At 72.9% G+C, this 57,671-nt stretch carries 48 protein-coding genes, 1 tRNA gene, 1 other RNA gene and 2 pseudogenes (2 of these 52 only partly in view); 11 read left to right on the top strand and 41 right to left on the bottom strand.

What is annotated here, in order from left to right; all coding sequences use genetic code 11:
- On the bottom strand, positions 1-176 hold the beginning of the coding sequence (locus ACQP0T_RS05370) for an FAD-dependent oxidoreductase (RefSeq protein WP_433871570.1). 994 nt of this gene lie to the left of the window's left edge; only the first 176 of its 1,170 coding nucleotides appear in the window; it begins with the start codon at positions 174-176; its stop codon lies off the left edge, out of view.
- Positions 177-258: 82 nt separating this feature from the next.
- Here ACQP0T_RS05370 and ACQP0T_RS05365 point away from each other — a divergent pair, with 82 nt between their 5' ends.
- Positions 259-1,230: a UbiA family prenyltransferase gene (locus tag ACQP0T_RS05365; protein WP_433871569.1), complete on the top strand. Its 972-nt coding sequence runs from the start codon at positions 259-261 to the stop codon at positions 1,228-1,230.
- Between the two features lie 44 nt (positions 1,231-1,274).
- On the opposite strand, the gene ACQP0T_RS05360 is transcribed toward ACQP0T_RS05365, so the two are convergent.
- From ACQP0T_RS05360 to ACQP0T_RS05320, 9 genes are all read right to left on the bottom strand, one after another.
- Entirely contained in the window at positions 1,275-2,105 is an 831-nt protein-coding gene (locus ACQP0T_RS05360; RefSeq protein ID WP_433871568.1) for a phytanoyl-CoA dioxygenase family protein, read from the bottom strand.
- 58 nt (positions 2,106-2,163) lie between these two features.
- Complete coding sequence (locus ACQP0T_RS05355; protein WP_433871567.1) at positions 2,164-3,348, bottom strand: cytochrome P450; 1,185 nt, start codon at positions 3,346-3,348, stop codon at positions 2,164-2,166.
- Position 3,349: 1 nt separating this feature from the next.
- Positions 3,350-4,534, bottom strand: coding sequence for a nucleotide disphospho-sugar-binding domain-containing protein (locus tag ACQP0T_RS05350; protein WP_433871566.1), 1,185 nt, complete (start codon positions 4,532-4,534; stop codon positions 3,350-3,352).
- Positions 4,534-5,787, bottom strand: a complete 1,254-nt coding sequence (locus tag ACQP0T_RS05345; protein ID WP_433871565.1) for a cytochrome P450 — start codon at positions 5,785-5,787, stop codon at positions 4,534-4,536. Before ACQP0T_RS05345 ends, ACQP0T_RS05350 begins: the two co-directional genes overlap by 1 nt.
- A gap of 27 nt (positions 5,788-5,814) precedes the next feature.
- Complete coding sequence (locus tag ACQP0T_RS05340) at positions 5,815-6,984, bottom strand: cytochrome P450 (RefSeq protein WP_433871564.1); 1,170 nt, start codon at positions 6,982-6,984, stop codon at positions 5,815-5,817.
- Between the two features lie 6 nt (positions 6,985-6,990).
- Positions 6,991-8,358 carry a cytochrome P450 gene (locus tag ACQP0T_RS05335; protein WP_433871563.1) on the bottom strand — a complete coding sequence of 456 codons (1,368 nt, stop codon included), beginning with the start codon at positions 8,356-8,358 and terminating at the stop codon, positions 6,991-6,993.
- Complete coding sequence (locus ACQP0T_RS05330) at positions 8,355-10,061, bottom strand: hypothetical protein (RefSeq protein WP_433871562.1); 1,707 nt, start codon at positions 10,059-10,061, stop codon at positions 8,355-8,357. The genes ACQP0T_RS05335 and ACQP0T_RS05330 overlap by 4 nt, the downstream gene beginning before the upstream one ends.
- A 254-nt stretch (positions 10,062-10,315) precedes the next feature.
- Positions 10,316-11,317, bottom strand: a complete 1,002-nt coding sequence (locus tag ACQP0T_RS05325; protein WP_433871561.1) for an NAD-dependent epimerase/dehydratase family protein — start codon at positions 11,315-11,317, stop codon at positions 10,316-10,318.
- A 60-nt stretch (positions 11,318-11,377) separates the two neighbouring features.
- On the bottom strand, positions 11,378-12,424 hold the full coding sequence (locus ACQP0T_RS05320) for a streptomycin biosynthesis protein (protein ID WP_433871560.1): 1,047 nt from the start codon (positions 12,422-12,424) through the stop codon (positions 11,378-11,380).
- Positions 12,425-12,579: 155 nt separating this feature from the next.
- Here ACQP0T_RS05320 and ACQP0T_RS05315 point away from each other — a divergent pair, with 155 nt between their 5' ends.
- Positions 12,580-15,510, top strand: coding sequence for an AfsR/SARP family transcriptional regulator (locus ACQP0T_RS05315; RefSeq protein ID WP_433871559.1), 2,931 nt, complete (start codon positions 12,580-12,582; stop codon positions 15,508-15,510).
- 25 nt (positions 15,511-15,535) lie between these two features.
- Here ACQP0T_RS05315 and ACQP0T_RS05310 read toward each other — a convergent pair whose 3' ends face one another.
- Positions 15,536-16,318, bottom strand: coding sequence for an FkbM family methyltransferase (locus ACQP0T_RS05310; RefSeq protein ID WP_433871558.1), 783 nt, complete (start codon positions 16,316-16,318; stop codon positions 15,536-15,538).
- A 379-nt stretch (positions 16,319-16,697) separates the two neighbouring features.
- Entirely contained in the window at positions 16,698-17,888 is a 1,191-nt protein-coding gene (locus tag ACQP0T_RS05305; protein ID WP_433871557.1) for a phosphodiester glycosidase family protein, read from the bottom strand.
- Between the two features lie 175 nt (positions 17,889-18,063).
- Here ACQP0T_RS05305 and ACQP0T_RS05300 point away from each other — a divergent pair, with 175 nt between their 5' ends.
- A complete protein-coding gene (locus tag ACQP0T_RS05300) occupies positions 18,064-19,125 on the top strand; it encodes a methyltransferase domain-containing protein (protein WP_433871556.1) in 1,062 nt (353 codons plus the stop codon).
- Positions 19,126-19,128: 3 nt separating this feature from the next.
- Here the strand turns inward: ACQP0T_RS05300 and ACQP0T_RS05295 are convergent, their stop codons facing one another.
- Complete coding sequence (locus ACQP0T_RS05295) at positions 19,129-20,037, bottom strand: dioxygenase (RefSeq protein WP_433871555.1); 909 nt, start codon at positions 20,035-20,037, stop codon at positions 19,129-19,131.
- A gap of 237 nt (positions 20,038-20,274) precedes the next feature.
- On the bottom strand, positions 20,275-21,153 hold the full coding sequence (locus tag ACQP0T_RS05290) for a helix-turn-helix transcriptional regulator (RefSeq protein ID WP_433871554.1): 879 nt from the start codon (positions 21,151-21,153) through the stop codon (positions 20,275-20,277).
- 194 nt (positions 21,154-21,347) lie between these two features.
- Here ACQP0T_RS05290 and ACQP0T_RS05285 point away from each other — a divergent pair, with 194 nt between their 5' ends.
- Positions 21,348-22,040 (top strand): type 1 glutamine amidotransferase domain-containing protein, encoded by a 693-nt coding sequence (locus ACQP0T_RS05285; protein ID WP_433871553.1) that lies wholly within the window; start codon positions 21,348-21,350, stop codon positions 22,038-22,040.
- A 131-nt stretch (positions 22,041-22,171) separates the two neighbouring features.
- Here ACQP0T_RS05285 and ACQP0T_RS05280 read toward each other — a convergent pair whose 3' ends face one another.
- From ACQP0T_RS05280 to ACQP0T_RS05250, 7 genes are read right to left on the bottom strand one after another with little or no spacing between them, the layout of a single operon-like run.
- The gene (locus ACQP0T_RS05280) at positions 22,172-22,735 is read right to left on the bottom strand and encodes a GNAT family N-acetyltransferase (protein WP_433871552.1); all 564 of its coding nucleotides are present in this window, start codon (positions 22,733-22,735) and stop codon (positions 22,172-22,174) included.
- 12 nt (positions 22,736-22,747) lie between these two features.
- Positions 22,748-25,741 (bottom strand): amidohydrolase family protein, encoded by a 2,994-nt coding sequence (locus ACQP0T_RS05275; protein WP_433871551.1) that lies wholly within the window; start codon positions 25,739-25,741, stop codon positions 22,748-22,750.
- A gap of 4 nt (positions 25,742-25,745) precedes the next feature.
- Complete coding sequence (gene prmC, locus ACQP0T_RS05270; RefSeq protein ID WP_433871550.1) at positions 25,746-28,073, bottom strand: peptide chain release factor N(5)-glutamine methyltransferase; 2,328 nt, start codon at positions 28,071-28,073, stop codon at positions 25,746-25,748.
- Between the two features lie 17 nt (positions 28,074-28,090).
- Complete coding sequence (locus ACQP0T_RS05265) at positions 28,091-29,320, bottom strand: aminotransferase class I/II-fold pyridoxal phosphate-dependent enzyme (RefSeq protein WP_433871549.1); 1,230 nt, start codon at positions 29,318-29,320, stop codon at positions 28,091-28,093.
- A gap of 33 nt (positions 29,321-29,353) precedes the next feature.
- Positions 29,354-30,271, bottom strand: a complete 918-nt coding sequence (locus ACQP0T_RS05260) for a prephenate dehydrogenase dimerization domain-containing protein (protein ID WP_433871548.1) — start codon at positions 30,269-30,271, stop codon at positions 29,354-29,356.
- Positions 30,271-32,322, bottom strand: a complete 2,052-nt coding sequence (gene pabB / locus ACQP0T_RS05255) for an aminodeoxychorismate synthase component I (protein WP_433871547.1) — start codon at positions 32,320-32,322, stop codon at positions 30,271-30,273. Before pabB ends, ACQP0T_RS05260 begins: the two co-directional genes overlap by 1 nt.
- 49 nt (positions 32,323-32,371) lie before the next feature.
- Positions 32,372-32,680, bottom strand: coding sequence for a chorismate mutase family protein (locus ACQP0T_RS05250; RefSeq protein ID WP_433871546.1), 309 nt, complete (start codon positions 32,678-32,680; stop codon positions 32,372-32,374).
- Positions 32,681-33,104: 424 nt separating this feature from the next.
- Between ACQP0T_RS05250 and ACQP0T_RS05245 the strand changes: the two genes are divergently transcribed.
- Positions 33,105-34,268: a 3-deoxy-7-phosphoheptulonate synthase gene (locus tag ACQP0T_RS05245; protein ID WP_433871545.1), complete on the top strand. Its 1,164-nt coding sequence runs from the start codon at positions 33,105-33,107 to the stop codon at positions 34,266-34,268.
- A gap of 90 nt (positions 34,269-34,358) precedes the next feature.
- Here the strand turns inward: ACQP0T_RS05245 and ACQP0T_RS05240 are convergent, their stop codons facing one another.
- Positions 34,359-34,712 (bottom strand): response regulator transcription factor, encoded by a 354-nt coding sequence (locus ACQP0T_RS05240; RefSeq protein ID WP_433871544.1) that lies wholly within the window; start codon positions 34,710-34,712, stop codon positions 34,359-34,361.
- Between the two features lie 189 nt (positions 34,713-34,901).
- On the bottom strand, positions 34,902-35,912 hold the full coding sequence (locus ACQP0T_RS05235) for a helix-turn-helix domain-containing protein (RefSeq protein WP_433871543.1): 1,011 nt from the start codon (positions 35,910-35,912) through the stop codon (positions 34,902-34,904).
- A 482-nt stretch (positions 35,913-36,394) separates the two neighbouring features.
- On the opposite strand from ACQP0T_RS05235, the gene ACQP0T_RS05230 reads away from it, so the two are divergent.
- A complete protein-coding gene (locus tag ACQP0T_RS05230; RefSeq protein WP_433871542.1) occupies positions 36,395-37,936 on the top strand; it encodes an MFS transporter in 1,542 nt (513 codons plus the stop codon).
- A 139-nt stretch (positions 37,937-38,075) separates the two neighbouring features.
- Here ACQP0T_RS05230 and ACQP0T_RS05225 read toward each other — a convergent pair.
- Both ACQP0T_RS05225 and ACQP0T_RS05220 read right to left on the bottom strand, forming a co-directional pair.
- Positions 38,076-38,549 (bottom strand): annotated as a pseudogene (locus ACQP0T_RS05225) ((2Fe-2S)-binding protein); the annotation flags it as partial.
- 12 nt (positions 38,550-38,561) lie between these two features.
- Positions 38,562-38,759: pseudogene (locus ACQP0T_RS05220) on the bottom strand (hypothetical protein); the annotation flags it as partial.
- 55 nt (positions 38,760-38,814) lie between these two features.
- Between ACQP0T_RS05220 and ACQP0T_RS05215 the strand changes: the two are divergent.
- The gene (locus tag ACQP0T_RS05215) at positions 38,815-39,036 is read left to right on the top strand and encodes a hypothetical protein (protein WP_433871541.1); all 222 of its coding nucleotides are present in this window, start codon (positions 38,815-38,817) and stop codon (positions 39,034-39,036) included.
- 68 nt (positions 39,037-39,104) lie between these two features.
- On the opposite strand, the gene ACQP0T_RS05210 is transcribed toward ACQP0T_RS05215, so the two are convergent.
- The 6 genes from ACQP0T_RS05210 to ACQP0T_RS05185 form a co-directional block, all read right to left on the bottom strand.
- A tRNA-Ala gene (locus ACQP0T_RS05210) sits at positions 39,105-39,177 on the bottom strand.
- Positions 39,178-39,314: 137 nt separating this feature from the next.
- Entirely contained in the window at positions 39,315-39,932 is a 618-nt protein-coding gene (locus ACQP0T_RS05205) for a UdgX family uracil-DNA binding protein (protein WP_433871540.1), read from the bottom strand.
- A 2-nt stretch (positions 39,933-39,934) separates the two neighbouring features.
- Positions 39,935-41,272, bottom strand: coding sequence for an NAD(P)/FAD-dependent oxidoreductase (locus ACQP0T_RS05200; protein ID WP_345364389.1), 1,338 nt, complete (start codon positions 41,270-41,272; stop codon positions 39,935-39,937).
- Positions 41,265-41,504, bottom strand: a complete 240-nt coding sequence (locus ACQP0T_RS05195; RefSeq protein ID WP_433871539.1) for a DUF6158 family protein — start codon at positions 41,502-41,504, stop codon at positions 41,265-41,267. The genes ACQP0T_RS05200 and ACQP0T_RS05195 overlap by 8 nt, the downstream gene beginning before the upstream one ends.
- Before the next feature lie 395 nt (positions 41,505-41,899).
- Complete coding sequence (locus ACQP0T_RS05190) at positions 41,900-43,144, bottom strand: MFS transporter (protein ID WP_433871538.1); 1,245 nt, start codon at positions 43,142-43,144, stop codon at positions 41,900-41,902.
- A 206-nt stretch (positions 43,145-43,350) separates the two neighbouring features.
- Positions 43,351-44,172, bottom strand: a complete 822-nt coding sequence (locus tag ACQP0T_RS05185) for a GNAT family N-acetyltransferase (protein ID WP_433871537.1) — start codon at positions 44,170-44,172, stop codon at positions 43,351-43,353.
- A 61-nt stretch (positions 44,173-44,233) separates the two neighbouring features.
- Between ACQP0T_RS05185 and ACQP0T_RS05180 the strand changes: the two genes are divergently transcribed.
- The 4 genes from ACQP0T_RS05180 (at position 44,234) to fmdA (ending at position 49,483) form a co-directional block, all read left to right on the top strand.
- Positions 44,234-45,880 carry a DUF885 domain-containing protein gene (locus ACQP0T_RS05180; protein WP_433871536.1) on the top strand — a complete coding sequence of 549 codons (1,647 nt, stop codon included), beginning with the start codon at positions 44,234-44,236 and terminating at the stop codon, positions 45,878-45,880.
- A 75-nt stretch (positions 45,881-45,955) separates the two neighbouring features.
- On the top strand, positions 45,956-47,875 hold the full coding sequence (locus tag ACQP0T_RS05175) for a UvrD-helicase domain-containing protein (RefSeq protein WP_433871535.1): 1,920 nt from the start codon (positions 45,956-45,958) through the stop codon (positions 47,873-47,875).
- 60 nt (positions 47,876-47,935) lie between these two features.
- A complete protein-coding gene (locus ACQP0T_RS05170) occupies positions 47,936-48,217 on the top strand; it encodes an FmdB family zinc ribbon protein (protein ID WP_433871534.1) in 282 nt (93 codons plus the stop codon).
- A gap of 12 nt (positions 48,218-48,229) precedes the next feature.
- Positions 48,230-49,483 (top strand): formamidase, encoded by a 1,254-nt coding sequence (fmdA, locus tag ACQP0T_RS05165; RefSeq protein WP_433871533.1) that lies wholly within the window; start codon positions 48,230-48,232, stop codon positions 49,481-49,483.
- A 326-nt stretch (positions 49,484-49,809) separates the two neighbouring features.
- Here the strand turns inward: fmdA and ACQP0T_RS05160 are convergent, their stop codons facing one another.
- The 10 genes from ACQP0T_RS05160 to prfB all read right to left on the bottom strand — a co-directional run.
- Positions 49,810-51,003, bottom strand: a complete 1,194-nt coding sequence (locus ACQP0T_RS05160) for a DUF418 domain-containing protein (protein WP_433871532.1) — start codon at positions 51,001-51,003, stop codon at positions 49,810-49,812.
- A gap of 68 nt (positions 51,004-51,071) precedes the next feature.
- Entirely contained in the window at positions 51,072-51,548 is a 477-nt protein-coding gene (locus ACQP0T_RS05155; protein WP_433871531.1) for a hypothetical protein, read from the bottom strand.
- Positions 51,548-52,963, bottom strand: a complete 1,416-nt coding sequence (locus ACQP0T_RS05150) for an ATP-binding protein (protein WP_433871530.1) — start codon at positions 52,961-52,963, stop codon at positions 51,548-51,550. The genes ACQP0T_RS05155 and ACQP0T_RS05150 overlap by 1 nt, the downstream gene beginning before the upstream one ends.
- Positions 52,960-53,634 (bottom strand): response regulator, encoded by a 675-nt coding sequence (locus ACQP0T_RS05145; RefSeq protein WP_433871529.1) that lies wholly within the window; start codon positions 53,632-53,634, stop codon positions 52,960-52,962. The genes ACQP0T_RS05150 and ACQP0T_RS05145 overlap by 4 nt, the downstream gene beginning before the upstream one ends.
- Before the next feature lie 252 nt (positions 53,635-53,886).
- Positions 53,887-54,261, bottom strand: a transfer-messenger RNA (tmRNA) gene (gene ssrA / locus ACQP0T_RS05140).
- 87 nt (positions 54,262-54,348) lie between these two features.
- A complete protein-coding gene (locus ACQP0T_RS05135; RefSeq protein WP_433871528.1) occupies positions 54,349-55,248 on the bottom strand; it encodes an amidohydrolase family protein in 900 nt (299 codons plus the stop codon).
- A 5-nt stretch (positions 55,249-55,253) separates the two neighbouring features.
- Positions 55,254-55,730: an SsrA-binding protein SmpB gene (gene smpB, locus ACQP0T_RS05130; RefSeq protein ID WP_345364367.1), complete on the bottom strand. Its 477-nt coding sequence runs from the start codon at positions 55,728-55,730 to the stop codon at positions 55,254-55,256.
- A gap of 42 nt (positions 55,731-55,772) precedes the next feature.
- On the bottom strand, positions 55,773-56,675 hold the full coding sequence (ftsX, locus tag ACQP0T_RS05125; RefSeq protein ID WP_345364365.1) for a permease-like cell division protein FtsX: 903 nt from the start codon (positions 56,673-56,675) through the stop codon (positions 55,773-55,775).
- A gap of 71 nt (positions 56,676-56,746) precedes the next feature.
- Entirely contained in the window at positions 56,747-57,436 is a 690-nt protein-coding gene (ftsE, locus tag ACQP0T_RS05120) for a cell division ATP-binding protein FtsE (protein WP_345364363.1), read from the bottom strand.
- A 95-nt stretch (positions 57,437-57,531) separates the two neighbouring features.
- Positions 57,532-57,671: the 3' end of a peptide chain release factor 2 gene (gene prfB, locus ACQP0T_RS05115; protein WP_433871527.1), read on the bottom strand. 967 nt of this gene lie beyond the right edge of the window; only the last 140 of its 1,107 coding nucleotides appear in the window; the start codon falls outside the window, past its right edge — the gene reads right to left on this strand; the stop codon is at positions 57,532-57,534.

The raw sequence follows: 57,671 nt of genomic DNA, 5'->3' as shown, positions 1-57,671 counted from the left end.
ACACCGATCGCGTCCAGCGCCCGCATCCCGTTGGGGGTGATGCCGATCCCGCCGCCGGTGGCGCGCAGATCGGGGCTGCGCTCGAATACCCGGACCGTCCAGCCCTGACCGGCCAGCGCGGCGGCGGTCGCCAGCCCCGCGATCCCGGCACCGACCACGTGGGCGCTGCGCACCATGTCATTTCCTCCCGTGTTCCGCGGAAAAACCGCCGTTCGAGCAGTCCTGGAGGAAATGCGGTTCCTTGCTACCTTCCGGAACATGCGCAGCGTTCCCTCCGTTCGGGTTCGGCTACTGGCCCACGTCGAGGCGTGCCGCCCCGACACCGTCTTCTACGCGGGCGCCGTCGGGTTGAGCGGCGCGATCCTGAGCGATCCCGCCGCGCGTCCGCACCAACTCCTGTTCGCCTGGCTCGTCCCGACCCTCGCCTGGATCGCCTCGCTCTACGGCGGCGACTACTTCGACCGCGAGCTCGACGCGCTGACGAAACCGCACCGGCCGGTTCCGTCCGGCCGGATTCCGCCGACCACCGCGAGGAATCTGATGGTCCTGCTGATCGGCGCCGGCGGGGTGCTGGCGGTGCTGATCAACCCGCTGGCGCTGCTGCTGGCGCTGCCGGCGACCGCGTTCGGCATCGCCTACGCGTGGTGGCTGAAGGGCAAGGGCCTGTGGGGCAACGTCAGCCGCGGCCTGCCCACCGCGCTGGCGTTCCTCTTCGGTTCGATGGCGGTCCAGCCGCTGCCCGCCGCCGCGCTGGTCCCGCTGGCCGTGATGTTCTGGGTGCACGATTCCGGTTCGAACCTCCTCGGTGCGCTGTGCGACCGCGACGGCGACCGCCGCGGCGGCTACCTCACCTACCCGGTGCTGCACGGCGACGACGCCACCGTCCGCGGGTTGACCGGCTTCCACGTCGGGTGGCTCGCGCTCGCGGTGGCCTGGCCGGCGGCCTTCGGCGACCGGATCGACCCGCTCGCCTACTACCTCCCGCTGGCCGGTTGCGCCGCGCTGGCCTGGGTGTCGCTGCGCGGTGTCGTGCGGGCCCCGCGCCCGATCGCCCGCGCGGTGGGCGTGCGCGCGCACGAGGTGCTGGTGCTGGAGCGGGTCGTGCTCGGCACCTTCCTCATCGCCGCCGCCGGGCGGGTCGGCCTCGCCGCGCTGGTCTGCGTCCCGTCGCTGGCCGCCACCGCGCTGGCCCGCCGGATGATGCGCGGCCGGTACGAACCCGCCGGGTGAGCGCGGTCGGCGGACGGGCCCGCCGACCGCGGCCGGACCGGCGCTCAGACCTGCTGCAGCGCGTTCCTCGGGTGACCGCCCTTGTAGAGCCCGAGGACCAGCTCGTGGGAGTAGCCCAGCAGCTCCTGGAGTTCCGGCGGCAGCTCCACGACCTTCTCCGGCGGGACGCTGAGCAGGCTGTTCTCCACCTGGCGCAGCCAGGCCACCTGGAACCCGAACGAGAGGATGTGCCGGACGTCGGAGTCGCTGTTGTTGGCGCCCCCGGCGTGGAACAGGTCCGCCCGGAACATCAGCGCATCGCCCTGGGCCATCTCGGCCTGCACCGCCTCGCTCCAGTCCGGGGCGGGGGCGGTCGGCGGACCGGTGTGGGCGCCGGGCACGACCCACGTCGCCCCGTTCTCGGCGGTGAAATCGCTCATCGCCGACATCACCGAGATCGCGACCGGGTTCTCCCCGCACGGCGCGTGCTGCCACGAGAACGTGTCCCGGTGCAGCTCCTGCACCGGTGCGCCGGGCTTGCGCGCCATGTACTCGGCGATGGTCAGCAGCATCGTGTCCGACAGCGGGGCCAGCACCCGGCGGCAGGCGTCGACGATGTCCCGGTGCAGCACCATGTCCGGCACGCACGGGATGGTGCCGATGAGCTGGTGCATCGTCTGCGAGGTGTCGCCCTGGAACTGGGCGAGCAGCGATCCGTCCGCGTACTCCTTCTCGTCCGGGTTGTCGGCGAGGTAGGTCCGCACCTGCTCGACGTAGGTCTCGCACTCCTCGCGGGAGTACGCCCCGGACAGGACGACCGCGCCTTCGTCGCGGAACGCCGCGTCAACCTCCGCCGGGTCGTAGGGCCGCGTCAAGCGGGGAATCGTGTTGCCCATGGTCACCGATCACCTTTCTCCTCGGGTGCCGCGATCGCGGCCTCGGTGCGGTCCGGGGTCACCAGGTGACCGGGAGCCGCTCGATGCTGACGTCCATGCCCTCGGACCGCCACCGCACCTCGTGCGGCGGATCGGCCGGTCGCAGGCCCGGGATCCGCAGCAGCGCGTCCAGCGCGACGGTCAGCTCCATCCGGGCCAGCGCGGCGCCGAGGCAGTGGTGGATGCCGTGCCCGAACGCCAGGTGCGGGCTGCGCGCCCCGTCGGTGCGCAGCGCGTCCGGCCGCTCGAACTCGGCCGGGTCCCGGTTGGCGCCCACCCGCGAGGCGATCACCGTCTCGCCGGTGCTGATCCGCACCCCGCAGATGTCCACATCGGACTGCGCGATGCGCTGGATGCCGGTCTCCTCGTCCTGCAGCCGCAGCAGCTCCTCCACCACCCGGCCGGTCTCCAAACCGCCGGAGCGCAGCCCGTCGAGCACCTCGGGGTGGTCGAACAGCCGGAGCAGCCCGTGCCCGATCGCCGAAGCGGTGGTGACGTAGCCGGCCATCAGCAGGCCCATCGCCATCGAGGCGACCTCCACCCGGTCCAACCCGTCGGGCTCGTCGCGCTGCCGCACCAGGTCGCTGATCAGGTCGTCGCCGTCGGGCTTGGCGTCGACCAGGTCCACCACGAACCGCTGGAGGTCCAGGAACGCCAGGCCGACCTCCTCCGGCGCACCGCCCACCGAGCGCAGCACGATGTCGGCCCAGCCGCGGAACCGGCCGCGCTCCGCGGCGGGGATGCCCAGCAGCTCGGAGATGATCGCGATCGGCAGCGGGTAGGCGAACGCCTCCTGCACGTCGGCGACCGGCCCCTCGGCCAGCATCGACTCGACCAGGCCGGTGGCCAGCGACAGCGCGTGCTCGCGCAGCCCGGCGATCCGCCGGGCGGTGAAGGCCCGGGTCACGCTGCGCCGCAGCCGGGTGTGGTCGGGCGGGTCCTTGAGGAACATGAACCCGGAGGCGAGGTCGTCCTCGTCGGCGGTGGGGATCGAACCCGGGTACTGCGTGCCGAACGCCGGGTGCCCCAGCAGCTCCCGCACGTCCTGGTAGCGGGTGACCAGCCACGCGTCGCCCCCGTCGGCGGTGCGGACCTTCCGGATGGGCGCGGTCTCCCGCAGCCGCGCCAGCGCCGGCGGGGGCTCGATGGCCGAGTCGCGGGCGAACGGGTACCCGATCGGTTCGGCGCTCTGCTGGTGTCGCACGTCAGCCCTCTCCCTCGGTGGTGCCGTCGAGCACGACCTCGACGGCGTCGGCGAACTCCCCGCCGCTGCGGCCGCGGCGCAGCTCGTGCCGGAACGCCCGCAGCCGTTCGGCCAGCCCCGCGTCGTGGGCGACCCGCTGGAGCAGGTCGGCCAGTTCGCCGGCGGTGAAGGGTTCGCGCAGCCGCACGCCCAGCCCGAGCCGCTCCACGCTGTCGGCGACGGCCCGCTGCTCGCCGATCTGCGGTGCGACCAGCACCGGCACGCCCTGCGCGAGCGCCTCGATGGTGCTGGTCAGGCCGCCGTGCGAGACCGCGGCGGAGGCGTGGGCGAGGGCGTCGAGCATCGGCAGCCGGGCGCGCAGCAGCACCCGCTCGGAAACCGGTCCGACCTCGTGCGGCGCGACCTTGTCGCCCAGCGCCGCGGCGCAGTGCCAGCCGAGGCGCTGCACCCCGCCGACGCAGGTGCGGAAGAACCCGAGGTTCTCGTTGAACACCGTGCCGAGCGAGACCACGGCCAGCGGCTTCGACCGGCGCAGCCACGCCAGCTCGGGCGAGCGCTCGGCGGGCCGGATGCACGGGGTGATGAAGGTGAACCGGGGGCCGAACGTCTCGCCCTTGGGCTGCAAGGCCCGCGGGAACAGCACGATGTCGCGGTCGGCCGCGTTGTCGAAGAGCTGCTCCGGCGAGACCTCGGCGGACAGCCCGATCTCGTCCAGGAACCCGGTGGCGTCGGCGAAGAAGCGCGCCATCGACTCGTCGGTGTCCGACCGCGACCCGTAGTCCTGGTGCAGCGAGAACTCGGCGTTGGAGGCGAACACCGGCCAGGTGCGGACCACCGGGAGGTCGTGGGCCCGCCCGAGCAGCCACCCGGCCATCGACAGCACGTCGGCGACGATCACGTCCGGCCGCTCCTCCCGGACGGCCCGGTCCAGCGCCGCGTGCGCCGCGCGCGCCTCGGCCAGCATGAGCGGCAGGACGCCCGCCATGTCGGACAGTTCCGCGCCCGCCCCGTCCATCGGGGACTCGTAGCCGACCACGTCGACGACGCCGCCCACCTCGGGGGCGAAGCTGCGCGAGGCCAGGCAGCGCACCCGGTGACCGCGGCGGCGCAGCTCGGCCAGCCCGGCCAGGACCGGGTAGACGTGCCCCCACGCGGGGGTGGCGGCGAACAGCACGCGGGCGCCCATCACGCGGCCCCGCCCGCGACCGGGCGCACCGGCATCCGCTCCGGGAACCGGTCGCCGAGCATGTTCACCTTCCACGGCACCGCTTTCCAGTCCTCCAGCATCGCGAAGTCCGCCCCGCACTCGACCAGGGCGTCGACGGCGACCTGCAGCTCCAGCCGCGCCAGGTTCGCGCCCAGGCACCGGTGGATGCCGAAGCCGAACGCCAGGTGCCGGACCACGCCGGGCCGCCGCGGGTCGAAGGTCTCGGGGTCGGCGAACAGCGAGTCGTCGCGGTTGGCGGCGATCAGCGGCGCCACCACCACGTCGCCCTTGCGGATCACGGCCGCGCCCAGCTCGACGTCCTCGGCGGCGAACCGCGGCATCGACTCGCCGTTGTCGCCGGACTGGATGCGCAGGACCTCCTCGACGAAGCCCTTGCGCAGCTCCGCGCCGTCCGGTGCGGTGCGCAGCGCGCGCAGCCACCCGAACTCCAGCAGGTAGCGCATCGCGACGGCGATCGCGTTGGCCGTGCTGACGTAACCGGCCACCGGCAGCCCGAGCACCATGGTGGCCAGCTCGACGTCGTCGACGGTGCCGTCCTGCTGCTGCGCCCGGAGCATGTGCGCGAGCAGGTCCTCGCCCGCCGGACCGGTGCCGCGGCGGCGCTGGGCGATGAGGTCCCGCACGTAGTCGTTGAGCTGCTTCCAGCCCTGCCTCGCCACCACGCCCTGCGCCTCCGAGAGCGGGACGAGGAGCTGGTCGGAGAGCCGCTGGAACATCGCCCGGTCGGGTTCGGGCACGCCGACGACCTCGGAGATGACGTTCATCGTCAGCGGCTTGGCGAAGTCGGCCATCACGTCGACCGGGCCGGTGGCCGCGGCCATCGGCACCAGCAACCGGTCGGCGGTGGCCCGGATCGTGTCGCGGTAGCGGCCCACGTGGCCGACCGCGAACGGACCGGCCACCAGGCCGCGCAGCCGGGTGTGCTCCGGCGGGTCCTGGAAGATCGACTCGTTGGCCTCGTCGGTGCCGCCGCCCCGCTCCAGGTCGATCGGCGACACGCTGAACTCCTGCCCGCCCAGCACCTTGCGGATGTCGCGGTACCGGCTCACCAGCCAGACGCCGGTGCCGTCCGGCGCGGTGGTGCGCGAGACCGGGCAGGACGCGCGCAGCTCGCGCCAGTCGCGCGCGTCGATGTCGGCCGGGCGGAAGCGTTCCACCGGCGGTGGCTCGCGGGAGGTCACGGCGTCCGCGGGGGGCTCCTGCGCTGTCATGGTCGTCCTCCGTTCGGCCGGATGCGCTCAGGCGGTCAACGTCAGCCGGGAGGGACCGCGCACGAGCATCCCGGTCTTCCAGTCGATGCCGGACTCCCCGACCAGCCGCAGGTCCGGTGCGACCGAGGTCAGGACCTCCAGCGCCACCCGCAGCTCCAGCCGGGCCAGCGGGGCGCCGAGGCAGAAGTGCGCGCCGAGGCCGAAACCCAGGTGCGGGTTGGGGTCGCGGGCGAGGGCCAGCCGGTCCGGGTCGGCGAAGACCGCCGGGTCGCGGTTGGCGATCACCGAGGCGGGCACCACCGGCGACCCGGCCTCGACCAGCACTCCGCTCAGCTCCACGTCGGCCGTGGCGTAGCGCGGTGAGGTGCCGCCGGACTCCAGCGGCACGTACCGCATCAGCTCCTCGACCGCCGTCGGGATCAGCGCCGGGTCGGCCACCAGGTCCGCGAACCGGTCGCGGTCGGCCAGCAGCACGTAGAGGAAGTTGGGCAATTGGGTGGAGGTGGTCTCGTGCCCGGCGACGAGGATCGTCATGACCAGCATGACCAGCTCGTCGTGGCTGACGGTGCCGCGCGCGGTGAGCATGGCCGAGATCAGGTCCTCGCGCGGCCGCCGCTCGCGCTCGGCCACCAGCGCGGCGATGTAGTCCCACATGGCGGCGGTGGCGCTCCACCGCTCCTCCTCGGAGATCGCGGTGGCCGCCAGCCCGGCCTCGGCCCAGTGCCGGAAGTGCTCCCGGTCCGCGAACGGCACGCCCAGCAGCTCGCAGATCATCTTGAGGGTGAACGGCAGGGCGAAGTCCTCCACGGCGTCGAAGGTCCCCGCCGCGAGCGCGTCGCCGGCCAGCTCGGTGGCGATGCCGGTGGCGCGTGCGCGGAGCCGGGCCACCGTCCGGGCGGTGAACGCGGTCCGGCACACCGAGCGGACCCGGGTGTGCTCGGGCGGGTCCATCGCGACGATCCCGGCGCTGAAGTCCTCCGCGGCGACCCGGGGGACGTCGCGCCCCACCGCGGCGGCGCGGGAGAACCGCGGGTCGGTCAGCACGGTGCGGACGTCGGCGTGCCGGGTGACCAGCCACGCCTCCTCGCCGTAGGGCAGGCGGACCCGGCTCACCGGTTCCTCCTGCTGCAACCGGCGGTACTCCGGTTCGAGGTCCAGCCGGGGCGCGGGCGGGAACGGGAAGGCCCGGGTCGGCATCCGCGCTCACCCCCGTCCCGGGGCGGCGGGCACCGCGCCGCGCACCAGCGCGTTGCGGGTGACGACGACCTCCGCGCCGCGCCGGGGCACCAGCATCGGCCCCTTCGGCGCCACGCCTTCCGGCTCGGACCGGGCGGGTTCCAGCCGGACGTGGCGGAGGATGGTGCTGATCACGGTGCGCATCTCGACCATCGCCAGCGACGCCCCCAGGCACCGGTGCCTGCCGCCGCCGAAGGGCAGGAAGTGCGCGCTGGGCGGTTCGGTGGGGAAGAACCGCTCGACGGAGTAGACCTCGGGCTCGGCGTGCAGGTCGCCGGACAGGTGCAGCAGCCCCAGCGACACCGCGAACATCGTGCCGGGCGGGAATGCGTAGCCGTCGGCCTCCCAGCGCTCGACCGAGCGGCGGCCGAGGTCCAGCGTGGTGGGCCGCGCCCGGATCGCCTCGTGGATGGCCGCGTCGAGGTACTTCCGGTCCTCGCGGGCCACGGCGTCGGCGACCTGCCCGAGCGCGCCCGGGGCGCGCAGCACCCGCTCGAAGAACCACGCGAGCTGCGTCGCGGTGGTCTCCTGGCCGACGGCGAGCAGGGTGACCAGGTGGTCGCGCAGCTCCTGGTCGGTCAGGCCGGGGCCGTCGGCCCCCTCGGCCAGCAGCAGCGACATCACGTCGCTGCCCGGCGCATCGGGGTCGGCGGCGGCCCGGCGTTCCCGGATCTCGGCGAAGATGATCCCGTCCACCTCGCGCAGCATCCGTTGGAACGCCGCCCACGGTCCGCGCCCGCCGAACTCGCGCCGGAGCGCGGGCAGCAGGATGAGCAGCGGGTTGACGTCGAGCAGCCGGGGCACCAGCACCCGCAGCCGGGCCAGCCGCGCCGAGTCGGTGATGCCGAAGACGGCGCGGATCATCACCTCCAAGGTGACCCGCTGGAAGCAGTCGATCAGCCGGACGCGAGAACCGGCCGTCCACTGCCGGATCTCCTGCTCGACGATGGAGACCATCACGTCCACGTAGTCGTCGACGTTGCCGCCGTGCAGCGGTCGCATCAGCACCTTGCGCCGCCGGGCGTGCTCGTCGCCGTGCGACATCAGCAGCGAGTGGCCGCCCACGATGAAGTCGATGCACTCGTTGGCGGCGGCGGCGTCGAAGTTCGCCGCCTCGTCCTTGAGGATCCGCCGGATGCCCTCCGGCGTCCCGACGTAGACCACGTCGCCGAACCCGAGGATGCGCGCGGTGAACAACGGCCCGTAGCGATTCATGCAGGACACGCCGAACTTCACCGGCGCGAGCAACCACATCAGGGTCTGCACCCAGGCGGGCAGCCGGGGGCCGGGCGGGAGCGCGCCCGGGCCCCGGCGCCGTCGCGGAACCCGGCTCACCGCGCTCCCCCCTCGCGGTTCAGCGTCCGCAGCCACCGGCCGAGCCCGCGCAGCGCGAAGGTGTGCGCGATCAGGTCGTCGGTGTAGCAGAGGTCGTCGAAGTACAGCCCGACGTTGCTCGGCCGCCAGGTCCCCAGGTCGTCCTGGTGGTCCACCAGCCACTCCACGGCCCGCAGCACGCCCGGACCCCGCGGGTCCGCACCGGCCTTGAGCAGCGCGAACAGCGCCCACGACGTCTCCTCGGCGGTGCTGCCCCGCGGCGGGAGCTCGTGGTGCCGCGGCCACCCGCCGTCCGCGGCCTGGTTGGCCAGCAACCACGCCCGGGCCGACTCCGCCGCCGGGGCGCCGCCCCGCGCGGTCTCGACGAACGCCTCCAGCAGCCGGCTGGTGCCGTGGGTGTTGTCCCGGAACCACACCGAGGCGATGGAGCCGTCGCCGTCCTGGTGCGCGCGCAGGTACTCCAGCGCCCGGGCCAGCGCGCTGCCCGGCGAATCCGGCAGCCCCCAGCGGCGCAGCGCCAGCACCACGTGCGCGGTGACCCCGGCGCAGGGCCGGTCGTTCATGATGTGGGTGTCGCGGACCCACTCCGACCAGGAGCCGTCCCGGTTCTGCATCCGCAGCAGCCACTGGATGCCGAGCTGCACCGCCGGGTGGGTGCGCGGCACGCCGAGATCGGCGAGCACCCCGAGCACGACGGCGGTGTCCTCGGACTCCGGCCAGCCCGACGGGTTGGCCCAGCCCCACCCGCCGGGCGGGATCCCGTACTGGGCGAACGGCTTGTTCCACTGGTTGCGCAGCAGCCACTCCCGGGTGCCCTGGAGCAGCGGCTCGTTCGCGACGTCCTGGAACTCGCCGAGCGCCATGATCGAGTACGCGGTGACCGAGATCTCCAGGTCCCGGTCGATCGCCCAGGACCCGTCCTCGCGCTGGGTCTGCAGGAGGTAGTGCAGGGACGCGAGCTCCAGGTCCTTGCCGACCCCGGCCCGCCGCAGCGCGAGGTAGACGAACCCGGCGATCATCGGGCACTCCTCGATGCCGCCGTTGGTGCCGGAGACCTCCCGGAGCCAGTCCAGCGCCCGGGGCTCGGCGAGGCGGCCCAGCGCCCGGCGCAGCGGGCCGCGCGGCAGGGTGCGGCTCTGCATCACGCCCAGGCCGAGGATCGCCGGGAGCGCGATGGACACCTTGTTGCGCCAGCGGCGGGGCACCAGCACCGCCTCGACCGGCATGTCGGGCTGCTGGTCGAAGTCCCGCAGCCCGGTCAGCGCCCAGATCGTCGGCAGCGCCGCGGGCCAGGTCTTGGGGGCCTCGCCGGTGAGCCCGGGGATGACGTTCATCCCGTCGTTGTCGTCGATGAAGGTCCGGGCCCGGGTGATGGCACCGTGCGAGGCGTCCGGGTCGATCTCGTGCAGCGCGGCGAGCCCGAAGGCGGTCATGCCCGGGCTGCTCGGCCACTCCGCGTCGGCCATCGCCCAGCCGCCGTCCTCGCGCTGGTGGGCGCGCAGCCACCGCACCGCGCCGTCGACCCGGTCCCGGTAGCCGACCGGGTCGGCGCGGTGCAGCGACAGCGCGCCCAGCGCGGTCGCGATCGCCGAGGACGACAGCCGGTCGACCCAGGAGCCGTCCTCGCGCTGCCGGTCGTAGAGGTTGGTGATCGCGCGTTCCGCGGCCTTCTCGGCCCGGACGCGGAGCTGTTCGGCGTCCACTGGTCCGCCTTCCCTTCTCGCGGCTGTGCGGGCTTGCTCGTCATGTCGACGCGGTCGGCCACCGGTGCGGGAATTCCCGCATTCCGGCGCCGACCCGTGGAACAGCGTTTCCGTGGAATCTCCGATGCCGTCGCGAGCCGCGCGGCCGGACCCGAACTCGAACAGGGTTTCCGTTGATACCGACCGGTTTTCCGCCCGACCGGCGATGACCTCGTCCTGGACGTTAGACCTGGCCCACCCCCTCCGCAAGCGGTTCAGAACAGCACTCGAGCACCGAGCGAGGAATCGATCGTCAGGCGCAGCGCCTCGGCCATCGACACCGAATTCCGGAATCCGAGCGCGCGCAGTTTCGCGTCATCGCAGTGCTGCCGCCGCAGGGCGCGGGGCATTCCCCTTTCGGCGACGATCTCGTACCCGTTCCGGCGAATCGCCGCCGCGCGACCCGGGTCGTGCGGGGCGCAGGCCGCCGCGGCCCGCTCGATCAGCTCCGCCACCAGTTCGAGCGTCGTGCGGTGCGCCGCGGGGCACATGTTGAAGACCTCGCCGCAGGCCCTCGGGTCGGCGGCGACGGTCCGCAGCGCGCGGACCACGTCGGTCACGTAGACGTAGTCCCGGCCGTGGGACATCGAGCCCGCGTAGATCACCGGCGGGAGCGGTCCGCCCGGGTCGAAGAGGCGGCTCAGCGTCCGCGGCACGATCCGCGAGCCGGTGTTGCGGTCGCCCGGGCCGACGACGTTGCACAACCGCAGCGTCGAGACCGGCAGCCCGAACTCGGAACCGTAGAGCCGGACCAGGGTGTCCGCCGACATCTTGCCGACGTCGTAGACGCCCCGCGCGTCCAGCGCCGAGCCCTCCACGTAGGCGTCGCCGACCAGCTCGCCGTAGACCTTGTCGGTCGAGGTCAGCACGAACCGGGACAGGGCGGTGCAGGCGGTGCGGGCGGCTTCGAGCACGTTGAGCGTCCCGCCGACGTTGCACGTCAGGGAGCCGTGCGGGTCGCCGAACGCCGAGTCGATGGTCGACGAGGCCGCCAGGTGGAACACGACCTGCGGGTCCACCTCCTTGACGACCTCAAGGCAGTCGTCGAAGCGGGTGATGTCCACCCGCACCGACTCCACGGCCGGGTCCGCCCCGGCCGCCCGGTCGACGACGACGACCCGGTGGCCCCGGCGCGCCAGATCGCCCGCCAAGTGGGCGCCGATGAATCCGCATCCGCCGGTGACCAGCACCGGCCGGACGCCGTCCGTGCACTCCATGTCGGGTGTCCCCCTAGGTCCGGGTGCCGGGTCCTGGTGCCGGTTCCGCGGCCGGCTCGGCTATCGGGCCTGATCGACCGGGCACCCGTCCCGGTCGAGGCCGTCGACCTGCTCGCCGAACTCCGCCCAGAACCGCGCGTTGTGCCGGGCCAGCGCGGCGATCGTGCTCAGGCAGTGCGCCGGGAGGCCGACGACCGGCGGCGCGGCGGCGCCGTCCGGGACCAGGTGCGAGTCGAGCCAGCGGAGCAGCGCGCGGCCCGCTTCGCTGAACCGCAGCGACGGGTCGCGCCGGAGGGTGCGCATGATCGCGGCCGGGTCCTGCTCCGGCTCGCCGGGGAGCGGATTCCGGGACCGCGCCGCCCGGTGGTCCGGCCCGCCGTCCCGGCGCGCCGGCGCCGGGTCCTGCCCCGCGCTGATCCGGTTGCGCACGTCGAGCACCGTCGACGGTGCGATGCCGACGGTCCGCGCGATGTCGCGCAGCGACCTGCCCGGGTCGGCGCGCATGAGCTCCCCCGCCAGGCGCCGCCCTTCGGAGCTGTCGAGCGGGCGCAGCCTGCCGTCCCGGCCCATCCGGGCGTTCGACCGCGCGTCCGCCACACTCGAACGCCGGCGCAACGCCCCGACCGTGGTGGCGGCCAGTCCGCTGACCAGCGCGATCCACCGGTCGGACCGGTCGGGGTGGGTGCGGATGATGCGGGCGGCGGCCGCCTTGCGGTCGGCCAGCGACAGCGGCAGCCCGTTGGCCGTGTTCGCCTCGACGGCGAGCACGAAGGCGTCGTCGGAGTCGCCGTCGAAGAACCGCGCCTCGATGTGCCCGCCCGCGCCCAGTTCGGCCGCGCGCAGCCGGTGCGCGCCGTCGATCACCCGCATCGTCGGGCGGTGCACGATGATCGGCGGCAGCGGGAATTCCAGCTTCGCCAGCGCCCGGACGTGCTCGTCGCTGACACCACCCGTCCGGGGGGAATCACCGAGCCGCAACCGGTCCACCGGCACGACTTCCACGGCGGCGGCGCCCGCCTGGTAGGAGCGCCACGGCGAAGGCACGTCGGATTCGTCGTCGGGGCCGTCGGGAATGCGCGCGGATTCCCCGCAGCTCTGACGATCCATCGGAGCACCCTTCCGGACGTGGTGGCAGGGACCACGATCAGTGTCACCGGGCGAGCGCATATGAAGCCGCACACGTCCCGCGTACAGTCGGGAAAAACGCATGTGCTGGGGGAGGCACGATGGACCTGCGCCGGGGAGGTTCGTGCGGTCATGCGGTGGAATTCCGGTTGCTGGGGCCGGTGGCCGTCCACCTGCGCGGGCAGCCGCGACCGCTGGGCGGACCGAGGCAGCGCGCGGTGCTGGCGGCCCTGCTGCTGCACGCCAACGAGGAGGTGCGCACCCAGCAGCTGCTCGAACTCGTCTGGTCCGACCTGCCCAGCTCCGCCGAGTCGAACCTGCGGACCTACCTGGCCCGGTTGCGCCGGATCCTGCGCATCCCCGGGGAACCCGAGTCCCGGCTGCGCACGCTGCGGGGCGGGCACCTGGTGACCGTGCTGCCGGGCGAGCTCGACGTGGCGGCGTTCACCTCGCTCGCCGACCGCGGGGAGCAGGCCCCGGACCGCTCCGCCGCCTGCCGCCACTTCGCACGCGCGCTGGAGGTCTGGCGCGGCCGGGCGCTGGAGGACGTGTCGCCGGGCCCGCTGCTGGCCGCCGAAGTGGCCCGCCTGGAGGCGCACCGGGAACGGATCCGCGAGCAGTACCTGCAGGCCCGGCTCGCCCTCGGCCAGCACGCCGAACTGCTGCCCGAGCTGCACGCGCTGCTGCTGCGCAACCCGCTGTGGGAACGCCTGGCCGGGCTGCTGATGCTGGCCCTGCACCGCTCCGGGCAGCGCACCGAGGCGCTCGCCGTGTTCCGCCGGACCCGTTCCCGGCTGATCGACGAACTCGGCGTCGAGCCCGGCACCGAGCTGCGCGAGCTGCACCAGCGGCTGCTGGCCGGGGACGATCCGGTGGTCCCGGCCGTCCCGGTACCCCGGCCGACCGCGGACGCGCGATCGCCCGCGGCGCTGGCCCGCATCACCGGGACGGCCGGGCTGCGCGGGATCGGCCTGCGCCCGCCGAGCGGGCTGCCCCCGGCTTCGCGCCCCGCGCCGGAGCGCGCCGCGGGGCCACCCGCCCAACTGCCGGTCGACGTGCCCGTCTTCTGCGGACGGGCCGCCGAGATCGCCGCGCTCCTCGACGGCGTGCCCCCGGCCGGCGGATCAGCCCCGGACCGCAGGCCGATCATCGCGGTCGACGGCATGGCCGGGGTCGGCAAGACCACCCTCGTCGTGCACGCCGCGCACCGGCTCGCCCCGGACTACCCGGACGGGCAGCTCTTCCTCGACCTGCACGGGCACACCCACGGGGTCGAGCCGCTCGACCCGCACGAGGCCCTGGACCGGATGCTGCGGGCCCTGGGCGTGCCGAGCCGCGACATCCCCGCGGCCACCGAGGACCGCGCCGGCCTGCACCGCTCGCTGCTGGCCCACCGCAGGATGCTGGTCGTGCTGGACAACGCGCACAGCGAGGCGCAGGTCCGGCCGCTGCTGCCGGGGGCGGGCCGCAGCCGGACGCTGATCACCAGCCGCCGCCGCCTCACCGGGCTGCACCAGGCGCACCCGCTGTCCCTGGACGTCCTGCCACCGCACCAGGCGGTCGACGTGTTCCGCCGGATCAGCTCCCCGCGCCCGCTGCCGGAGGGCGCGGAGGCGCTGCTCGGCGAGGTCGTGGAGCTGTGCGGCAGGTTGCCGCTGGCGCTCCGGATCGCCGCGGTCCGGTTCCGCGACCGCCCTTCCTGGCGGCTCGCGCACCTGCACGAGCGGCTCAGCGACCAGCAGCGGCGGCTGACCGAGCTCGACGCGGGCGAGCACGGCGTGGCCGCGACGTTCGCCCTGTCCCTCGCCGAGCTGGAACCGGACAAGCGGTGGCTGCTCGTCTTCCTCGGCCTGCACCCCGGCACCACCGTCGAGGTCGGCGCCGCCGCCGCGCTGGCCGGGCTGAGCGTCCCGGTGGCCGACCGGCTGCTGGAGGAGCTGGTCGACGCACACCTGCTCCGCCAGACCGCGCCCGGCCGCTACGAGCTGCACAACCTGATGCGCGCCTTCATCTCCGGACTGGCGCACGACGCCGACCCCGCCGAGGTCCGCGCCGCCGTGCGCCGCCTGCTCGACCACCACCTGCACACCGCCGAGGCGGTGGACCACCTGATCCAGCCGGCCAGGCCGCGCGAGGCGCTCGCCCCGCCGGACCCGGTCGTGGAGCCGCGCGGCTTCACCTCCCTCACCGAGGCGCTGGCCTGGTGCGACCGCCACCGCTCCGACTTCGTCGGCCTCGCCCGCCTCGCCGCGGAGCACGGTCTGCTGACCCACGCCTGGCAGTTGCCGACCCGGTTGGAGGGCTACTTCGACCTGCGCCAGCACTGGGCCGAGGGCATCGCCGCCTACGAGGTCGGGCTGGCGGCGGCGCGGCGCCTCGGCGACCGGCCGGCGGAGAGCGAGCTGCTGATGGGGCTGGCCTTCGGCTGGACCCAGCTCCGGGAGGACTCCCGGGCGATCTCCTGCTACACCTCGGCGATCTCGGTGTCCCGGGAGATCGGCAACGGCTACGCCGAGGGCGTCTCGGCGATCGGGCTCGCCGAGGTCCACCGCAGCCTCGGCCGGTTCGGCGAAGCGGTGCGGTTCCACCGGCAGGCCCTGGCGGTGTACCGGCGCCTCGACGACACCTACGCCACCTGCGTCAGCCTCGACTACCTCGGCAGCACCTACCGCGACCAGGGCCGGCTCGACGAGGCGCTGGAGTGCTACCGGCTGGCCTACGAGGACAGCGAGCGGATCGGCAACCGCTACAGCGCGGGCCGCCACCTGATCAACCTCAGCCAGACGCACCAGGCGCTCGGCCAGCACGGACGGGCGTCCTGGACCGGGGAGCGGGCGCTCGCCCTGTGCGGGAAGGTCGGCGACCGGGACGGCGAAGCCTGCGCCCTGACCACCTTGGGACTGGTGCAGGCCGAGCTCGGCGAGACCGACCGCGCCCGGGGCCACCTGGCGGCGGCCCGCCGCGTCCTGGACGAGCTCGGCGACGAGCGGGCCGCCGACGTGCGGACCTACCTCGACGAGCTGCCCGGCGAACCGGCGTCCGAAGTGGACCCCTGCCTCCGCCGGTGACGCCCCGGAGGTCCCGGGCGGGGCGTCACATCAGGCTGCGCGGGGCGAGCCGGACCGGCGGGCGCTGGTCCTCGTCGAGCTGGAGGAACCAGATCATCGGCGCGTACTGGTCGAACACGTTGGCGGGCACGCTCAGCGCGTCGGCGAGCTCACCGCTCTCCTCGGGGGCGACGTAGAAGGCGTTGCACCCGTCGAACAGGGTGCGCCGGTAGCCGAGCCGCGCGAGGTCGTCGAAGTCGGCCGCCGCGGTCCCGTGCAGCGGGACGGTGGCGTCCACCACCACGACGCGGGGTCGCCAGACGTCGAAGGACAGGCCGGCGAGCACGTCGGCCTCGGCGCCCTCCACGTCGATCTTGAGCACGTCGATGGGCGTCGGGGCACCGACGGCGCGCAGGATGGCGTCCAGCGTGGTGACCTCCGCGGTGCGCGGGACGACCGCCCTGCCCTCGGCCGCGTACCGGCCCGCCAGCTCGGCGTTGGCGGTGGACAACCAGCCGTCGTCGACGTCGAAGAACTCGGCGGTGCCTTCCTCGGCGCCGACCACCGACCGCAGCACGTGATCGCCCGGGTAGGCCGCTTCGAGGCGGTCGGCGAAGTGCTCGTCGGGTTCGATGTGCACCCCGGTCCACCCCAGGTGCTCCGACAGGTTCTTCACCACGTTGGCCAGGACCGGGTCCGCGGCCCCGACGTCCACGAAGTACCCGGGCGCGGTGCCGGCGAACGCGCGCATCAGCACGACGTCCTCGTGGCTGGTCGCGAAGGAAACGAGCTGCCAATAGACGGAATCATCCGAATTCTGGGCGACCATGATGCCGAGAATAGGGATGCGGTTCGAGGCCGTCAACGATCCGCAATTCCGGAACGCACCACACCTGGAAATCCGCAATTACCCGAAGCGGAATCGGAATGCGGCATTCGCATGGCGATGCCGACCGAACGGCCGAACCCGCCTCCGGCGGCGATCACCGAACGCGGTCGGCCCGCACCCGCCGACCCGACGTACCAGCACGTCAGCGGCTCGACGTTCCCGCGGCAGGGGCGGCCTGGGCTCCCGGCGCGGGAAAAGGCCGCCGAGCCGATGACCGGAATGCCGCGGGATCACCGCTTTCGCGCCCTTTTCACCGATCCGGCGCGGGGAATTGCGGGCGCACCGCTTTTCCCCCACCGTTCCCGCGTTCCGCCACCGCTCAGCGGGGGAACACGCCGATGCCGTTGGCGACCGGGCGGGGCTTGCCGTCCGAGGGCACGTTGCGCACCGTGGCCGCGTCCTCGCCGGGCCCGCGCAGCGCGAACGTCGACGAGCCGCCGCCGTCGAGGTTGACCGCGTCGTCGGCGCCGAACGAGCGCAGCAGGTCGGCGAGCTCGGCGACGGTCATCCCGGCGCTGACCGCGGAGCGCCCGTCCACCACGACGAGGTAGGCGAACCGGCCGTCGGCGCTGGCCCCGGCGGCCGTGCGGGGCGCGAGCTCGCCCGCGTCGAGCCCGGCCAGCGGCGCCCCGTCGCGCAGGATCGGGAAACCGCCCACCGCGAACCGGAACGGCGGGGCGTCCTCGGCGACCAGCCGGGGCCGCACGCGCACCCGGTCGCCCGGGTCGAGGGACTCCAGCTCGGCGGCGCCGTCCTCCCGGCCCACCAGCACGGTGGTGCCGCGCGGGATCGCCCCGGCACCGGGTTCCTCGTGCTCGGCGACCACGACCCCGTCCCGCACGACGACCTCCTCGGTCTCCGCGCTGCACGGCGCGGTCCGGCTGGTGTCGGTGCCGCAGGTCGAGCGCACCCGCGACATGGGGCCCCACTCGCTGGTGAACACGCCGATGCCGTCCTCCGCCACCGCGTACTGGTTCAGGCCCTCCAGGTCGAACGTGCCCTCGCTGGTCCGCGCGTACCCGGTGAGGTCGAGGTCGGCGACCCGCGCCTGGCGGTCCACGCCGACGCCGAACACGTCCCAGGTGGAGGTGCCCGCCGGCAGCCCGGGCCCGAACCGCTGGCCCGCGGGCACCGCGCCCTTCCGGTCGCGCCCGGCGGCGATCTCCGGCCCGACCGAGGAGCCGGTCGGCTCGACGCCCTCGTGCACCGAGCTGATGTTGAAGAAGTCGCCGTTGAACCCGGCGACCGCACCCCGCGCGTTGGCCATGTCCGGCACCTCGTCGCGAGCGGCGATCGAGCCCGGGTGGAGCAGCCCGAGGCGCGCCCGGTGCAGGTCGACGGTGAGCAGGTGGCCGTTGACCGCGCCGTGCCCGGTGGTCACGGTGAACGGCCGGTGGTCGATCCCCGGGGCGACCCGCCCGCTCGCCGACGCCGTCGGCGGCACCAGGAGCCCGAGCACGACCGCGACGGCGAACGCGGCGGACCGGCGCGGAGGGCGCATCGAAGTCATGGCGAGAAAGCTGCCACCGACCGGTGCCGCCGAGCCGAGCGCCACGCGGCCGGCCCCTGAATCCCCGGTGAACGGCGGTGCCGAGGTCAGCCGCCCACCCGCTCCGCCCCGCGCTACGCTCGCGCACGTCGGGCGGCTATCGTGCGCTTCTCCGCCGACGGAAGGGACGAGGACGGTGACGGTGCGGGTGCTGGCGCGGACCCTCCGCGGGCTGGAGGACGTCGCCGCCGAGGAGCTGACCGGGCGCGACCTCGGCCGGGTCGAGCGCACCCGCCATCGCGAGGTGTGGTTCACCGCGGACCGCCCCGACCCCCGCCTGCTGGACCTGCGCACCGTCGACGACCTGTTCCTGCTCGCCGACGTCGTCGACGACGTCGGGCACACGAAGCGGGAACTGGCCCGGTTGGCCGAGGCCGCCCGGACCGGCGAGCCGGGCGAGCTGCTGCGGACCCGGGCCCGCTGCGGCGGCGTCGGCACCGCGACGGCCGTGGACGTCGCCGCGTCCTTCCTCGGCAAGCGCAACTACAACCGCTACGACATCGAGGACGCCGTCGGCACCGAGATCGCCGACGCCCTCGGGCTGCCGTACCACTCCCGGCGGGGCGGCAGCGCTCCGCCCGAGGGGTCCCTGTCGTTCCGGGTCACGATCGAGGGCACCCAGGCGGCGCTGGCCCTGCGCATCGGTGACCGGCCGCTGCACCGCAGGCCCTACAAGCAGGCCTCGACCCCGGGCACCCTGCACCCGCCGCTGGCCGCCGCCATGGCCCTGCTGGCCGGCACCGGTCCGACCGACACCGTGCTCGACCCGTGCTGCGGCACCGGCACCCTCCTCATCGAGGCCGCCGACCTGGGCCTGGGGGCGCGGCTGCTCGGCGCCGACCACGACCCGCGCGCCCTGGCCGCGGCCACGGCGAACGCCGCCACCACCGGCACCGCGGCGACCTGGCTGCGGTCCGACGCGGGCAGGCTGCCCGTCGCCACCGGCCGGATCGACCGGATCGTGAGCAACCCGCCCTGGGACCGCCAGGTCGCCGCGCACGGCTCGCTGGCCGCGCGCCCGGACCGCTTCCACCGGGAGATCCGGCGGGTGCTGTCCGGTTCGGGGCGCGCGGTGCTGCTGCTGCACGAGGCGGAGGCGCAGCGCGCCGCGGCGGAGGCCGCCGGGCTGCGGGTCCGCGAGGTCCGCCCGGTGAGCCTGTTCGGCACGCACCCCTCGGTGGTCACGCTCACCGGCTGAGGCTCAGGACCCGGCCGGGGCGAGGACGACGTCGAAGCGGCAGCGGGCCCACGTCCGGTCGCCGAGCTCGCGCCCGTCGGGGGTCGGCGTCCCGGGGTCCTGCTGCTCGAACCGCTTGACCAACGAGTCCTTGACGCCGAAGACGCAGTCGCCGATCGCGAGCTGCGGGTCGCCCTCGACGAAGATGTGCGTGACGAGCGTGCGCCGGCCCGCCGCGGTGACCATGAAGTGCAGGTGCGCCGCACGCACCGGCGAGCGGCCGGCGGCGTCGAGCATCCTGCCGACCGGGCCGTCGTGCGGGATGGGGTAGGGCACCGGCGTCAGGCCCCAGAACCGGTACCGGCCGTCGGCGTCGGAGTGCAGGTGGGCGCGACCGGCGACGCGGCCGTCGGAGTGCTGGACGTCGTAGAAGCCGTCCTCGTCGCACTCCCACACCTCGATGCGCGCGCCGGGCACGGGAGCGCCCTCGGTGTCGATGACGGTGCCCTCGACCCAGCACGGCTGACCGGGCGCGCTGCCCGCGAGATCACCGCCGAGGGGGATCTCCGGGGAGTCCTCGACGAAGAACGGCCCGAAGACGGTGGCCTCGGTGGCACCGGCGTAGGACCGGTTGTTCACGGCGATGGTCTGCATGGAGGCGCCGAGCACGTCGGACAGCAGCACGAACTCCTGCCGCTCGTCGTCGGTGATGTCGCCGACGGCGGTGAGGAACTCGATCGCGGTGTTCCACTCCCGCTCGGTCAGGCGCACGTCGCGGATGAACGCGTGCAGGTGCCGCGTCAGCGACCGCATCACCTGCTTCAGCCGCGGATCGGGGGTGCCGTCGAAGGACGCCAGGACGTCCTCGACGACGCGGTCCTCGACGGCGGCCTGCTCGGCCGGGACCGGCGTGGGCTCGTGGTTCTCGGTCATGGCGGGGCTACCTCTCACCGGGCGGGGCTCCCGCGTGCGCGACGCGCGGGAGCGGTTCCAGGTCGGCGCGTGGCCTTCGAAGACCACGGTAAGGATCAGCTCGGCCGTTCCGGGAGTCGCGTCCGCGCCGAACGCGGCGGCGCCAGGGGTTGGTGTGGTCGAGAACCGGCTCCTGGCGCCGGTGCTGTCATCGGCCGACCGGTGGTCCCGGTGGCGGACCCGGGCCGCGGCGGCTGGTCATCGCTCGGTGTCGGGGCCGGGCCGGTGGCCCTGGTGCTGGACGTCCGCGGTGGCGAGGAGGTCCATGGCGCGCCGGGACGGGGATCCGGCTTCGGTGGTGTAGAGGAACAGGCTCGTACCGGGGTCGCCGGGCAGGGCCAGGGTTTCGTACTCGACGGTCAGCTCCCCGACGAGCGGGTGGCGCAGGCGCTTCGAGCCGTAGGTGCGCTGGTGGACCCGGTGCTGTTCCCACCACAGGTCGAATTCGCGGCTGCGCTCGCGGAGTTCGGCGACGAGCTCGGCGGTCGTGCGGTCGTCGGGGTCGCGGCCGGCTTCGAACCGCAGGCTTTCGACGGCGGCCCTGGCCTGGTCCGGCCAGTCCACGAACAGCGACCGGGCGTCCTCGTCGAGGAACATCCAGCGGGCGTAGTTGCGCCGCGTCGCGGGCATCCGGTCGAAGTCGGTGAACAGCGCCCCGGCCATCCGGTTGGCGGCCAGGACGTCGGTGCGGCGGCCCAAGAGGAGCGCGGGCTCCCCGTCGAGGGAGTCGAGCAGCTGGCGGAGCCCGGGACGCACCCGTTGGACGCCTCGGTCCCGTCGACGAGCGGGGGCCGCGGTCAGCCCGAACAGGTCTTCGAGGTGCGCGCGCCCCGCGGCGTCGAGCGCCAGCGCCCGGCCGATCGCCGCCACGACGGCCGCGGAGGGCACGATGCGTCGTCCCTGCTCGAGCCGGGCGTAGTAGTCGGTCGACACCCCGGCCAGCCGGGCGACTTCCTCGCGGCGCAGTCCGGGCACGCGGCGCACCCGCCCGTCGGGCGGTAGCCCCGCCCGGGACGGGTCGACCTGGGCGCGGTTGCGCCGCAGGAAGTCGGCGAGTTCGCGATTGGCAGCGACCACGGAACCCATCGTCCCCGAAGCGGCTCGTCGGCGATCGGCCCGGTGCGTCCTAGGACGCCGAGTCCTAGGTTGCCCCGTCCTAGCTCGTGCAGGGCACGGGATGGGCCCCCGATCCCGGTCGCGCCGCGCCACGCTGGAGGCATACCGGCGCCGGAACGCACATCGATCCCACCACCAGCGAAGGATGGACATTCGTGAGCAAGGTTCTGATCGTCATGTCCGCTGCCAGCACCTGGGAGCGCACCGACGGTTCGTCGTACCCGACCGGCTACTGGGCCGAGGAGCTCGCCGCGCCGCACGAGACGTTCGTCCAGGCGGGCTACGCGGTCGACTTCGCCTCCCCGGGTGGGGTGCTGCAACCGCTCGACCAGCACAGCGCCGATCCGGAGGTCGCCGGGGCGGACTGCGCCCGCTACGTCGAGCACGCCGCGAAGGCCCTGCGGGAGTTCGGACCGCTGCTCGATCTCGGTGCGGTCGACGGCGGCGACTACGTCGCGGTGGTCCTGCCGGGCGGGCACGGGCCGGTGGTCGACCTCCACCAGGACCCCGATCTCGGCAGGCTGCTCACCGCGGCCGATGCCGCCGGGAAGCCCATCGGAGCCGTCTGCCACGGACCCGCGGGGCTGCTGTCCGCCGTGGACGCGGAAGGCGGGTGGTTGTTCGCCGGGCGGGAGATGGCCGCGTTCACCGACGAGGAGGAGCAGCTCTTCGGCACGGCGGAAGGCGCCCCGTGGCTGCTCGCCAGCAGGCTGCGCGAGCGGGGCGCGAAGCACTCCAGCGGCCCGGCCTACGCAGCGTTCACCGTCCAGGACGGGAACCTGTTCACCGGCCAGAACCCGGCTTCGAGCGCCCCGATGGCCGAGGCCGTGGTCGCCGCTCTCGCCTAACGGCGAACCCGTCCGCCGCGGACCGCGCGAGTCGCGCACCGACGGGGGACCCGCTGACCTGGAGCCCCAGGTCAGCGGGTCCTTCGGCCGGTGGCGGCGCGTACCACCGGCGCCTGCCGCGGCTCAGGCGGTCACGACGCCCAGCGGGACTCCGCCCATTCGCGGGCCAGCATGGCGTAGTGCAGCTCGCCGCCCCACTCGCCCTTGAAGATCTCCGACTCGACGAAGTGCGCCTCCTTGCGCAGGCCGAGGCGCTCCATCAGCCGCGCGGAACCGGTGTTGCGCGGGTCGCAGCGCCCGATGATGCGGTGCAGGCCGAGCTGTTCGAAACCGAGCCGCAGCATCTCCACCGAGGCTTCCGAGGCGTAACCGCTGCCGTGGTGGTCGGAGTGCAGCACGTAGCCGAACTCGCCCTGCTTGTTCTGCTCGCTGAGCCAGATCAGCAGGGTGTAGCCGATGACCGTGCCGCCCTGCTCGATGGCGAGCATCAGCGTGTCGCCCTCCTTGCGCAGCGCGGTCTGCTGCACGCGCAGGGCCAGCTCCTTGGCGTTGTCCTCGCGGGTGCGCGGCTCGTTGAACAGGTAGCGGGCCACCTCGGGGATCGACTCGAACGCGAGCATGTCGTCCTCGTCGGCCTCGGTGAACGGCCGGAGCACCAGGCGCTCGGTTTTGATCGGCTGGGTGATTTCGAGCATTCATTCTCCTCTCTAGCAGCAGCGCTGCGGTGTGAACGGACGCGGTCGAGTACCGCGACGGTCGGCGAGATCTTCGAACGGCGCCAGGATGCCGTCGATGTCGTGTTCGTGGCCATCGACGAATATCCGCTCGATGCGCGCGGCATCCCGGACGTCCCGGAGCGGGTCGCCGTCGACGACGAGCAGGTCGGCGCGGGCCCCCACCCGGAGAGCGCCCAGCTCGCCTTCCGCGCCGAGGCAGCGCGCGGCGTTGGTGGTCGCGGTCTTGAGCGCGTCCACCGGGGAGAAGCCGTGCTCGACCATGGCGCGGAGGTTCTGGTGGATGCCGATGCCCAGGTCGTCCAGCGGCGCATCGGTGCCGGCGACGACGGTGCCGCCGGCTCGGTGCACCCGCAGCAGCAGGTCGACGTCGCCCGCGGTCCAGGCCCGGTTCAGCTCGTTGCCCGGCTCGCCGGCCTGGCGCACCTTCTCCAGCAGCCGCTCGTATTCCCACCACGGGAACAGCACCTCGGTCCGCCGGTCCGACACGAGGTCCGGCGAGTCCAGGAACATCTCGTTGGCGAACAGCAGCGTCGACGACACCCACATGTGCGAGTTGCTGAGCAGCGCGACGGTGTCCTCGGCGGTGCGGCCCCCCGCGGCGCTGAGGGTCCGCGAGTAGCCGAGCCGATTGCCGCCGCCGGTGTGCTCCATGCCGTTGAGACCGGTCGCCACCGCCGGGTACAGGTAGTGCGACACCACGGGGACACCGGCATCCCGCAGGGCGCGGAGGAGCGTGTGCTCCAGCGCCACCGGCAGGCGCTGGTAGGACTTCACCACGTTGTAGTCGAGCGCGATGATGCGCCGCAGTTCGCGGGCGAGCTGCTCCTCGGAGGAGACGCAGCGCATGAACCCGAAGTAGCAGCGCCCACCGTCCAGCGGCTCGCCGGAGCCCAGGTAGCGCGGGCCGACCGCGGCACCGGAGTGGATCGCCTCGCGGGTCTCCAACATCTGGTAGGCCGGGTCGCCGGGTGAGCGGCTCGTCGTGACGCCGTAGGACAGCCACAGCGGGCCTTGCCGACTGCCCCACTGGCGGCCCCGGAAGTGCCAGTGGTTGTGGGTGTCGATGAGCCCGGGGAGGACCGTCCGCGCACTGGCGTCCGTCGTGGGCCGGACATCCGGTCGGCTGTCCTCGATGCCGGTGATGACGCCGTTCTCGACGGTGATGTCCACCTGGCGCCGGTAGCCGTCGGCGTGCCCGTCCCACATCGCGCCGGCGCGGATGACCGTCCGCGGCGGCGGGGTGCGCCGCCGGCACGTGATCGGCGGGCGGTGCCTGCGTCCGCCCACGAACGCCAGCTCACCGAGGGACAGGAACACCACCTCGCCGTTCGCCGATGCGGAGACCGAGTCGGCGACGAGGTCGGAGAGCTGTTCCGGGACGCCGGAGACCCTCCCGTCCGGGGTGACGGGAACGCGGTGCACCAGGCTGTCGATGACGACCACGAGGTGTTCGCCGTCCGCCGTCCAGACCGGCCCGTCGTCGCCGCGGGTGGCGATGGACCGCTCCGGCGCGACGGGCTGGATCCGGCTCGCCGCGGTCCGGACGTCCACCACCATGATCTGGTTGTGCCCGGCGGTGTCGCGTTCCGAGGCGGCCTGGATGACGGCCATGGCGAGGTGGCGGCCGTCCGGGGACCAGGACGGCTTCCCGGGGTAGTAGCTGGCCGGGACGACTTCCCGGACCTCCCGCGTGGCGAGGTCGAGGACGGAGGTGGCCCCGGTCTCGTCCTGGAACGCGATCCGGTCGCCGCCCGGCGCAACGCTCGGCACCAGCGCCCCGTCGGGCAGGTCGGTCAGCCGCTCGTCCGCGCCGCCGCCGACGGTGTGCCGCCACAGGTTCGGCACCCCGGTCCGGTCACTGCTGTAGGCCAGCGAGCGCCCATCGGGGAACCACGACGGGTCGGAGTTGAAGTAGCCGTCGTCGACGACCTTCTCCGCCCCGCCGCCGAATCGCAGCAGCCAGAGCGCGTTCAGCGCGCGGAAGCACACCGCTGAGCCGTCCGGGGACAGCGCCGGACCGGCGATGCCCCGCACGGCCGACTCCTCGGGCAAGGAGATCGAGCTCCGGATCGGCGGCGGGCTGCCGGGCGCCGTCAGGGCCGCGCTGAACGGGATCGCCGCAGCGGACGCACTGCCGAGCCGCCGGCGTCGCAGCTCGCCGTTCGCGCCGTAGGCGAGCTCGGTCGCCGAGATCCACGCCGGAGGCAGCGGCGCGGGCTCCTCGGGAGGCGTGGTCAGGGCTGCGCCGTTGACGAACAGCGTCGCGCGGGGGCCGTCCACCAGGACGTGCGCGAGATCCCCGCCCGGCCCGTAGGACGTGCCCCGGAACCACTGCGCCTCCGGGGCGTGGTGCAGGGCCTCCCGGCGGCCGGTGGTCAGGTGCAGGACCTCGATGGTGGTCTCCCCCGCCACGTAGGCGATGCGATCGCCGCGCGGATGCCAGGTCGGGGAATGGTAGGAGCGGTCGTCGTCGGTGCCGACCAGCGGCCGTGGCCGACCGCCCGGCCGGTCGACGAGCCACACCGCGCTGGTCCCGCCCGCGTCCGACACGTACGCCACGGAGCGGCCGTCCGGGGACGCGCAGGGGTCCAGGTCGTAGCGGGGGCCTCGGGTGAGCCGCTCGACCGCGCCGGAGGTCACGTCGACGACGCGGACGTCGTAGGCGCCGTCGCGGAAGGACTGGAACGCGATCCGCTTGCCGTCGGGGAAGAACGACGGCCAGGTCGCATCCTCCACGTCGTCGGTGAGCCGTCTGGCCCGGCCCCCGGCGAGCGGGAGGACCCACAGCGCGTTGCCGACGTCGAACGCCAGCGTCCGGGTGCCCGCGTGGTAGGACACGGCCAGGTTGGTGGCGTGGTGGACGGCCGTTCCGGTCGACGCCGGCGACGCGGCGCACCCGGTGAGTGCGCTCGCGCCGCCGAGCACCACGCCACCCTTGAACAGGGTGCGTCGGGACAGGTACACCTGGTCAGGCCTCCGACCGCCGTGCCGTGACGTACCGGGCGAAGCCGTCGTGGTCGGGATGGCTGGTCACCGCGGTGAACCCGGCCGACCGCAGGATGTCGACGACCTCGTCGACCACGGCGTCGTAGTGCTCGATCGCCAGCACACCGCCGGGCTTGAGCAGCCGGGCCGCGGTCGCGGCCACCGCGCGGGTCAGGTCCAGCCCGTCCCAGCCGGAGTAGATCGCCTCCTTGGGTTGGTGGACCGCCCACTCCGGCGGGATCTGCAGGCGGTGCGGCACGTACGGCGGATTGGCGGTGACCAGGTCCACCGAACCGTCCAGGTCGTCCAGCAGCGCCGGGGACGCGGCATCCCCTTCGAGGAACTCCGCGGTACCCCTCACCCGTTCCCGCAGCCGCTCGGCGTTGTGCTTGGCGCACTGGACGGCGGTGGCGGAGACGTCCACTCCGGTGACCGACGAGCCGGGCCGCCGGGCGGCGATCGCCAGCGCGATGGCACCCGAGCCGGTGCACAGGTCGACCACTCGCGGCGGGTCCGCGGCGCAGCGCGCGAGCGCGTCCTCGACCATGGCTTCGGAGTGCACGCGCGGGATGAAAACGCCTTCGCTGACGTGGAATTCGAGGTCGAACAGGGCGGCCCGGCCGATCAGGTACTCCAGCGGCACCCGGCTGGCGCGGCGGCGCACCAGCGCCCAGAACTCCTCGGCCGCGTGACCGGCCAGCGGCGCGTCGAGGTCCAACTCCTCGGCGGTGCGGTCGGAGGCGTGCGCGGCCAGGGCGATCGCGTCCTGCTCCGGCGCCCAGACCTGCGCGCTGGTGAGAACTTCCCGCGCCCGCGCCACCTGCTCGCGCCCGGTCGAGGTCCCCGCCTGCTCGGGGCGGCCGAACTTGGCGCGGCAGTTGTCGTAGTAGGTCCGCATCCAGTCGACCATGTGCGGGTGCAGACGGGACGAGGCGAGCAGTTCCGGCGGTGGGGTGAACTCGGCGTCGATCTCGTCGGCCCAGCGCGTGTAGATCGGCTTGAGGTCGGCGGCGAGGTACTCCTGCCAGTCGGTCGGGATGTTCCAGTGGTGCTCGTACCCGGTCGCCAGCATGTGCTCGACGGTCGTGCCGATGACCGCCTCCCGGGACGCGCCCGCCAGCGGCGCGCGTTCCGGGGTGAACGGGTCCAGCTCCAGCTCGGGCCGCTGACCGTCCAGCCGGCGGGCGAACTCCTGCGCCAGCAGCGGTGACAGGAACAGCCCGTCGCGGTAGGTGCCGGTCATCATCCACAGCCCGTTGACCGCGGTCTCGCCCAGCAGCGGGAAACCGTCCAGCGAGACCGGCCGGTTGCCGACGTTGGTCTGCACGATGCTGCTGGACCAGAGGTTCCGGCGGATCTGCCGGTGCGCGCAGCCGAGCAGGAACTCCAGGTCGCGCAGCACCGGATCGGCCAGCGGGAACGGGTTGATGATGTTGGTCGCGCCGACGTACACCCGGGCCATGCCGCGCGGCACGACGTGCAGACCGCAGGCGAAGGCGCGGTTGGGGGTGCGGATCACCGATTCCGGCTGCGTGCCGTCCTGCGTGGTCATGATGGCCGACACGCCGTAACCGGCGACCAGGCGGGGGATGCAGTCCCCGAGCCCGGGCACCGAGTCGATCAGCTCCTGCGAGCCGACCCCGCCGGCCAGCACGACCTTCCGGGCGGTCAGCTGCTCGCCGTCGTCCAGGACCACACCGCGGATCTCCCCCGCTTCGGTGATCAGCGAGGTCGCCCGGGCGTCCACCACGTGCGCACCGCGATCGGACGCGGTGCGCTCCAGGCGTCGCAGCAGCCGCCCGGAGTCCACCGCGTGCTCACCCGGGATGTGCAGGGCTTCGAGCGGGCGGGAGTTCGGGTCCGGGTCGAGCCAGCCGATGTCGTCCGGCTCGACCTTCTCGTACGGCTCGGCGTGCTTGTCGAGCATCGCGCGGATGGCGGCGAAGTTGCCCGAGTCGATCGGCCCGGTGCCGACCGAGTTGAGCAGCACGGTGGTGCCCGTCGCGCTGAGGATCTCGCGGCCGTCGGAGGTTCCGTCGGAGAGGGTCTCCAGCCACTCCGGCCAGACGTCCTTGGCCTTGATGTCCAGGTCGAACTTGGCCATGCCGTGGGCGTTGTCCAGCAAGGAGGTCGTGACTTCGCCGAAGCAGCCGAGCATGGCACCGGCCGCGGTGGAGGCCGCGTACGGGCGGTGGGCGGGACCGACGAGCGCGACCGACGCCTGCCGGCCGGCCAGCTCGACGGCCAGCGAGGAGCCGAGGGCACCGTTGCCCACGACGAGCACGTCGAAACCGTTCTGGGGAGGGGTCATCGGAGGTCTCCTGCGCTTCAGGCGGCGGTGAGGTGGTGGGCGATCGACTCGATCTGGGCGGGCGTGTGGTTCGCGGAGAGCGCGAAGCGCAGCAGCCCGGTGCCGCGGGCGACGACGGGGTAGAAGACGGGGAAGCAGAGGATGCCTGCCTCGTGCAGACGCACGGCGCTGTCGAACGCGGCCTCTTCGGTTTCCATCGCCAAGCCCCGGACGGGCGAGCGGACTCCCGCGTTGACCAGGTTCCGGGAGTTGTGCTCGTCGAAGAGCTCGACGTTGGCCCACAGCTGTTCCTGCAGCGTGGCCACCGTGCCGTCCAGGTGCATCCGCGCCGACTCGGCGTTGAGGGCGACGTGCGTGATCATGTTCGAGTGCCCGAACACCATCGGGTTCGCCTCCCGCCGCAGCACCGCCGCGTCGGCGGCGGAGTGCGCGGCGATGAACCCGCCGGAGCCGCCGAAGGCCTTCGACAGCGACCCGACCAGCAGGGTGTTCGGGGTGAGCCGGTCGCCCAGCGCCCCGTAGGCGTACCCGGCGCCGTGCCGCCCGCTGATCGAGATGCCGTGCGCGTCGTCGATGTAGACGTACCCGCCGTGCTCGGCGGCGGCGTCGCGCAGCGCGGCGACGTCGATCAGACCGCCCATCGACCCGATCCCGTCGACCAGGACGATGGGAGTCCGGCCGTCCGCCCGGGCCAGCGCGGTGGTGAGCGTGTCGGGGTCCTCGCTGCGGAACCGCACGACCGGCCCGATCTGCTCCAGCACACCGCGGATGGCCTGCATGGAGGCGTGCGCCGTGCGGTCGACGACGAACAGCGGCCCGTTGCCGGAAACCGGGTAGCTGGGCAGGATCCCGGAGGCGAGCAGCGGGAGCACGCCCAGGTGCACGCTGCTCACCGAGTTGAACACCACGGTGCTCATGCCCGGGTAGATCTCGCCCAGCAACTCCTCCAGCTCGTCGAGCTCGGCCGGCTGGACGCTGTTGCGCGAGGACGAGAAGTGCGTTCCGTACTTGTCGAGCGCGGTGCGCACGGCCTGGACCAGCCGGGGGTGGTCCTCCAAGCCCAGGTACGAGCACGACACGAACTCGACGCACTCGCGCCCGTCGGTCAGGCGCACCGCCTTCCCGGAGCGGCTCGTGATGGTGTGCCCGGTCAGCCCGGCCTGGACAGCCCGGTCGTACATGTCAGTGGTGGCGGCCGACCGCTGGACGATCCGGTTGGTCGGCGGCGCTTCCTTCGCGCTGGTCACCTTGCTCCTCGTGGGTAGGGCTTGCGGATCGGGTCAGTGCTCGTCGGCGGTCGACGCGGCGCTGCGGCGGGCGACGAGGGTGTCGAGCAGGTGCGCCGCGTCGCCGGAGAACCGGTCGAGGTCGTCGCCGAGCCAGCCGCGCAGCCGCGCGAACGATTCCTGGAACGCCTCGTCGTCCCCGGCGCGGACCTGCTCGTCCAGCCGGTTCAGCGAGTCCCGCAGCGCCGCCCGCGCGGCGTCCCCGGGTTCACCGGAGCGCTGGATGTCCCAATAGGTTTCCGGATTCGCGGTGAGCACCCGGGAGGCCAGGGCCAGCATCGCCCGGGCCGGTGGTGGCGCGCAGGCGATCACGTCGGCGGTCGGCAGGTCCAGCTCCGGCAGCGCGGCGGCGAAGCCGAGCAAGGCCGCGTGCGACACGGCTTGGACGGCCGTCACGCACCGGTCGTGCTGGTCCGGATCGAGCGGGTGCACCTGCGCGCCCGCCGCGCGCATCAGTTCGAGCAACCGCGTCGCGGTCGGACCGCCGCGCACGACGTACCCGGTCACCGTGTTGCCCGCCCAACCCAGCGACGGGTGGAACAGCGGGTTGACGCTCACCAGCGGTCGCGGGGCCAGGCGCCGCTCGGCTCCGGCGCGGAACCGCGCCTTGCGGGACAGGGTTTCGACCACGGTCGCCTGCTCGGCGACGCAGTCGTCGAGGACGTCGATCGCGGTCAGCGCCGCGCGTTCCGGTAGCGCGACCACCACCACTTCGGCATCGGCCAGAGCGCGCCGCGATTCGGCGGTGGGATCACCGATGTCATCCCGGATGCCGTTGCCCGACCCCGGCTGCGGGAGCTCCGAATCGATCGCGGTGACCTGCCACCCGGCCCCGGCGAGCAGTTCACCGAACAACCGGCCCACGTGGCCGTACCCGATCACGGCGGCGCGCGGATCGTGCTGGTCCGCCATCACGCCTCCTCGGTGGTGGCATCGAGCGCCGAGAGCATGGCGCGGGATTTGACCACCGTCTCGCGGTGCTCCTCTTCCGGATCCGACAGCGACACGATCGCGCCGCCCACGCCGAAGGTGCAGGAGTGCTCGCTGTTGACGATGGTGCGGATCACGATGCTCAGATCGGCGGCGCCGCTGAGCGAGATCCAGCCGATGGCGCCGGAGTAGTAGCCGCGCGCCCGCCGCTCCAGCGCATCGATGATCTCCATCGTGCGCACCTTCGGTGCGCCGGTCATCGAGCCGCCGGGGAAGGCGGCCCGAATGCAGTCCAGGGCGGTGCGCCCCGGGGCCAGCCGGCCTTCGACGGTGCTGACGAGCTGGTGGACGTGCGAGTAGGTCTCGACGTCGAACAGCTTGGGCACGTGCACGCTGCCGACCGTGCAGACCCGGTGCAGGTCGTTGCGCAGCAGATCGACGATCATCAGGTTCTCGGCGCGGTCCTTGGGATTGCCCGCCAGGTCCGCCCGGAGCTCGGCGTCGGCCTCGGGATTCCCGCCGCGGGGACGGGTGCCCTTGATCGGCTTGGCCTGCACCCGACCGTCCCGGCGCACCTCGAGGAACCGCTCGGGCGAAGCGCTGAGCACCGCCGTGCCGCCCGCGCGCAGGTACGCGCCGAACGGGACCGGGCTCTCCGACCGCAGCCGCAGGTACGCCGCCAGCGGATCCGGCAGCGGTGCGGCTTCGGCGGTATTGGTCAGGCAGATCTCGTACGACTCGCCGTCGGTGATCGCAGCCAGGCAGTCGCCGATCCGATCCAGGTAGGACTGCCGGGCGTGGTCGAACCGGAATCGCGGTGGTTCCCCCACCGACTCCGCCCGCGCCCGCTCGGGTGGAAGGCGCACGTCCCGGACCACCGCGGAGGTCCGGTCCAGCCATGCCGCGCTGTCGCGCACCGTCTCCGGCGCGCGCGGATCGAGCAGCGCGAGCAGGAAGGTCCGGCGCTCCTGGTGGTCGACGACGACCGCCCGGTCGGCGAAGACGAGCTGGGCGTCGGGCAGCGGCGACACGTGCCGGAGCCGTCCGCCCGTCTCGGCCTTCAGCTCGTAACCCAGGGCACCGACGTACCCCAGGTTGAAGCCGGCGGGCAGACCCGCCGGATGCTCGACCTGGCGATGCGCCAACTCCTCGTCGAGGTACTCGAAGAACCCCGCGCTCACCGTGGTCGGTTCCTGCCCGCGTTTCGCGATCGTCCACGTGCGATCGGCGACGGAGTAGGCCAGATGCTCGGCGAGCGGGCCGGAATCGTCGCCCATGATCGTGAACCGGCCGATGCCCGCGTCGGTGCGGGAACTGTCCAGCCAGAACGAGTTGTCCGAGGCCCCGTACAGCTCCAGGAAGAGGGCTCGGGGGTCGGGATGGGCGTCGATCTCCCGGCATTCGATCCGGTACTTCGGGCGCTGGCGCGCCACCGCGCTCGTCCCGCGCCGACCGGCGGCTTCCTCCACCATCGTGCGGAAGTTGTGCAGCAGTTCGGCGCCGAGTTCGGTGAGCACCGATTCGGGGTGGAACTGCACGCCCCACTGCGGTGCCCGCCGGCTCCGCACCGCCATGACCACGCCGTCCGGCGTCCACGCGAGCGGTTCCAGGTCCGGCGGCAGTTCGGTCACCGCCAACGAGTGGTACCGGACGGCCCGGAAGGGCGTGGGCAACCCGGCGAAGAGGTCCTGCTCCGAGTGGTGCACCTCGCTGACCCGGCCGTGCATGGGCTCCGGCGCGTGCCCGACCCGGCCTCCGTGCAGGTGCGAAACACCCTGGTGGCCGAGGCAGATGCCGAGCACCGGGAGCTGGGTCTGCTTCAGCGCCAGTGCCGAGATGCCGAGGTCGCGCTCCCGCTGCGGACGTCCGGGGCCGGGGGAGACCACGATGCAGTCGTAGTCGCCCAGGTCGATCTCCGACCAGGCCACGTCGTTGGTCACCACGTGGGGCGCGGCCCCGTTCACCCGGTGCAGCAGGTCGCTCAGGTTGTAGGTGAAGGAATCGTAGTTGTCGATCAACAACGTTCGCAGCAACAGAACGCTCCGCGGGTCTCATACGCCGGATCGACTTCTCCCGGCGAGTTCACTTGGTCGACGTGTCCCCCATCACGACATCTTCGACGCGGCAGGTCTCGGCGATGATGAGGTCGTAGAGGCGCCGCAGGAAATCCGGATCGACGCCGTGCGCCTCCCCGTATTCCGCAGCCCTTCCGTGCACCACTCCGATGCGGTGCGGCTGCATCATCGGAATGCCGTTCTCCTGCTTGTGGTGCGCCACTCGGACGCAGCACGCGATTCGTTCACGAATCGTTTCCAACAATCGGTCGTCGATGTCGTCGAGTTCCCGCCGCAACTCCGCGAGAACGCTGTCCTGGTCCCGTTTTCCCGTCATGGGCGAATTCTTTCCAGAAGTCGTGGATGGGTGCAGACCGACTTGGATTCAAGCACAGGGGCCAGCCGCGGTACCAGCGAATGGCAGCTTCCTGACACCCGCACCCGAGACGCGGCGACCATCGCCGCACGGAAACGCGGAAACCGTCGAGGTCAGCCGCCGGACCGGGAAAAAAAGTTGAATGCCGAACGAGTGCGATGAACGTCGCGCGGCGGATCGGCCGTGCTAACGTCGAGCGCGGACGCGCACTCGGCGGTCAACATTTTCCCCGGCGATCCCGCCATTCCAGCGCAACTCGGGCCTCCTGCCAGGACCGTTCCCGGAAAACTGGTGCGGGGCCTCGATCCGCTTCCCCGCAGGACGTCACGCCCGCGGAACACGACTTCCCACGCCATTCGATTCCAGCGACACAGGCGGTGTGCACATGGTACTTCCACTCGACGCGGCGGCCCCCGCCGCCCAGCAACCCGACTGGCCCGACACCGAGCTGCTCGACCAGGTCCGCCGCACGCTCGCCGAGCGGCCCGGACTCGTCGCGGAGGACGAGATCGAGCAGCTCAGCGCGGCCTTGGCCGACGCTGCGCGCGGTCGCGCGCTCGTGCTGCAGGGCGGCGACTGCGCCGAACCGTTCGCCGACGCGGCGCCGGCGACCGTGCGGCGCAAGGTCGACCACCTGCGGGGCCTGGCATCGGTGCTGCGATCGGGAACCGCACTGCCGGTGGTGACGATCGGCCGGATCGCGGGCCAGTACGCCAAACCGCGTTCCGCCCGGTTCGAAACGCTGCCCGACGGCCGCAACCTGCCGAGCTACCGGGGCGACGCGGTCAACGACGTCACCGCTGACCGGGTGCTGCGCACCCCCGACCCGACCCGCCTGGTGACCGCCTACGACAGCGCCCGGCGAGTGCTGGACACGATCCGCGCCACCGGCCTCGGCCGCCCGGCCGACGAGCGGGTGTACGCGGCGCACGAACTCCTCCTGATGCCCTACGAGGAGCCGTTGCGCAGGACCGGGCGCGGCGGGCACTACTCCGCGTCGGCGCACTTCGGCTGGATCGGGGACCGCACGCGGCAGCCGGACGGCGCGCACCTCGCCCTCGCCGAGTCCGTGCACAACCCGATCGGCGTGAAGATCGGACCAGGGGCGGCGCCGGGGGACGTGGTCGAGCTCGCCCGCCGGCTCAACCCGGACCGGGTTCCCGGACGGCTGACCTTCATCGTGCGCATGGGCGCCGACCGCATCGACCGCTTCCTGCCGCCGCTGTTGGACGAAGTGGCCGAGCGGGCCGGTCCGGTCGTGTGGCTGTCCGACCCGATGCACGGGAACACGGTGCGGACCGGCAGCGGGGTGAAGACCAGGTACCTGTCCACCATCGTCGCCGAGGTGACGAGCTTCGCGCGGCTGCTGCGCGCCCGCGGCCTGTGGCCGGCCGGGCTGCACCTGGAGCTCACCCCGGACCCGGTGACCGAATGCGTGGACGCCCCCGGCCCACAACCGGATTTCCCCGACTACCGCTCCGCGTGCGACCCGCGGCTCAACCCGGCGCAGGCGGCGCGCATCATCGACGCCTTCCTCGCCCTCCGCTGAATCCCGGCGCCCGCAACGGCGCGGGCACCGGTCCCGGGAGCGCAGCTCGGGCCGGGCGGCAGCCGTTCACCACGTCGAGCCGACCGCGCGCTACCCGGCCACCATCCGGCTGCGGTCGCCCTCGTCGAGCGCCTGCCGGCAGATCCGGCCCTGGGCGGTCGCCTTCGCCCCGGCGGCGAACCGGCTGACGACGTCGAGTTCCGCCATCACCTCGGCGATCCGCCGCCGGACCGTGCGCACGCTGACCGAGAGCCGACGGGCGATCTGCTCGTCGGTGTGGCCCAGCGCGAGGTAGCACAGGATCTGCTGGCTCAGGTCCTCGGGCTCGGGCCAACCCCCCTTGCAGATCCCGCAGCTCAGGTCGCCCTCCGGCCCCGACGCCCGAAACCGCTCGCAGGTGGCGGGAGCCAGGGGCCCGGCACCGGAGATGGATTCGACGGACATGTGCGTTTTCCCTTCGAGTTCTCGCGAGAACCCAGCGCGCGAGCGGGTTGGGGCCACTGCGGCAGCTGGAGGTGAGCCCGGCTCACTCCGCGTCGAGCCTGCCGAGGTGCGGGCGTGTCGAAACGCCTTCAGGTCCACGATATGGGCGGTGTTGAGCCGCTTCTGTGATTCCAGCGCACACCGCTGGGCTCAGGGTGAACTCCTCGGCCCGGTGGCGAAGGGGGTGGGCCGCTGCGCGATCTCCGGCCCCAGGTGCAGAATCCGGTACTCCCGGGGTGGAACGCCGAATGCGGCCCGGAAGAGCCGGGAGAAGTGGCCCGGGTCCCGGAAACCCCACCGCCCGGCGATCACGCCGACCGGGCAGGTCCGCTGCGCCGGATCGGCCAGGTGGCGGCGGCACTGCTCCAGCCGCCGAGCGCGGATCCACTCGACGACGGTCGTCTCCTCGGTCTCGAAGAGCTTGTGCAGGTACCGGGTGGAGATGTGGTGGGCCTCGGCGATCTTGTTCGGGGACAGCGCCGGATCGGGCAGGTGCTCGTCCACGAAGGCGTACACCCGGGCCAGCAGCGCGCTGCGGTGGCTCTCCGGCGGCACGTCGGAACCCTTCGAAACCCGACCGGCCAGCGCCACCGCGAGCAGGTCCAGCAACGCGGTCGACAGGCGCACCCCGTCCGGGCCGCCGACGCCGTCGTCCCCCAGGTTGTCGGCGAGCCCGACCAGGAACGAGGAAACGATCTTGCCCATGCCGCTGCCCCCGTCGATCCGCACCGCGGTCAGCGGTCGCACATCATCGACCCGCAGCGGCAGCAGGTGGCGCGGGAAGGTCAGCGCCACCGCGCGCACCGAGGAGTGGGACGGGCAACGCAGCAAGGACGGGCGGGTGACGTCGAGCAAGCCGAAGTCCCCGTCGTCGAACCCGGCTTCGCGGCCGTCCTGGTTCAGCACCACCGACGCGCCACCGAGTTGGAGTTCGAGCAGGTATTCGTCGGTCTCCGCCTGCCGCACGTGTCGCCCGCTGCGGTAGATCTCGTAGCTACCGCTCGCGGAATATTCGACGAGCGAGTAATTGACGGCGCCGAGCCTGGTCGACACCATCCTTCCCCAGAAGGCGCCGTCCTGCTGATCGATTCGGGTCACGCATCGCACGAACGTTTCGGAAACGGCGTGCTGCCAATAGTCGATGCGTTCCCCTGGCGGCACGTCATCCGTGCATACCCGGTCCAACAATCTTCTCCCCCAGTGTGCAGCGTTCCGGCAGAACAGGCGCACAGCCCCTGGTGAGGATCTTCAGCGCAACCGGAAGGCGATTTCAACCCCCATCCTTCGGATGGCTCCACGGCTCCGGGTCCTGACAGCGCAGCGCCGGCGCGCCGATCGGCGGGCGGGACTGGTCAGGGTGCAGCACGGAATTTCCGTTGTGATCATAATCTCCCCGAGTGCACTCCGGTGCGCGGCGAGCGCCACCGGCGGTTCCCGGCACCAGGGAGTTCCGGCTGAATGGGTTCACTCCCGCGGCGCCGAGTTCTTTCCAGCCGCATTTCGCCGGATCCGCGCGCCGTTGGCGCCTTTTGCTCCGAACGTCCGCGGCCAGCTACGGTCACCGGCGACTGTTCGCGAAACACCCGGTCGTCGGCATTCCCCCCGCCGGCCCGGTGCGCTCGGTTCTCGCAGGAATGGACGGCATGACCGCTGCTGACACCTCCCCGCCTTCGCCGACCGAGGCCGATCGCGCCACCGCGCGGGACTGGGCGGCGCTGGCCGTCCTCGTCCTACCGGTGCTGCTGATCTCCGTCGACATGACAGTGCTCGGCTTCGCGGTGCCGCACCTGAGCGCCGATCTCTCGCCGAGCTCGGTCGAACTGCTGTGGATCGTGGACATCTACTCGTTCGTCCTGGCCGCCCTGCTCATCCCGATGGGAACGCTCGGCGACCGCATCGGGCGGCGCACCCTGCTGCTGCTCGGGTCCGCCGGCTTCGGCGCCGCCTCGCTGATCGCGGCCTACGCCCCCAGCGCCGAGGTGATGCTCGTGGCGCGGGCGCTCCTGGGGGTGGCCGGCAGTACGCTGATGCCCTCCACGCTGTCGCTGGTCCGCCACCTCTTCCGGGACGACCGGCAGCGCAGGCTCGCCATCGCGGTGTGGTCGTCGGCGCTGGCCGCGGGCTCCGCGCTCGGCCCGCTGGTGGGCGGCGCCCTGCTGGAGTTCTTCTGGTGGGGATCGCTGTTCCTGGTCAACGTGCCGATCACCGCGCTGGTCCTGGTGCTCGCGCCGCTGCTGGTGCGGGAGTGCCGCGCCGCGCGACCGGGCTCGCTCGACCTGCTCAGCGCCCTGCTCGTGGCCGCGACGACCTTCCCGGCCGTGTACGCGATCAAGGACCTCGCGGCCCACGGGCCGTCCCCGCTGCCGTTCCTGCTGATCGCGGCCGGTGCGGTGGCCGGGTTGGCCTTCGTGCGCCGACAGCTCCGCAACGACAACCCCATGCTCGACGTGCGGCTGTTCGCGAACCGGGAGTTCAGCGTCGGAGCCTCGCTCAACCTGGTCACCTTGTTCGCGATGATCGCCGCGCTGTTCTTCCTCACCCAATTCCTGCAATCCGTCGTGGATCTGTCCCCGCTGTGGGCGGGCCTGTCGCTGCTGCCCGCGTTCGTGCTGACCATCGCGGCCAGCTTCCTGGCCGTGGGCCTGGCCAACCACCTCGGGCTCCGCGGCACCCTGGTGGTGGGCCTGCTGATCATGGCCGTGGGGTTCGCGCTGCTGCTGCGCCTGGACCAGGGCACGGCCCTGCTCGCGATCGGCGGCTTCGCGCTGATCTGCTTCGGCATGGGGCTCACCCAGACGCTCACCAACAACGCGGTGCTGACCTCGGCCCCGGAGGACCGCGCCGGCTCGGCGTCGGCGGTGTCGGAGACCGGCTACGAACTCGGCGCGGCACTCGGCATCGCGGTGCTGGGCAGCGTCCTCTCCGCGGTGTACCGAGCGGAACTGCCGCCGGTGCCCGGCATCCCCGAAGTCGCGATGGAGTCGGCCCGCGACACCCTGGGCGGTGCGGTGAGCACGGCGGCGGCGTTCCCGGCGGAGCTGTCGCACGACCTGCTGGAGGCGGCCCGCTCGGCCTTCGTCAACGCCGTGCACGTCACCAGTTCGGTGGCGGCGGTCATCCTGGTGGTCGCGGCGGCGCTGACCGCGTGGGTCCTGCGGAAGGTGACGGCGCCCACGAGCAGATGAGCGGGCGCCGCCACCCGGAGTTCCGAAGTCGCGCACCGAACCGGCGACCCGCCACCAGGCGCCGTCCGCCCGGTGGCGAACGGGGTCGGGAGCGGCGGGTCGAGCGGGATGCTCCCGGGTGGTGGGCGGACGCCGGGGCTCACAGGTGCGCCGCGGCGTCCTTGACGGCTTCCCGGATCCGCGGGTAGTTGCCGCAGCGGCAGATGTTGCGGAGGGTGTCGAGATCGGCGTCGGTGACGGTGCGGCCTTCGGACCTCGCGCGGCGGACGAGGGCGACCGCGGCCATGATCTGGCCCGGCTGGCAATAGCCGCACTGGGCGACGTCGTGGTCGAGCCAGGCCCGCTGCATGGGGTGCAGTTCTTCGCCGACCGTGGCCGGCAGGCCTTCGATCGTGGTGATCTCGTCGGTCGGCCGGATGTCCTTGACCGGCACGGCGCAGGGGTTGAACGCCTCGCCGTTGAGGTGGCTGGTGCAGGCCTTGCAGGCGTTGATGCCGCAGCCGTACTTCGGACCGGTGATGCCGAGGAGGTCGCGCAGCCCCCACAGCAGGCGGACGTCGTCGGCGACGTCGACGGTGATCTGCTCGCCGTTGACGCGGAAGGTGTGCTCGGGCGACGGTTCTCCTTACCAGGCGTGGTCCCGGCCGTCGGTGGGCGACTGCGGGACGGGCGGGACGGTCGGTTTGGGGTCGAACGACAGCGCGTCGTGGTTGATCGGGAATCGGGTGGGCATCGTTCCGGTCGCCCGGCCGTAGGCGCACGCGACGGCCGCCATGGACGCGGCGACGCCGAGTTCCCCGGCGCCGCCGGGGGTGTCGCTGGTGTTCGGCAACTCCCAACGTCCGTAGGGAGTTCCGGCGCGTGGTGAAGGCGGCAGGATGCGATCTCGTTCCGGCCGGATGGACCCGCGCGAGCTCCGGCACAGCTCCGTGTCGCTCATGCCGGGCTCCGGCGTACCGCTCGAAGCGATCGCCCGGCTGGTCGGTCACAGCGGAACGAAGGTGACCGAGACGGTCTACCGGCACCAGATCCGCCCCGTGCTCGCCGACGACGACGGGACGATGGATCGGCTCTTGCCACGGCGCCGCCGGGAGGCGTAGTCACCCAGTTAGTCACCCACAACGCGATCAGGGCCGATGCTTGCTAGCATCGGCCCTGATCAGAGGGGTGGAGCTGAGGGGATTCGAACCCCTGACCCCTTGACTGCCAGTCAAGTGCGCTACCAACTGCGCCACAGCCCCGTGTTCTGCTCTCCGAGCGCCCCGGGGTTTTTCCGTTCCCCGTTCATCTCGTGTGCCACTACAGTACAACAGCCCTTCGCGGGGCTCCGCAGGGGGGTGGGCCATTCGGGTCCGCCCAGGTCCGGGCGGGTGCGCCGCTACTCGGGGCGGAGCGTCTCCGCCGCCACCCGGAGGTCCGCGACGAGCTCGGCGTAGCGCTGCTCGCGGTCGTCCTCGGAGCGCAGCACCGCCGACGGGTGGACGGTGGCCAGCACCCGCATCCCCTCGTGCTCGATCAGCTCGCCGCGCTGCCTGCTGACCCGGAACGACGGTCCGAGCAGCGCTTGCGCGGCGGTCGCCCCGAGGCACACCACGACCTCCGGCCGCACCACGTTCAGCTCGGCGGTCAACCACGGTCGGCAGGCGTTGACCTGACCGCGGGACGGCTTCTGGTGGATGCGCCGCTTGCCCTGCTGCCGCTGGAACCGGAAGTGCTTGGTGGCGTTGGTGACGTAGACGTCGTCGCGGTCGATGCCGACCTCGGCCAGCGCTTCGTCGAACAGCCGCCCGGCGGGTCCGACGAACGGGCGGCCGGCGCGGTCCTCCTGGTCGCCGGGCTGCTCCCCGACGACCACGGCCCGCGCCGACTCCCGCCCCTCGCCGAACACCGCCCGGTCGGCGTCCCGGTACAGCTCGCAGCCCCGGCACTCCTGCACCGCCGCGCGGAGCCCGGGCAGCCGGACGCGCGGCGGGACGTACTCCTCGGCGCCCGGCACGGTCAGCTCGCCCGGTTGTTCGGGCTGGGCAGGCCGCGGGTGTTGGCCGCCTTGACGAACTCGGCCCGCGGCTCGTGCAGCTCGCCCAGCGCGACGGTCTGGCGCTTGAACGGCAGCTCCAGCAGCCAGTCCCCGGCGATGCGCGCCTTGTGCGAGAACGTCGGCATCTTGGACAGGTGGTAGACCCGGTGCAGCAGCCACGCCGGGAAGCCCTTGAGCTTGATCCCGTAGACCTCGGCGGCGCCGCGGAACAACCCGAGCCCGGCGACCGACCCCGCGTACTTGTGCGCGTAGTTCTTCATCGGCTCACCGCGCAGCGAGGCGACCACGTTGTCGGCGAGCACCCGGGCCTGGCGCACCGCGTGCTGCGCGGACGGACCGCACAGCGCCTCCGGGTCGCTGCTGGTCAGATCGGGCACCGCGGCGCAGTCCCCGGCGCCGAAGACGTTGTGCGTGCCGCGCACCTGGAGCTTGGCGGTGCACTCCAGCCTGCCCTTGCCGTCGCGCGGGAGGTCGCTTTCCTCCAGCATCGGGTGCGGCTTCACCCCGGCCGTCCACACCACGGTGTCGGCGTCGAACTCGTCGCCGTCGGAGAGCACCACGTGCCCGTCCTCCAGGGTCTTGGCCGTGGTGTTCAGCTTCACCTCGATGCCGTGCTCCTCCAGCCGCCGCTGGGTGTACCGGCCCATCGGCGCGCTGACCTCCGGCATGATCCGGTCCATCGCCTCGACCAGCACCCAGCGCATCTCGGCGGGCGAGACGGTCGGGTAGTCGCGGCTGGCGTAGCGGGTCATGCTCTCCAGCTCGGCCAGCGCCTCGATGCCCGCGTAACCACCGCCGATGAACACGAAGCTGAGCAGCCTCTTGCGCAGCTGGGCATCGGTGGTGCCCGCCGCGATGTCCAGCCGGGACAGCACGTGGTTGCGCAGGTAGATCGCTTCGCCGATGGTCTTGAAGCCGACGCCGACGTCGCCGAGGCCGGGGATCGGCAGCGCGCGCGAGATCGAGCCCGGCACCACCACGAGCACGTCGTACTCGATGTGCTCGGAGGTCCCGTCGGCGAGCGTGGCGGTGAGGTTCTGCTCCTTGCTGTCGATGCAGGTCACCTGGGCGGTGATCACCTCGGAGCGGCGCAGCGCCTGGCGCAGCGGCACCACCACGTGCCTGGGCTCCAGCGAACCGGCCGCCGCCTCGGGCAGGAACGGCTGGTACGTCATGTGCGGCTGGGTGTCGATCACGGTGATGCGGCCTTCCCCGGACCGCAGCTTGCGCTGCAACCGCAGCGCGAGGGTCAGTCCGGTGTGGCCGCCGCCGATGATGACGATCCGGGGCTCAGGCATGGTGCGGCGCTCCTCTCGCACCCTCTCTGGTGCGTCGGGGATCGACTTCGCGATCGGGGTGCCTGCGCAGGTACTCCTGCTCCAGTTCGAACGTGCGGGCGGTGTGCTCCCGCAGCGAGTCCGGCGAGCCGTGCAGGAAGGTGTCGTGGCGGGTCTCGTGGAGGTGCTTGAGCTCTTGGCGCAGCACCTCGTCGGACAGCTCCTCGCCCGGGACTCCGATGGTCATGCTCATCACGCCCTCCAGCCACTCGGCCGCCGGGACGCCGCGGGTGCAGCGCCGACAGCTGAGTACCCAGTACGCCCGCAGCGGAACCACCACCCGCGCAGAACCCGGCCAGCCGAGCCCGCCAGCTCACCCGACCACCGTCGGGCAAGCGGCGTCAGGCGCTTCCGCTTTGCCCCACGCACGCAGCTTGCACCGCCGCGGGTTCTCAGCGGTCTTCTCGCGAGGACGCCCCGCCGCTGTGTACGCGCTTGTACATGAGGAAGGGCGCCCGGAGCGAGAAGGCCGCTGAGGTTCCGCCACCCGCACCGCTCCGCAACCGGACCACAACACCGTCCACCGCGAGAAGGCCGCTGAGGTTCCGCCACCGGCACCCCTGCGCAAAAAGACCACAAAACAGAGGATCAGTCCGCGACGCGGCGTGGTTCCTCTTCTTTCTCCTCCGCCACCGGAGCGACGCGGGTTTCCGGCGCCCGCGCCCAGACCAGCAGCGCCAGCACGGCGGTGAGCCCGGTGACGGCGAACGCGGCGCGGAACGACACCGCGTCGGCGAGCACCCCGGCCACCAGCGGTCCGAGGATCGCCCCGAAGTCGGCGGCCATCTGGAAGGCGGCCAGCACCGGACCGCCGCGCCCGCTGCCGACGACGTCGGCGACCGCCGCGTTCTGCGCCGGGTTGAGCAGCCCGGCGCCGATCCCGGCGACCAGCGAGGCGGCCAGGAACAGCGGCACCGATTCGGTCAGCCCCAGCGCGGAGGTGCCGACCGCCGAGACGGCCAGCCCGACCAGCACCAGCGGTCGGCGGCCGCGCTGGTCGGCCATCCGCCCGGAGATCATCAGCACCGCGGCGTTGCCGACCGCGAACACCGACAGCGCGAAACCGGCCATCGCCTGATCGGTGCGCAGCACCTCGACGACGAACAGCGGCACCAGGGCGATCCGCACCCCGAACACCGCCCACCCGTTGCTGAAGTTCGACACGATCGCCGCCCGGTAGGCGCGGTGCGACAGCGCCTCGCGGACCGACATGCCGGGGACGCGGCGGTCGGGTTGCGGTGCGGCCAGGGTCGACCGGCGCAGCATCGCCCAGCCGACGAAGGCGGCGACGAACAGCGCGATGCCGTAGATCACGAACGGCAGCCGCAGCGAGAAGCCGACCAACAGGCCGCCGATGATCGGGCCGGAGATGTTGCCCATCAGGAAGCTGGTGGCCCACACCCCGGAGGCCCGGCCGCGCAGGTGCGGCGGGGAGAGGCGGATCAGCAGCGCGACCCCGGAGACGGTGAACATGGTCGAGCCGGTGCCGCCGAGCGCCCGGAACACCAGGAGCTGCCAGTACGAATCGGCGAGCGCACAGGCGGCGGTGCTCACCCCGACGATCGTGATGCCCCACAGGTACGTCGGCCGCTCCCCGAACCAGGACACCAGGCGTCCGCTGACCGGCGCGAACGCCAGCCGCATGAGCGCGAACGCGCTGATCACGAAGGAGGCCGCGGTGACCCCGACGTCGAAGCTGGTGGCGAAGGTCGGCAGCGCCGGGGCGACGATCCCCATCCCCACGGCGACGATGAAGCCGCCGATGACCAGGATCCAGATCTCCCGGGGCAGAGCGCGGATGCCCGATTCCGGCCGCACCGAGGTGCTCGACACCGCTCCTCCGTCCTGAGGCCGCGCGGTGCCGCGCCTGCCCCCTCGCGACTTCCTCCGGCGCGGCGGCGGGTGCGGGCGCTCGGGAGGCGAACCAGAAGATCACGCGAGCAGCGGGCACATTTCACCCGTACGCGCGACCTCCTAGGTAAGCAGATGCGGACCGGTCGGTCAATCCGGACGGCACGCGCGGGGCGGGGCGGCGAACCTCACAGCAGCTCGTCGACGTTGCGGGCGTAGGAGGTCACCGAGTACACCTCCTCGAACCCGCAGGCCCCGGCGAACCGCTCGGCGGGGGCGCCCTCGTCGCGGTGCCCGGCCACCAGCAGCGCGCCCCGCTCCCGCAGCGCGCCGACGACCTCGGCGACCAGCGTCCGGCCCACGCCCCGGCGGCGGCGTCCCGGCCGCACCACCACCTGCTCCAGCAGCCCGACGCCGCGCGCCAGGAAGCCCTGTGCGAACCCGGCGATGCGGTCGGCGCCCGGGTCGTCGACGACCCGCAGCACGGCGCGCGGCTCGTCCAGCCGGTGCCCGTAGTGCTTGCGCAGCGCGCGTTCGGCGCCGGCCGGGAGCTCCGCGTCGTCGGCGATCAGCTCCACGAGCTGCGCCAGGTCGTCCTCCCCGGCGGGGCGGGCGGACTCGGTGACCACCTGGTCGACCCGGTGCAGCAGGGCGACGTGCTCGTCGACCGCGCGCCACCCGGCGTCGTCGGCGATGCCCTCGATCTCGGCGACCGTGGTCGGCGAGGCCAGCACCAGCGCCTCGGACCGGCCTGCCTCGGCGAACACCTGCTCCAGCTCCAGCAGCGTGCCCGCCACCCCGGCGAGCGTGCCCCACAGCGCGCAGGCGTGGTTCGCGCTGGTCAGCGGGTTGTCGGGGTTGAGCACCACGGTCGCGTCGCCGACCCGGGCGCGGCTGCCGTAGCGCACCTGGGCCGAGGCCAGCCGGGCCTGCTCGACCAGCCCGGCCAGGTCGCGGGCCTGCCGGGGGCCGAGCAGCGCTTCGTCGTCGGGATCGTGCAGCGGGTCCACGCCCCCATTGTCGTGGACGGTCCAGCACCACCGTCCGGCCGGAGTGCGGCAGGATGGACGTGTGACGACCACCACGGAACTCGCCGACGAGCTCGTCGGGCTCCTGCTCGACGCCGATCCGGTGCAGGCCACCCTCTACGGCATCCGCGGCCGGGACGACCGGCTCCCGGTGATCGGCGCGGCGGCCGAGTGGGAGCTGCGCCGCCGCTGCGACGACATCCGGATGCGCGCGATGGGGATCGACACCGCGCACGCCGGGCTGGAGGAACGGCTGACCGTCGCGGTGGTCGTCCAGCACGCGCAGGCGATGGTGGACCACTTCGACGCCCGCGCCGCCGAGTACACCATCATCGGCAACCTGTTCGCGCCGGTGGCGGGCCTGCTGTTCCACCTCGGCCAGATCCGGATCGCCGACGCCGAGCAGGGCCGCGACTACCTGCGGCGGCTGCGCGCGATCCCGGAGTTCACCGCCTCGGCCGCCGACCGGCACCGGGCGGGGGTCGCCGCAGGCCGGCTACCGGTCCGGCGGTTGGTCGACGACGCCATCGCGCACCTGGACGCCCACCTCGCCGCCCCGGACGACGACCCGCTGCTGGTCCCGGAGCTGCCCGACGCGGAGTCGGACGAACGGCGCCGGGTGCTCGCCGAGCTGGTCCGCCCGGCGCTGCGCACCTACCGCCGGGTGCTCGCCGACGAGATCGCCCCGCACGGGCGGGAGGACCGGCGGCCCGGCCTGTGCTGGCTGCCCGGCGGCCCGGAGATCTACCGCAGGCTGATCCGGGCGCACACCACCACCGAGCGGGAACCCGACGAGCTGCACGACACCGGCCTGGCGCACCTGCGGCAGGTGCGCGCCGAGCTCGGCGCGGTCGGCGAACGCGCGTTCGGCACCGGCGATCCGGACGAGGTGCTGGAACGGCTGCGCACCGATCCGGCCCTGCGCTGGCGGGACGCCGCGGAGATGCTCGGCACCGCCCGCACCGCCATCGGCCGCGCCGAGGCCGCCGCGCCGGGCTGGTTCGGGCGGCTGCCGGACCAGCCGTGCGAGGTGCGGGAGGTGCCGGGGCCCGCGTCGCCGAGCACGCCGCTCGGCTTCTACCTCTCCCCCGCGCTGGACGGCTCGCGGCCGGGCGTGTACTTCGCCAACACCGCCGACGCCGACCAGCGCCCCCGCTACAACGCCGAGGTGATCGCCTTCCACGAGGTGATCCCCGGCCACCACCTGCAACTCGGCCTCGCCCAGGAGCTCGGCGGGCTGCCGCTGCTGCGCAGGCTGATCAGCATCAACTCCTACACCGAGGGCTGGGGCCTCTACACCGAGCGGCTGGCCGACGAGATGGGCCTGTACTCCGACGACGTGGCGCGGCTCGGGATGATCAGCCAGGACGCGCTGCGGGCGGCGCGGCTGGTGGTCGACACCGGGCTGCACGAGGCCGGGTGGAGCCGGGAGCGGGCGGTGGAGTTCCTGCTCGCGCACACCACGCTGCCGCGGTTGGAGGCCGAGGCGGAGGTCGACCGCTACATCTCCTACCCCGCCCAGGCGCTGTCCTACCTGGTCGGACGGCTGGAGCTGGAGCGGGTCCGGGACGCGGCGCGGGAGCGGCAGGGCGAGCGCTTCGAGCTCCGCCGGTTCCACGACGTGATCCTCGGGCACGGTGCGCTGCCGGTGTCGGCGCTCGACACGCTCTGCGCCGAGGAGTTGCGCTGACGCCTGCGACATCCAGGTAGTCCTGCGCCGCGACCTCCGACATCGGCGCCGCGAACCTCTAGGGTCGACCGGAGCGTGCCCACCGCGGTCGAGCTGGGAGGTGCCGTGACCGGGACGTTCCACCCCCGCGACGAGCAGCAGGACCGGTCCGCCACCGGCGAGCCGCCGTGGATGCGGCGGGTGCTGGCCCGGATGCGCGCCGAGGACGGCTGGTACCTGCTGCGGAGCCGGTCCGCGCTGCCGGACGCGGTGCTCGTCGGTCCGCCGGGCGTGCTGGTGGTGCTGCTGCGCGCGGAACCGCCGGACCTCGCCGACACCCGCGCGGCGTTCGTCCGGGTCGCCGAGCTGCTGGCCGGGGTCGGCGGTCGGCGCGGGCTGCTCACCGAAGCCGTCGTCCGCACCGTCGTGGTGCACCCGGAAGGCGCCGCGGGTTTCGGCCGCTCCGGGGAGCACCTGGTGCTCGGCGAGTCCGAACTGGACAGGGCGCTGCGGCGCGGTGATCCGGTGCTGACCGCCGAGGAGGTGCGGGCGGTGGCGCGGCGCCTGGACGACCGCGCCGAGTACCTGCGGCCGGACTGGAACCCGGCCGTGGTCCCCGGCCAGCGCGGCGATCCCGGGCTGTTCGAGGTCGCCGACGTGCGCGCGCAGCGGGTGGAACGCGCGCTGGACAAGCCCTTCCGGGACTGGCGGACCTTCCTCGACGACACCCAGCTCGGCGTGGTGCGCAGGAACTACTCGGGGCCGGCGCGAATCACCGGCCCGGCGGGCACCGGCAAGTCGGTCCTCGCGCTGCACCGGCTGGCCTACCTGGCGCGGCGCACCACCGGGCGGCTGCTGTTCACCACGCACGTGCACAACCTGCCGCGCATCGCCAAGGAGGACTTCCGGTCGCTGGCCCCGCAGTTGGAGCGGCGGATCGAGTTCGTCCACCTGCACGCCTTGGCGCGGGACCTGCTGGCCGCGCGCGGGCGCGACGCCGAGGTGGACGAACCGCGGGTCGACGCGGCGTTCACCGCGGTGTGGCGGTCCCCGCTGGCCGAGCCGCTGCGCGCGCACCGGCCCTCGAAGCACTACTGGCGGGCCGAGGTCGAGCGGGTGATCAAGGGCCGCGGCATCCGGGAGTTCGAGGTCTACCGGACGCTGGCGCGGCGCGGCCGGGGCACCCACCTGCCCGCCGCGGTGCGCAGCCAGGTCTGGCGGTTCTACTGCGAGTACGAGCGGGAGCTCTCCGAGCGCGGCGCGTTCGACCACAACGACGTGCTGATGCGCGCCCTCGCCGAACTCGGCCGCCACCCGCTCCCGCGGCCGTACGCGGCGGTGGTCGTCGACGAGGTCCAGGACCTCACGCTCGTCGGGCTGCGCCTGGTGCACGCCCTCAGCGGGGACGGGCCGAACCAGCTCCTGCTCATCGGGGACGGCCAGCAGCAGGTCTACCCCGGGGGCTGGCGGCTGTCCGAGGCGGGGATCGCGTTGCGCGGGCGCGGTGAGATCCTGCGCCGCAACTACCGGAACCGGGGTGCCATCGTGGACCGCGCGGGCGCGCTGCCCGCGATCAACCGGTTCGACGACCTCGACGGCGGCCCCACGGTGAACCTCGCCGCCGCGCAGCCGGTGCTCGGCGGCGGCCAGGTCGTCGAGTGGACCGGCACCGACCAGGAACAGGCGCTGCTGACCGCGCTGCGCGCCCTCGACGACCCCACCGACGCCGTGGTCCTCACCCGCACCCGCGCCGCCGCCGACCGCTGGGAACAGGTGCTGCGCGCGGCCGGCATCCCGGTGCAGCCGCTGGACCGCTGGGACCGCCGGTCCGGCGGGTGCTGCCACGTCGGCACCGTCCACCGCGCCAAGGGAACCGAGTTCCGCTCGGTCTTCCTCCCCGACGAGCAGCACCACGGCGGCGACCGCGGCGACGAGCGCGAAGCCCGCGAACGCCACCGCCTCGTCGCCATGACCCGGGCCCGCGACTACCTCTGGATCGCCACCCCCACCCGCTGAGTCGGCGCCGCGGGCGCGGCGGTGCTCCAATGGAGGGGGCCTTTCGGGGGGAGGACCGGCGTGGCGATTTACCAGTACCGGTGCGCAGCGCACGGCGCCTTCGACCGCTCCCACCCGATCGGCTCCGCCGCACCGGAACAGCCGTGCCCGACGTGCCGCTCGGCCGCGCCCCGGGTCTTCACCGCGGTGTCGCTCACCGGGGCGGCGCGCTCGCGGACGGCGCTACTCGACCGCACCGAGCAGACCCGCGAACGACCCGCGGTGATGTCCGCACCGCCGCCCCGTCGCGGGCGCGGCGGAGTCACCACCAACCCGAAGCACCGGCACCTGCCACGTCCGTGAGGGGGTCCCGCCATGCCCGAGGTCGTCTTCCCGCTCGACTCCACCAGGGGATTCGCCGACCAGCGGATCGTCGGCCACAACCGGTACCACCCGGACATCCCCGCCGTGGTCGAGGTCCGGCCCGGGGACGAGTTCCGGGTGCACTGCCGGGAGTGGTTCGACGGCGCCATCCGCAACGACGACTCCGCCGACGACGTCCGCGACGCGCCGATGTCGCGGGTGCACGCCCTGTCCGGCCCGTTCGCGATCCGCGGTGCCCAGCCGGGTGACCTGCTGGTCGTGGACATCCTCGACGTCGGACCGCTACCGCAGGAGGACTCCGGGCCGCTGGCGGGCCAGGGCTGGGGCTACACCGGGATCTTCGCCCGGAGCAACGGCGGCTCGTTCCTGGTCGACCGGTTCCCGGACGCGTACAAGGCGGTGTGGGACTTCACCGGCCAGACCGCCACCTCGCGGCACGTCCCCGGGGTCTCGTTCACCGGCATCACCCATCCGGGCCTGATGGCCACCGCCCCCTCGGCGGAGCTGCTCGCGAAGTGGAACACCCGCGAAGCCGCGCTGATCGCGACCGACCCGGACCGCATCCCGCCGCTGGCGCTGCCACCGGAACCCCAGGACGCGATCCTCGGCACCCTGACCGGCGCCGAGCACGACCGGGTCGCCGCCGAGGCCGCCCGCACCGCACCGCCGCGGGAGAACGGCGGCAACCAGGACATCAAGAACCTGACCAGGGGGACCCGCGTGTTCTACCCGGTCTTCGTGCCCGGGGCGAACTTCTCCGTCGGCGACCTGCACTTCTCCCAGGGCGACGGCGAGATCACCTTCTGCGGCGGGATCGAGATGGGCGGTTTCCTCGACCTCCGCGTCGACCTGATCAAGGGCGGCATGGACCGCTACGGCGTGTCCGAGAACGCGATCTTCCTGCCCGGCAACACCGACCCGCAGTACAGCGAGTGGCTCGCGTTCTCCGGCACGTCGGTCACCCTCGACGGTGAGCAGCGCTACCTGGACTCCCAACTGGCGTACCAGCGCGCCTGCCTGCACGCGATCGACTACCTCACCACGTTCGGCTACAGCCCCGAGCAGGCGTACCTGCTGCTCGGCGCCGCGCCCGTCGAAGGCCGCTTCTCCGGCGTGGTCGACATTCCCAACTCCTGCGCGACCATCTACCTCCCGACCGCCATCTTCGACTTCGACGTGCGCCCCTCGGCCACCGGCCCGCACCGCATCGACCCCGGCATCGGCGCACCCCACTCCCCCACCTGACGGACGCGGACCCGAGTGAGGGGCACCTCCATCCGGCTATGCCGGATGAAGGTGCCCCTCCCGTCCGAGCGGTGCGCGGCCACCGCGGGACCGACACGCGTCACCGAGCTCGAAGCCCTCGCCGGATGCGACCCCGCCCCGCCACCATCGGGCGGGGCAGGCTTCGAACTTCTCCACTTCGGTGGGCTTGACGCCTGAGCAGGCGAACCCCTTAACGGCGGCCTAAGTCGGGAGATCAGGATTCTGCCCGTGGCGCCCGTCTGATGGCGGTGGTGGCGCCACAGTGCGATCCCCACCGGATGTCGGCCAACAGCGCGGGGCAATGCTCACGATCGGTTGCCGCGCCGGTCGGGGACCGCGGTGGTGGTCACCGCGTGCACGAGCCATTCCAGCGGTCCCCTGCGCAACCGCCGCCGCCACAGCACCGACACCACGAGCATCACGGCGACCGCAGCGAGGAAGTGCGCGAAGGAGTACGTCTCCGGGTCGCCGATCGCGCTCCGGTACACGAAGTGCCCCGCATACCAGGTCAGCGCCATACCCCCGGCCGCCGCGAGCGGCCACAGCGCACGCTGCCACCCCGGCCGATCCATGAGCCGCAGCGAAACACCGAGCAGGAACAAGGCGACACCGATCATGAACGCGATGCCCACCGCGCTCGTCGCGTACAGCGAACGCTGTCCCGGCATCGCCAGCAGCGCCTGCCACGGCATGGCCGGCGGCTGCGCGCGATCGATCACCTCGGCGAGGCCCAGCGGGTGCAGCGCTAGCCACGACACCGCGCACGCCGCGAGAGCGAGACCCGCTCCGGTGATCATCATGCGCAGGCGCACCGCGTGGCCGTGCAGGTCCAGCCTGCCGATCGCGAGTCCCGCGAGCACCAGCGGGATCCCGTACGCGGTCTGGAACCCACCACCGGTGAAGACCAGGCTGAACAGGTAGTCACCCCACTGGCCCGGCTGCGTCAGCACCGCCAGCCCGGTCGGGGTTTCCACCATCATCCAGTCGGCATGCGTGGTGAACACCCGGATCGGGTAGAGGGTCACCAGCGGGATCGACGCGGCCGAGAGCACGAACAGCGTGCGAGGCCGCAGCCGGGTGAACGGCAGCAGGAACAACAGCAGCACCGCGTAGTACCCGAGCACCGAGGCGCCGAACTCGTCGATGAACAGGCTGATCAGGAACAGCGTCACCGCGCGGACCGCCACCCGCAGGCGCGCCGCGGCCATGTCCCGCCCCGCGCGAGGCCGCGAGCCGCCGGTCATCAGCGCGATCGACACCCCGGCGAGCAGCACGAACAGGCTCATCGCCCGCGACGACGTCGCGCTGTCCAGCCAGCTCAGGACGGCGGGCGCGTCCGCGCGCGGCCCGGCGTGCAGCCAGCCGGTCATCGCGAAGTGCACGACGAACACCCCGATGACGGCCAGCGCGCGGACCACGTCGATGCCCAGCAGCCGCCCCCGGGGCGCGGCGTGCGCCTTGCCGTCCGCAGTGGACGTCGTGAGTTCCGTTGCGTTCATGGCCACCAGGCTGGCGAGCGGGTGTCCCGCCCTCGTGGCCGCCATGTCGCGGCCGTGTCGCATTGCGTTCAGGACGCCGGGCAGGCCCGTGGTTCGGTGCGGCTGCCGTCGGTGAAGGTCAGCACGACCTTCGTCCCGGCGGGGGCGCCGCTCTGCCGCCGGACCCCGATCGCGGTGCACACCACCTGATCGACACCGCGCGGCCCGACCTCTCCCATCGCGAGCGGCAAGGCGACCGTGACGGTCCGGCCCGCCACCGTCGCCCTCGGTCCGAGCGAGCTGACCCGGGGCAGTTCGGAGTGCAACCCGGCGAGGTTCCGGTCCCCCACCCGCAGCAGCAGGTCCACCGCGGCGGTGACGTCGCCGAGCGAACCGCTCCTGGTCGGTTTCGGCCTGACCCGGCCGTGCTCGTCGACGAAGTACAGCGTCACGCCGGGTGCGACACCGGTCGGCGCCTCGCCTCCTTCGAGCACCCCGGTCGGTTCGATCCCGCATCCGGACAGCAGCAGCCCGGCAGCCGCGAGCAGCGCCGGCGTTCGTCGCATCACGCGTCCCCCTCCGCGCACCGGGGCAGGCGGAGGGTGAACCGCGCCCCGGCGCCCGGCTCGTTGCCCGCTTCGATGTCACCGCCGTGCAGCCGGGCGTTCTCGACCGCGATCGCCAGTCCGAGCCCGCTGCCGCCGGACCGGCTCCGCGCGGTGTCCGCCTTGTAGAACCGGCCGAACACGCGTTCCGCCCCGTCCGCCGGCAGGCCCGGACCGTGGTCGACGACGGTCAACTCCACCTCCTGCTCGTCGGCGCGCACCCGCACCAGCACCGGCGGACTACCGTGGTGCAGCGCGTTGCCGACCAGGTTGGCGACCAGCACGTCCAGCCGCCGCCGGTCCAGCACGGCGGTGATCGACGCCGGTGCGTCGACCACGGCCCGGTCGCTCCAGCTCCGGGAGCGGAGACAATCGTCGACGGCCTCGCGCACGTCCACCTCCTCCAGCCGCAGCGTCGCCGCGCCCGCGTCGAACCGGGACACCTCGATCAGGTCCTCGACCAGCCGGGTCAGGGCACGGGTCTCGGCCACCGCGAGCAGCGCCGACTCCCGCGCGTCGCCCGGCATCCGCCCGGCCTCGGCCTCCAGCACCTCGACGACCGCGGTCAAGGTGGTCAGCGGCGTGCGCAGCTCGTGCGACACGTCCGCGACGAAGCGCCTCGCGTCGGCCTCCATCCGGCGCAGCTCGCCCACCGACCGCTGGAGTTCCTCCGCCATGTGGTTGAACGTGTCCGACAGCTCGGCGAGCTCATCGACACCACGCACCCGCAGCCGGGCGTCCAGCTCGCCGGCGGCGAGCCGACGTGCGGCGCCCCGGAGTTCCTCCACCGGCCGCAACAGCCCGCGGGCGGCGAGCAGGGCCAGCAGGACCGCGGGCGGCAGGGCCAGTGCGCTGGTCCACATCGCGGCACGCGCCGACGTCTCGATCTGCCGCTGCGTCGGCACCAGATCGCGGACGGCGTAGACATCGATTCCCGATGGTCTCCGCACCCCGTCCACGGCGGTCTCGATGACGGGGGTGCCGATCAGCAGCTTCGGCCCGTTCGCCGACTCGACCCGCTGGAGCACGAGCTCGCCCCGCTCGCGGACGGCTGCGCGCAACTCGCCGGTCACGAGGTCGAGACCGGCCCCTTCCGCCGACCTCAGCGAGCGGTAGGTCACCAGCGCGGGCCCGCCGACCGCGGACCGCAGCCGGTCCAGGTCCTGCCGGTCGGGTGGGTAGGTCAGGCTCGCCGCGACCGAAGCGACCCCCCTGCGCAGGTCCTCCGCTTCCCGTCGTTGCACCTCCGCGAGCAACGAGCCGCGGGTGGCGCCGTAGTTGGCCCACGCTGCGACCGCCGCCGCGAGCACGGTCACCAGCACGAACGCGAACACCAGCTGGACGCGCAGACCGGCCAGCCATCGCAGCGGCCTCATACCGGCCCGAACCGGTACCCGAAACCCCGCACGGTCTGCACGTACACCGGCGACGCCGGATCGGTCTCGATCTTCGCGCGCAGCCGTTGCACGCAGTTGTCCACGAGGCGCGAGTCCCCGAGGTAATCGTGCTCCCACACCAGCTCCAGCAGTTGCCGGCGGCTGAACACCTGGCCCGGCGAGCGGGACAGCTCGACCAGCACGCGCAGCTCGGTCGGGGTCAGCGACACCGGCTCGCCGTCCTTCGCCACGATCATCCCGCCCCGGTCGATCGTGAGTCCGGCGTACGACTCGACGCGCCGGTGCTCCGGGACGCCCCGACGCAGCACCGCCCTGATGCGGGCGTCGAGCACGCGGGGCTGGACGGGTTTGACCACGTAGTCGTCCGCACCCGCCTCCAGGCCGCCGACCACGTCGAAGTCGTCACCCCGGGCGGTCAGCATGATGATCGGCACCGCGGAGTCGGCGCGGAGCCTGCGGCACACCTCGAACCCGTCGACATCGGGAAGCATGAGGTCGAGCACCACCACGTGCGGCCGCGCGGTGCGGGACAGCCGCAGGCCCTCCTCGCCCGTCTCCGCGGTGCGCACCTCGTGCCCGTGCCTCGCCAGCGCCAAGCCGAGGCTCCGGCGGATGGACGGGTCGTCCTCGATCAACAGAACCTGTGCCACCCGATCGATTATCGGGGCAGGCGGCCGGGCCATCCGGGGACGGCGCGTTCTGCGACAGGATCAGGACATCACGAGGGCTCGGAACAGCCGGCGGCGCGGTGTCGAAGTCAAGGCGCCCGACCTCGCGGTGCAGGCGTGGGGCTGCTCGGCTCGTCGCGTGCGGTGGCGTCCGCGCCCGGCCGGGTCGGAGGACGGGCGCCCCGCGTCCGGGCACGAAGAAGGGGGCCGACATCCGTCGGCCCCCTTCGGAGGTGGTGGAGGTGCCGGGAATCGAACCCGGGTCCTCCGTCGCCTCACCGAGACTTCTCCGTGCGCAGTCCGCTATACCTCTGCTCGGCTCCACCGGTCACGCGGACAAGCCGGTGTGATGAGCCCAGTCGCTGTTCGATGTCCCACCAGATCCCGCGACCGGATCTGGCGGTGCGAGCCTCCTAGCTGATGCCGGATTCCGGGCCGGAGGCGCTCCCGGTCCGACAGAGTCGCTCCTAGCTGATCAAGCAGCGAGGGCGAACTCGCGCTGACTCTTGTCGGCGCTTATTCGATTGCGGCGACGCTTCACGGTGGTCTCCCGCCTGCACCGGCACGCTTCCCTCGATTCAACGTACGGAGTCGAAACCGTTCACCCCCATGTCCCTTCTCGTTCCACCGGCTCTCACCGGCGCACCTAGGATAACGCGTCCCCCGGCCGGATCATTCCCTTATCCCGCGAATCGATCATGCCCGGAGTTTTAGCAGGTCAGACGGGGTGTCGTGGAGCACAGCCCGGAGGAACGGGTCCCCCAGCCGCTCGTCGGTCGCCGCCCACCCGGCGATGGCCCGGAGCTGCTCGGCGTAGCTGTAGGGGATGTTCGGGAAATCGGTGCCGAGTACCACCCGGTCCCCGTGCTCGACCAGCCGGGACGGCCAGTCCGCGGGCAGCGGCGCGAACCGCTCCGCGAACCCGACGCCGACCATCGTGGTGTCCACGTGCACCCTCGGGTACCGCTCCACGAGCTCCAATGCACCCGGGTAGTCGGGCATTCCGGCGTGCGCGAGGACCGCCACCAGCCTCGGGTGGGCCCGCAGCACCGCCTCGAACACGTCGAGCCCGGTGTGCTTCCCGCGCCGGGGACCGTCCCCGCAGTGCACCACCACCGGGACCCCCGCCTCGGCGAGCAGCCCCCACGCCGCGTCCAGCTCGGGAGCGCGCGGGTCGAACGCGCCCACCTGCACGTGGACCTTGACCACCCGCGCGCCGGCGCGCAACGCCTCGGCCAGGTAGTCGGCGACACCCGGCTCCGGGTACAGCGTCGCGGTCGGGACCGCGCCCGGGGTGCGGGCGGCGAACTCGCGGGCCCACCCGCTCAGCCACGCCGCCATGCCCGGCTTGTGCGGGTAGACCAGCGGCGCGAACGTCGTCACCCCCAGGTCGCGCAACACCTGGATCCGGGTCCGCTCGGCGTGCCGGTAGAAGATCGGCCACTCGGTGCCGTAGTGCCGCCCGGCCTGGTCGAAGAACGCCCACACCTTGCGCAACACGCGTTCCGGCAGGAAGTGGGTGTGCAGGTCGACCAGCCCGGGCAGCCCCAGGCCCGCGACCCAGCCGCGGACCTGGGCGTCGTCGGCCGGTCCCACCACCGTCAGCGGATGCCCTTCGCCCGGCGACCCATCTCGCGCTGGATCTCCCGCTCGGCGTCGCGCTTGGCCAGGTCCTGCCGCTTGTCGTGGGCCTTCTTGCCCCGGGCCAGCGCCAGCTCGACCTTCGCCTTGCCGTCGGAGAAGTACAGCGACATCGGGACCAGGCTCAGCCCGGTCTCCTTGATCTTGCCGACCAGGCGCAGGATCTCGTGCCGGTGCAGCAGCAGCTTGCGGGACCGGCGCGGCTCGTGGTTGGTCCAGGTGCCCTCGGTGTACTCCGGGATGTGCACGTTGCGCAGCCACACCTCGCCGTCGTCGACGGTCGCGAAACCGTCGACCAGCGACGCCTTGCCCTGGCGGAGGCTCTTGACCTCGGTGCCGGTCAGCGCGATGCCGGCCTCGTAGGTGTCGAGCACCGACCAGTCGTGCCGCGCCCTGCGGTTCTGCGCGATCACCTTGCGGCCGCGTTCCTTCACCATGAGGACAACTCTAGCCGTCCCGTCACCCGGTTTTCCGAACCGCTACAACCGGACGTAGAGGCGCAGCGTGACATAGCCGGTGATCGCCGACACCACCGCCGACACCAGCAGCAGGATCGGTGACACCACGCCGATGTCGCCGTAGGTGATCTCCGGGATCACCCCCGTGCCGGACAACGGCGCCATCACCTGGTCGATGAAGGCCGCCTTCGCCACCAGCAGCCCGCCGATCGCCAGCACCGCGCCGATCAGCCCGGACACTACCGCTTCGAGCAGGAACGGGAGCTGGGTGTACCAGCGGGTCGCGCCGACGAGCCGCATGATGCCGGTCTCGGTGCGCCTGGTGAACGCCGAGAGCTGGATGGTGTTGGAGATCAGCAGCAGCGCCGCCAGGGCCTGCACCAGCGCGATCGCGAACGTCGTGTTGCGCACCCCGTTGAGCATGGTGGACATCTGCTCCAGGTAGGTGGCCTGGTCCACCACCCGGTCCACGCCCGGCCGGTCGCCGAACTGCTGCTCGAGCGCGGCGAAGCGCTCCGGCGTGTCCAGCTTCAACCGCAGCGAGGCGGGCAGCGCCTGGGCGCGCGCGACCTCCACCAGCTCCGGCTGCGACTCGAACACCCGGGCGAAGTTGTCCATCGCCTCCTGGCGGTTCTCGAAGGTCACCGACTCCACCCCGGAGGTCGTTTCGAGCTCCGACTTCAGGGACGCGCACGGCTGCTGGTCGCAGCTGGTGTCGTTGGCGCTGACGTCGTCGGTCAGGAACACCACGACCTCGACCTGGTCCTGGTAGGTCGCCTGCATCTTGTCGATCATCCGGACGACGAGCAGACCGCCGCCGAGCAGGCCGACCGAGATGGCCGTCGTCAGGATCATCGCGATGGTCATCGTCACGTTGCGACGAAGGCCGTTGACGACCTCGCTGAATACGAAGCTCGCGCGCATCTTGTGTCAGCTTTCCTGGCTGGGGTTTCGGGGGCAGCGGGGGCGACCGCCGGGTCGTTCGGGGGACTCGCTCAGCGACCGACGCCGTAGACGCCGCGGGCGTCGTCCCGGATGACCCGGCCGAGGCTCAGCTCGACGACGCGGCGGCGCATGGAGTCGACGATCCCGTGGTCGTGGGTCGCCATGACCACGGTGGTTCCGGTGCGGTTGATCCGCTCCAGCAGCAGCATGATGTCCTGGCTGGTGTCCGGGTCGAGGTTCCCGGTGGGCTCGTCGCACAGCAGCACCAGCGGCCGGTTGACGAACGCCCGGGCGATCGCGACCCGCTGCTGCTCGCCACCGGAGAGCTCGTGCGGCATCCGGTCGGCCTTGCCGTCGAGGCCGACGAGCTGGAGGACCTCGGGCACCACCTTGCGGATGGTGTGCCGGGGCTTGCCGATCACCTCCAGGGCGAAGGCGACGTTCTCCGCGACGGTCTTGTTGTTCAGCAGCCGGAAGTCCTGGAAGACGCAGCCGATGCGCTGGCGCAGCCGGGGGACGCGGCGCCGCGGCAGCTTGGCCACGTTCCAGTCGGCGACGAAGACCCGACCGCGGGATGGCACGTCCTCCCGCAGCAGCAGCCGCAGGAACGTCGACTTCCCCGACCCCGAGGGGCCGATCAGGAACACGAACTCGCCCTTGTCGATGCCCACGGAGACGTCATCGAGCGCTGGTCGGGTCGACGTCTTGTACGCCTTTGACACGTGCTCAAGCCGAATCACGGGGCGTGAGTTTACCTGCGGCCGTTCGAGGGACGTCGCTCACCCGTACCGGCGGCACCGAGGCCGCTGACCTGCCCGTCGACGGGCACGCCGGATCAGGCCGCGGACTCCTGCCGGCGCCGCCAGCGGATCGCCGCCTCCAGGAAGCCGTCGATCTCCCCGTCGAGCACCGCCTCCGGGTTGCCCACCTCGTGCTCGGTGCGCAGGTCCTTGACCATCTGGTACGGGTGCAGCA

This window comes from Saccharopolyspora sp. CA-218241 (assembly GCF_050954615.1).
Classification (GTDB): domain Bacteria; phylum Actinomycetota; class Actinomycetes; order Mycobacteriales; family Pseudonocardiaceae; genus Saccharopolyspora; species Saccharopolyspora cebuensis.
The sequence above is the reverse complement of the archived record's forward strand: the minus strand, read 5'-3'. Positions and strand labels throughout refer to the sequence as shown.

Coding starts and splice junctions, on each gene's coding strand:
- ACQP0T_RS05365 (WP_433871569.1), top strand. CDS start 259: ATGCGCAGCGTTCCCTCCGTTCGGGTTCGGCTACTGGCCCACGTCGAG.
- ACQP0T_RS05360 (WP_433871568.1), bottom strand. CDS start 2,105: ATGGGCAACACGATTCCCCGCTTGACGCGGCCCTACGACCCGGCGGAG.
- ACQP0T_RS05350 (WP_433871566.1), bottom strand. CDS start 4,534: ATGGGCGCCCGCGTGCTGTTCGCCGCCACCCCCGCGTGGGGGCACGTC.
- ACQP0T_RS05345 (WP_433871565.1), bottom strand. CDS start 5,787: ATGACAGCGCAGGAGCCCCCCGCGGACGCCGTGACCTCCCGCGAGCCA.
- ACQP0T_RS05340 (WP_433871564.1), bottom strand. CDS start 6,984: ATGCCGACCCGGGCCTTCCCGTTCCCGCCCGCGCCCCGGCTGGACCTC.
- ACQP0T_RS05325 (WP_433871561.1), bottom strand. CDS start 11,317: ATGGAGTGCACGGACGGCGTCCGGCCGGTGCTGGTCACCGGCGGATGC.
- ACQP0T_RS05320 (WP_433871560.1), bottom strand. CDS start 12,424: ATGGATCGTCAGAGCTGCGGGGAATCCGCGCGCATTCCCGACGGCCCC.
- ACQP0T_RS05310 (WP_433871558.1), bottom strand. CDS start 16,318: ATGGTCGCCCAGAATTCGGATGATTCCGTCTATTGGCAGCTCGTTTCC.
- ACQP0T_RS05305 (WP_433871557.1), bottom strand. CDS start 17,888: ATGACTTCGATGCGCCCTCCGCGCCGGTCCGCCGCGTTCGCCGTCGCG.
- ACQP0T_RS05295 (WP_433871555.1), bottom strand. CDS start 20,037: ATGACCGAGAACCACGAGCCCACGCCGGTCCCGGCCGAGCAGGCCGCC.
- ACQP0T_RS05280 (WP_433871552.1), bottom strand. CDS start 22,735: ATGCTCGAAATCACCCAGCCGATCAAAACCGAGCGCCTGGTGCTCCGG.
- prmC (WP_433871550.1), bottom strand. CDS start 28,073: ATGACCCCTCCCCAGAACGGTTTCGACGTGCTCGTCGTGGGCAACGGT.
- ACQP0T_RS05260 (WP_433871548.1), bottom strand. CDS start 30,271: ATGGCGGACCAGCACGATCCGCGCGCCGCCGTGATCGGGTACGGCCAC.
- ACQP0T_RS05250 (WP_433871546.1), bottom strand. CDS start 32,680: ATGACGGGAAAACGGGACCAGGACAGCGTTCTCGCGGAGTTGCGGCGG.
- ACQP0T_RS05245 (WP_433871545.1), top strand. CDS start 33,105: ATGGTACTTCCACTCGACGCGGCGGCCCCCGCCGCCCAGCAACCCGAC.
- ACQP0T_RS05240 (WP_433871544.1), bottom strand. CDS start 34,712: ATGTCCGTCGAATCCATCTCCGGTGCCGGGCCCCTGGCTCCCGCCACC.
- ACQP0T_RS05230 (WP_433871542.1), top strand. CDS start 36,395: ATGACCGCTGCTGACACCTCCCCGCCTTCGCCGACCGAGGCCGATCGC.
- ACQP0T_RS05215 (WP_433871541.1), top strand. CDS start 38,815: ATGCGATCTCGTTCCGGCCGGATGGACCCGCGCGAGCTCCGGCACAGC.
- ACQP0T_RS05200 (WP_345364389.1), bottom strand. CDS start 41,272: ATGCCTGAGCCCCGGATCGTCATCATCGGCGGCGGCCACACCGGACTG.
- ACQP0T_RS05195 (WP_433871539.1), bottom strand. CDS start 41,504: ATGAGCATGACCATCGGAGTCCCGGGCGAGGAGCTGTCCGACGAGGTG.
- fmdA (WP_433871533.1), top strand. CDS start 48,230: ATGCCCGAGGTCGTCTTCCCGCTCGACTCCACCAGGGGATTCGCCGAC.
- ACQP0T_RS05160 (WP_433871532.1), bottom strand. CDS start 51,003: ATGAACGCAACGGAACTCACGACGTCCACTGCGGACGGCAAGGCGCAC.
- ACQP0T_RS05155 (WP_433871531.1), bottom strand. CDS start 51,548: ATGCGACGAACGCCGGCGCTGCTCGCGGCTGCCGGGCTGCTGCTGTCC.
- ACQP0T_RS05150 (WP_433871530.1), bottom strand. CDS start 52,963: ATGAGGCCGCTGCGATGGCTGGCCGGTCTGCGCGTCCAGCTGGTGTTC.
- smpB (WP_345364367.1), bottom strand. CDS start 55,730: ATGGTGAAGGAACGCGGCCGCAAGGTGATCGCGCAGAACCGCAGGGCG.
- ftsX (WP_345364365.1), bottom strand. CDS start 56,675: ATGCGCGCGAGCTTCGTATTCAGCGAGGTCGTCAACGGCCTTCGTCGC.